At 72.6% G+C, this 54630-nt stretch carries 57 protein-coding genes, 1 pseudogene and 1 riboswitch (2 of these 59 running past the window's edge); of the genes and pseudogenes, 36 read left to right on the plus strand and 22 right to left on the minus strand.

What is annotated here, in order from left to right:
* Positions 1 to 145, minus strand: the start of a protein-coding gene (locus tag ACFVYX_RS19900; protein WP_389682699.1) for an alkaline phosphatase family protein. It extends 1196 nt beyond the left edge of the window; the window shows 145 of its 1341 coding nt (coding positions 1–145); the start codon lies at positions 143 to 145; its stop codon lies beyond the left edge, outside the window.
* Between the two features lie 618 nt (positions 146 to 763).
* On the opposite strand from ACFVYX_RS19900, the gene ACFVYX_RS19905 reads away from it, so the two are divergent.
* The 7 genes from ACFVYX_RS19905 to ACFVYX_RS19935 all read left to right on the plus strand — a co-directional run bounded on the left by ACFVYX_RS19905 (position 764) and on the right by ACFVYX_RS19935 (position 9446).
* Complete coding sequence (locus tag ACFVYX_RS19905; RefSeq protein ID WP_389682700.1) at positions 764 to 2404, plus strand: carbamoyltransferase; 1641 nt, start codon at positions 764 to 766, stop codon at positions 2402 to 2404.
* A 16-nt stretch (positions 2405 to 2420) separates the two neighbouring features.
* Positions 2421 to 4082 carry an FAD-dependent monooxygenase gene (locus tag ACFVYX_RS19910; protein ID WP_389682701.1) on the plus strand — a complete coding sequence of 554 codons (1662 nt, stop codon included), beginning with the start codon at positions 2421 to 2423 and terminating at the stop codon, positions 4080 to 4082.
* Positions 4079 to 4654, plus strand: coding sequence for an adenylyl-sulfate kinase (locus ACFVYX_RS19915; protein WP_389682702.1), 576 nt, complete (start codon positions 4079 to 4081; stop codon positions 4652 to 4654). The genes ACFVYX_RS19910 and ACFVYX_RS19915 overlap by 4 nt, the downstream gene beginning before the upstream one ends.
* Positions 4651 to 5538, plus strand: coding sequence for a sulfate adenylyltransferase subunit CysD (gene cysD, locus ACFVYX_RS19920; RefSeq protein ID WP_389682703.1), 888 nt, complete (start codon positions 4651 to 4653; stop codon positions 5536 to 5538). The genes ACFVYX_RS19915 and cysD overlap by 4 nt, the downstream gene beginning before the upstream one ends.
* A gap of 2 nt (positions 5539 to 5540) precedes the next feature.
* Positions 5541 to 6902 carry a sulfate adenylyltransferase subunit 1 gene (locus ACFVYX_RS19925; protein WP_389682704.1) on the plus strand — a complete coding sequence of 454 codons (1362 nt, stop codon included), beginning with the start codon at positions 5541 to 5543 and terminating at the stop codon, positions 6900 to 6902.
* Complete coding sequence (locus ACFVYX_RS19930; protein ID WP_389682705.1) at positions 6899 to 8311, plus strand: FAD-binding oxidoreductase; 1413 nt, start codon at positions 6899 to 6901, stop codon at positions 8309 to 8311. Before ACFVYX_RS19925 ends, ACFVYX_RS19930 begins: the two co-directional genes overlap by 4 nt.
* 106 nt (positions 8312 to 8417) lie before the next feature.
* The gene (locus ACFVYX_RS19935; protein WP_389682706.1) at positions 8418 to 9446 is read left to right on the plus strand and encodes a methyltransferase; all 1029 of its coding nucleotides are present in this window, start codon (positions 8418 to 8420) and stop codon (positions 9444 to 9446) included.
* A gap of 79 nt (positions 9447 to 9525) precedes the next feature.
* Here the strand turns inward: ACFVYX_RS19935 and ACFVYX_RS19940 are convergent, their stop codons facing one another.
* From ACFVYX_RS19940 to ACFVYX_RS19950, 3 genes are all read right to left on the minus strand, one after another.
* Entirely contained in the window at positions 9526 to 10563 is a 1038-nt protein-coding gene (locus tag ACFVYX_RS19940; protein WP_389682707.1) for an aldo/keto reductase, read from the minus strand.
* 47 nt (positions 10564 to 10610) lie between these two features.
* The gene (locus tag ACFVYX_RS19945; protein ID WP_389682708.1) at positions 10611 to 11657 is read right to left on the minus strand and encodes a 3-dehydroquinate synthase family protein; all 1047 of its coding nucleotides are present in this window, start codon (positions 11655 to 11657) and stop codon (positions 10611 to 10613) included.
* Between the two features lie 81 nt (positions 11658 to 11738).
* Positions 11739 to 12428, minus strand: coding sequence for a siderophore-interacting protein (locus tag ACFVYX_RS19950; RefSeq protein WP_389682709.1), 690 nt, complete (start codon positions 12426 to 12428; stop codon positions 11739 to 11741).
* A gap of 225 nt (positions 12429 to 12653) precedes the next feature.
* Here ACFVYX_RS19950 and ACFVYX_RS19955 point away from each other — a divergent pair, with 225 nt between their 5' ends.
* The 3 genes from ACFVYX_RS19955 to ACFVYX_RS19965 all read left to right on the plus strand — a co-directional run bounded on the left by ACFVYX_RS19955 (position 12654) and on the right by ACFVYX_RS19965 (position 14269).
* Positions 12654 to 13463 carry a shikimate dehydrogenase family protein gene (locus tag ACFVYX_RS19955; protein WP_389682711.1) on the plus strand — a complete coding sequence of 270 codons (810 nt, stop codon included), beginning with the start codon at positions 12654 to 12656 and terminating at the stop codon, positions 13461 to 13463.
* A gap of 75 nt (positions 13464 to 13538) precedes the next feature.
* The gene (locus ACFVYX_RS19960; RefSeq protein WP_389682712.1) at positions 13539 to 14006 is read left to right on the plus strand and encodes a VOC family protein; all 468 of its coding nucleotides are present in this window, start codon (positions 13539 to 13541) and stop codon (positions 14004 to 14006) included.
* A gap of 77 nt (positions 14007 to 14083) precedes the next feature.
* The gene (locus tag ACFVYX_RS19965) at positions 14084 to 14269 is read left to right on the plus strand and encodes a hypothetical protein (RefSeq protein ID WP_389682713.1); all 186 of its coding nucleotides are present in this window, start codon (positions 14084 to 14086) and stop codon (positions 14267 to 14269) included.
* Positions 14270 to 14426: 157 nt separating this feature from the next.
* Here the strand turns inward: ACFVYX_RS19965 and ACFVYX_RS19970 are convergent, their stop codons facing one another.
* Positions 14427 to 15638, minus strand: a complete 1212-nt coding sequence (locus tag ACFVYX_RS19970) for an acyl-CoA dehydrogenase family protein (protein WP_389682714.1) — start codon at positions 15636 to 15638, stop codon at positions 14427 to 14429.
* A 162-nt stretch (positions 15639 to 15800) separates the two neighbouring features.
* Between ACFVYX_RS19970 and ACFVYX_RS19975 the strand changes: the two genes are divergently transcribed.
* Complete coding sequence (locus ACFVYX_RS19975; RefSeq protein WP_389682715.1) at positions 15801 to 16448, plus strand: TetR family transcriptional regulator; 648 nt, start codon at positions 15801 to 15803, stop codon at positions 16446 to 16448.
* Between the two features lie 74 nt (positions 16449 to 16522).
* Here the strand turns inward: ACFVYX_RS19975 and def are convergent, their stop codons facing one another.
* Positions 16523 to 17083 (minus strand): peptide deformylase, encoded by a 561-nt coding sequence (def, locus tag ACFVYX_RS19980; protein ID WP_389682716.1) that lies wholly within the window; start codon positions 17081 to 17083, stop codon positions 16523 to 16525.
* A gap of 126 nt (positions 17084 to 17209) precedes the next feature.
* Here def and ACFVYX_RS19985 point away from each other — a divergent pair, with 126 nt between their 5' ends.
* The 5 genes from ACFVYX_RS19985 to ACFVYX_RS20005 all read left to right on the plus strand — a co-directional run bounded on the left by ACFVYX_RS19985 (position 17210) and on the right by ACFVYX_RS20005 (position 21814).
* Positions 17210 to 18457 carry a MurT ligase domain-containing protein gene (locus tag ACFVYX_RS19985; protein WP_389682717.1) on the plus strand — a complete coding sequence of 416 codons (1248 nt, stop codon included), beginning with the start codon at positions 17210 to 17212 and terminating at the stop codon, positions 18455 to 18457.
* 19 nt (positions 18458 to 18476) lie between these two features.
* Positions 18477 to 19205, plus strand: a complete 729-nt coding sequence (locus ACFVYX_RS19990; protein WP_389682718.1) for a type 1 glutamine amidotransferase — start codon at positions 18477 to 18479, stop codon at positions 19203 to 19205.
* Between the two features lie 158 nt (positions 19206 to 19363).
* Positions 19364 to 20389: a 6-phosphofructokinase gene (locus tag ACFVYX_RS19995; protein ID WP_389682719.1), complete on the plus strand. Its 1026-nt coding sequence runs from the start codon at positions 19364 to 19366 to the stop codon at positions 20387 to 20389.
* Between the two features lie 104 nt (positions 20390 to 20493).
* Complete coding sequence (locus tag ACFVYX_RS20000; protein WP_389682720.1) at positions 20494 to 21444, plus strand: cytochrome c oxidase assembly protein; 951 nt, start codon at positions 20494 to 20496, stop codon at positions 21442 to 21444.
* A gap of 160 nt (positions 21445 to 21604) precedes the next feature.
* On the plus strand, positions 21605 to 21814 hold the full coding sequence (locus ACFVYX_RS20005) for a hypothetical protein (RefSeq protein WP_389682864.1): 210 nt from the start codon (positions 21605 to 21607) through the stop codon (positions 21812 to 21814).
* Between the two features lie 27 nt (positions 21815 to 21841).
* On the opposite strand, the gene ACFVYX_RS20010 is transcribed toward ACFVYX_RS20005, so the two are convergent.
* Positions 21842 to 22831 (minus strand): DUF3048 domain-containing protein, encoded by a 990-nt coding sequence (locus ACFVYX_RS20010; protein ID WP_389682721.1) that lies wholly within the window; start codon positions 22829 to 22831, stop codon positions 21842 to 21844.
* A 78-nt stretch (positions 22832 to 22909) separates the two neighbouring features.
* Here ACFVYX_RS20010 and ACFVYX_RS20015 point away from each other — a divergent pair, with 78 nt between their 5' ends.
* Positions 22910 to 23629 (plus strand): lysophospholipid acyltransferase family protein, encoded by a 720-nt coding sequence (locus tag ACFVYX_RS20015; RefSeq protein ID WP_389682857.1) that lies wholly within the window; start codon positions 22910 to 22912, stop codon positions 23627 to 23629.
* Between the two features lie 64 nt (positions 23630 to 23693).
* Positions 23694 to 24728: an NAD-dependent epimerase/dehydratase family protein gene (locus ACFVYX_RS20020; RefSeq protein ID WP_389682722.1), complete on the plus strand. Its 1035-nt coding sequence runs from the start codon at positions 23694 to 23696 to the stop codon at positions 24726 to 24728.
* Between the two features lie 55 nt (positions 24729 to 24783).
* Here ACFVYX_RS20020 and ACFVYX_RS20025 read toward each other — a convergent pair whose 3' ends face one another.
* The 8 genes from ACFVYX_RS20025 to ACFVYX_RS20060 all read right to left on the minus strand — a co-directional run bounded on the left by ACFVYX_RS20025 (position 24784) and on the right by ACFVYX_RS20060 (position 31889).
* Positions 24784 to 26364: an alpha/beta hydrolase gene (locus ACFVYX_RS20025; RefSeq protein WP_389682723.1), complete on the minus strand. Its 1581-nt coding sequence runs from the start codon at positions 26362 to 26364 to the stop codon at positions 24784 to 24786.
* A gap of 188 nt (positions 26365 to 26552) precedes the next feature.
* Positions 26553 to 27296 carry an urease accessory protein UreD gene (locus tag ACFVYX_RS20030; protein WP_389682858.1) on the minus strand — a complete coding sequence of 248 codons (744 nt, stop codon included), beginning with the start codon at positions 27294 to 27296 and terminating at the stop codon, positions 26553 to 26555.
* Positions 27293 to 27970: an urease accessory protein UreG gene (ureG, locus tag ACFVYX_RS20035; protein ID WP_389682724.1), complete on the minus strand. Its 678-nt coding sequence runs from the start codon at positions 27968 to 27970 to the stop codon at positions 27293 to 27295. Before ureG ends, ACFVYX_RS20030 begins: the two co-directional genes overlap by 4 nt.
* Positions 27971 to 27990: 20 nt before the next feature.
* A complete protein-coding gene (locus ACFVYX_RS20040; RefSeq protein WP_389682725.1) occupies positions 27991 to 28659 on the minus strand; it encodes an urease accessory protein UreF in 669 nt (222 codons plus the stop codon).
* Complete coding sequence (locus ACFVYX_RS20045; protein ID WP_389682726.1) at positions 28659 to 30380, minus strand: urease subunit alpha; 1722 nt, start codon at positions 30378 to 30380, stop codon at positions 28659 to 28661. Before ACFVYX_RS20045 ends, ACFVYX_RS20040 begins: the two co-directional genes overlap by 1 nt.
* Positions 30373 to 30723, minus strand: a complete 351-nt coding sequence (locus tag ACFVYX_RS20050; RefSeq protein ID WP_389682727.1) for an urease subunit beta — start codon at positions 30721 to 30723, stop codon at positions 30373 to 30375. Before ACFVYX_RS20050 ends, ACFVYX_RS20045 begins: the two co-directional genes overlap by 8 nt.
* 13 nt (positions 30724 to 30736) lie before the next feature.
* Positions 30737 to 31039 carry an urease subunit gamma gene (locus ACFVYX_RS20055; protein ID WP_389682728.1) on the minus strand — a complete coding sequence of 101 codons (303 nt, stop codon included), beginning with the start codon at positions 31037 to 31039 and terminating at the stop codon, positions 30737 to 30739.
* A 160-nt stretch (positions 31040 to 31199) separates the two neighbouring features.
* Entirely contained in the window at positions 31200 to 31889 is a 690-nt protein-coding gene (locus tag ACFVYX_RS20060; RefSeq protein ID WP_389682729.1) for a TetR/AcrR family transcriptional regulator, read from the minus strand.
* Between the two features lie 107 nt (positions 31890 to 31996).
* On the opposite strand from ACFVYX_RS20060, the gene ACFVYX_RS20065 reads away from it, so the two are divergent.
* The gene (locus tag ACFVYX_RS20065; RefSeq protein ID WP_389682730.1) at positions 31997 to 33022 is read left to right on the plus strand and encodes an ABC transporter permease; all 1026 of its coding nucleotides are present in this window, start codon (positions 31997 to 31999) and stop codon (positions 33020 to 33022) included.
* 84 nt (positions 33023 to 33106) lie between these two features.
* Here the strand turns inward: ACFVYX_RS20065 and ACFVYX_RS20070 are convergent, their stop codons facing one another.
* Complete coding sequence (locus ACFVYX_RS20070; protein WP_389682731.1) at positions 33107 to 33385, minus strand: type II toxin-antitoxin system Phd/YefM family antitoxin; 279 nt, start codon at positions 33383 to 33385, stop codon at positions 33107 to 33109.
* Positions 33386 to 33443: 58 nt separating this feature from the next.
* Between ACFVYX_RS20070 and ACFVYX_RS20075 the strand changes: the two genes are divergently transcribed.
* The 3 genes from ACFVYX_RS20075 (at position 33444) to ACFVYX_RS20085 (ending at position 35381) form a co-directional block, all read left to right on the plus strand.
* Positions 33444 to 34067: an ATP-dependent Clp protease proteolytic subunit gene (locus tag ACFVYX_RS20075; RefSeq protein WP_389682732.1), complete on the plus strand. Its 624-nt coding sequence runs from the start codon at positions 33444 to 33446 to the stop codon at positions 34065 to 34067.
* Positions 34068 to 34074: 7 nt separating this feature from the next.
* Positions 34075 to 34380 (plus strand): hypothetical protein, encoded by a 306-nt coding sequence (locus ACFVYX_RS20080; RefSeq protein ID WP_389682733.1) that lies wholly within the window; start codon positions 34075 to 34077, stop codon positions 34378 to 34380.
* A 339-nt stretch (positions 34381 to 34719) separates the two neighbouring features.
* A riboswitch (cyclic di-AMP (ydaO/yuaA leader) is annotated at positions 34720 to 34902 on the plus strand.
* A gap of 2 nt (positions 34903 to 34904) precedes the next feature.
* On the plus strand, positions 34905 to 35381 hold the full coding sequence (locus ACFVYX_RS20085; RefSeq protein WP_389682734.1) for a C40 family peptidase: 477 nt from the start codon (positions 34905 to 34907) through the stop codon (positions 35379 to 35381).
* 172 nt (positions 35382 to 35553) lie between these two features.
* On the opposite strand, the gene ACFVYX_RS20090 is transcribed toward ACFVYX_RS20085, so the two are convergent.
* Both ACFVYX_RS20090 and ACFVYX_RS20095 read right to left on the minus strand, forming a co-directional pair.
* Positions 35554 to 35991 (minus strand): ATP-binding protein, encoded by a 438-nt coding sequence (locus ACFVYX_RS20090; protein ID WP_389682735.1) that lies wholly within the window; start codon positions 35989 to 35991, stop codon positions 35554 to 35556.
* Positions 35992 to 36182: 191 nt separating this feature from the next.
* Positions 36183 to 37370, minus strand: coding sequence for an 8-amino-7-oxononanoate synthase (locus ACFVYX_RS20095; RefSeq protein WP_389682736.1), 1188 nt, complete (start codon positions 37368 to 37370; stop codon positions 36183 to 36185).
* Positions 37371 to 37513: 143 nt separating this feature from the next.
* On the opposite strand from ACFVYX_RS20095, the gene bioB reads away from it, so the two are divergent.
* The 11 genes from bioB (at position 37514) to mug (ending at position 48080) form a co-directional block, all read left to right on the plus strand.
* A complete protein-coding gene (bioB, locus tag ACFVYX_RS20100) occupies positions 37514 to 38803 on the plus strand; it encodes a biotin synthase BioB (RefSeq protein ID WP_389682737.1) in 1290 nt (429 codons plus the stop codon).
* Positions 38804 to 38868: 65 nt separating this feature from the next.
* Entirely contained in the window at positions 38869 to 40089 is a 1221-nt protein-coding gene (locus ACFVYX_RS20105; RefSeq protein WP_389682859.1) for an adenosylmethionine--8-amino-7-oxononanoate transaminase, read from the plus strand.
* Between the two features lie 17 nt (positions 40090 to 40106).
* On the plus strand, positions 40107 to 40853 hold the full coding sequence (bioD, locus tag ACFVYX_RS20110; protein ID WP_389682738.1) for a dethiobiotin synthase: 747 nt from the start codon (positions 40107 to 40109) through the stop codon (positions 40851 to 40853).
* 37 nt (positions 40854 to 40890) lie between these two features.
* Positions 40891 to 41235: a VOC family protein gene (locus ACFVYX_RS20115; protein ID WP_389682739.1), complete on the plus strand. Its 345-nt coding sequence runs from the start codon at positions 40891 to 40893 to the stop codon at positions 41233 to 41235.
* Between the two features lie 10 nt (positions 41236 to 41245).
* Positions 41246 to 41917, plus strand: coding sequence for a class I SAM-dependent methyltransferase (locus ACFVYX_RS20120; protein WP_389682740.1), 672 nt, complete (start codon positions 41246 to 41248; stop codon positions 41915 to 41917).
* 163 nt (positions 41918 to 42080) lie between these two features.
* A complete protein-coding gene (locus ACFVYX_RS20125) occupies positions 42081 to 42506 on the plus strand; it encodes a GNAT family N-acetyltransferase (protein WP_389682741.1) in 426 nt (141 codons plus the stop codon).
* 200 nt (positions 42507 to 42706) lie between these two features.
* The gene (locus ACFVYX_RS20130) at positions 42707 to 44050 is read left to right on the plus strand and encodes a hemolysin family protein (protein WP_389682742.1); all 1344 of its coding nucleotides are present in this window, start codon (positions 42707 to 42709) and stop codon (positions 44048 to 44050) included.
* Positions 44047 to 45066 carry a hemolysin family protein gene (locus tag ACFVYX_RS20135; protein WP_389682743.1) on the plus strand — a complete coding sequence of 340 codons (1020 nt, stop codon included), beginning with the start codon at positions 44047 to 44049 and terminating at the stop codon, positions 45064 to 45066. The genes ACFVYX_RS20130 and ACFVYX_RS20135 overlap by 4 nt, the downstream gene beginning before the upstream one ends.
* A 92-nt stretch (positions 45067 to 45158) precedes the next feature.
* A complete protein-coding gene (locus ACFVYX_RS20140) occupies positions 45159 to 45941 on the plus strand; it encodes an SGNH/GDSL hydrolase family protein (RefSeq protein WP_389682744.1) in 783 nt (260 codons plus the stop codon).
* Positions 45942 to 46083: 142 nt separating this feature from the next.
* Entirely contained in the window at positions 46084 to 47526 is a 1443-nt protein-coding gene (purB, locus tag ACFVYX_RS20145; protein ID WP_389682745.1) for an adenylosuccinate lyase, read from the plus strand.
* A gap of 20 nt (positions 47527 to 47546) precedes the next feature.
* Positions 47547 to 48080, plus strand: coding sequence for a G/U mismatch-specific DNA glycosylase (gene mug, locus ACFVYX_RS20150; protein ID WP_389682746.1), 534 nt, complete (start codon positions 47547 to 47549; stop codon positions 48078 to 48080).
* A 20-nt stretch (positions 48081 to 48100) separates the two neighbouring features.
* Here the strand turns inward: mug and ACFVYX_RS20155 are convergent, their stop codons facing one another.
* Positions 48101 to 48574 carry a hypothetical protein gene (locus tag ACFVYX_RS20155; RefSeq protein ID WP_389682747.1) on the minus strand — a complete coding sequence of 158 codons (474 nt, stop codon included), beginning with the start codon at positions 48572 to 48574 and terminating at the stop codon, positions 48101 to 48103.
* Between the two features lie 152 nt (positions 48575 to 48726).
* On the opposite strand from ACFVYX_RS20155, the gene ACFVYX_RS20160 reads away from it, so the two are divergent.
* On the plus strand, positions 48727 to 49884 hold the full coding sequence (locus ACFVYX_RS20160) for an ROK family transcriptional regulator (RefSeq protein ID WP_389682748.1): 1158 nt from the start codon (positions 48727 to 48729) through the stop codon (positions 49882 to 49884).
* A gap of 117 nt (positions 49885 to 50001) precedes the next feature.
* On the opposite strand, the gene ACFVYX_RS20165 is transcribed toward ACFVYX_RS20160, so the two are convergent.
* Both ACFVYX_RS20165 and ACFVYX_RS20170 read right to left on the minus strand, forming a co-directional pair.
* Positions 50002 to 50742 carry a GntR family transcriptional regulator gene (locus tag ACFVYX_RS20165; protein ID WP_389682749.1) on the minus strand — a complete coding sequence of 247 codons (741 nt, stop codon included), beginning with the start codon at positions 50740 to 50742 and terminating at the stop codon, positions 50002 to 50004.
* A 281-nt stretch (positions 50743 to 51023) separates the two neighbouring features.
* Positions 51024 to 51917, minus strand: coding sequence for an RNA polymerase sigma-70 factor (locus ACFVYX_RS20170; RefSeq protein WP_389682860.1), 894 nt, complete (start codon positions 51915 to 51917; stop codon positions 51024 to 51026).
* Between the two features lie 133 nt (positions 51918 to 52050).
* Between ACFVYX_RS20170 and ACFVYX_RS20175 the strand changes: the two genes are divergently transcribed.
* On the plus strand, positions 52051 to 52881 hold the full coding sequence (locus ACFVYX_RS20175; protein ID WP_389682750.1) for an alpha/beta fold hydrolase: 831 nt from the start codon (positions 52051 to 52053) through the stop codon (positions 52879 to 52881).
* A gap of 48 nt (positions 52882 to 52929) precedes the next feature.
* Here ACFVYX_RS20175 and ACFVYX_RS20180 read toward each other — a convergent pair.
* A pseudogene (locus tag ACFVYX_RS20180) lies at positions 52930 to 53766 on the minus strand (EamA family transporter); the annotation flags it as partial.
* A gap of 299 nt (positions 53767 to 54065) precedes the next feature.
* Between ACFVYX_RS20180 and ACFVYX_RS20185 the strand changes: the two are divergent.
* Positions 54066 to 54630, plus strand: the 5' portion of a protein-coding gene (locus ACFVYX_RS20185; protein ID WP_389682751.1) for an MBL fold metallo-hydrolase. The gene runs 326 nt beyond the window's last position; only the first 565 of its 891 coding nucleotides appear in the window; the start codon lies at positions 54066 to 54068; its stop codon lies off the right edge, out of view.

A 54630-nucleotide genomic window follows, 5' to 3' on the forward strand; every position in this document is an offset into this window, starting at 1 on the left:
TGCCCTCGGCGGAGAGGGGGCCGTGCGCCCCCTCGCGGCGCAGCCGGGCGAAGCCGGGGAGCATCCCCGCCTCGCACCAGCGGTCCAGCAGGGCGGGCGCCGCGCCCTCCGTGATGATCACTATCGTTCGATGCTGCTTCGTCACCCGGTACTCCCTCGTCCATCTGTACAGAGGATCGCCGCTTGCGCAGTGGGAACGGTGTCGGACCATGGTTCGGGTACCCGGCGGGCCAAGGGGGCGGATCGCCGCACCGGCCGGATGCCATGTCGCAGATCTGCACGCTACAGGCAGATCCACAGGGCGTATGCCCCATGGATGACGATGGCCGAAAGGGAATGCCCTCCACCAGCGCCTTCCACCGCCGACACAGGGGAGCGAGTGGGTGGTGCGGACACGGGATGGCCCTCAACTGCCCTCCTGTGATGGGTGTTTCAGTCAACTACAGGTGGCGGAGCGGACGCCTCCTTGACAGTGCTCGCCGCCGGATGACTACAGTGCGGCTGTCCGTCCGCTTCCCCGTCTCCCCTGCGCCGCCGTTCCCGCGGAGCTGCCTCGCGGCCGTTCGCGGACCGTCCGTCCCTCGCTCACGCACCGCGTTCTCCCAACCGGGCCGACGCACGCGCCGGGGACCGGTGATGCCGACTTTCCTTCGGCGCGAGGCGAACCGTTTCGACCACCGTCCGGCCGTCCATGGCCGCTTCCCGGCCCGGGCCGACCGTCGCACGTCCCGATCGATGTCCCTCACACCGGAAAGGACACGAAATGACTGTGTTAGGCCTGGGTGGATCAGGGCACGACTGGTCCGCCTGTGCCACCGACGGCAGCCGGCTGGTCGCGGTGGACGAGGAACGCCTCATGCGCAGCAAGTACGGCCTGGGCGCGGATCTGCTGGCGGGTGTCAGCCGGCAGGCGTGCCTGGCGCAGCTTGGCTCCACCGCGGCCGAGGTGGAGCACGTGGTCGCGTGCGACCTGGTGCCCCGGACCTTCTACCACTCCTTCCGGCGGCGGGTGACGGTGATCAACCATCATCTGGCCCACGCCTACAGCGCGTTCGGCGCCTCCGGCATGTCCCGGGCCGCGGTGCTGGTGTGCGACAACTCCGGCAGTCTCACCGTCGGCGCCAAGTCGGGGTCCGCCGCCCGGGAGGCGGAGACCATCAGTTCCTTCGTCGCGGACGGACAGGGCATCCGGCTGCTCGACCGGATCAGCGGCACGCACGTGGTCGACGCGGGCTCGGAGAGCGCCTACTACCAGCCCGGCGAGACCGACAACTCGCTCGGACACCTGTACCGCAGCGCGAGCCTCGCCATCGGACTGGCCTACACCGGGCCGAAGACCCGCTTCCCGGTCAGCGAGGACGGCAAGACCATGGGCCTCGCGCCCTACGGCGACGAACGGTTCGTGGACGACCTGGCAGAGCTGGTCACCCTGCTGCCCGGGGGCGGCGTCAGCATCTCCGCGAGCAAGGTCTCGCACCTGCTGGGGCGGCTGGCGCAGGGCGCCGGCTTCGAGGTCAAGGCAGCCATCGCGCGCGCCGCCCAGGAGGTGCTGGAGCGCGCCCTCGTGCACTGCGCCCGGGCACTGCACGAGCGGACGGGACTGACCGATCTCTGCATCGCGGGCGGTGTCGGTCTCAACAGCGTCGCCAACGGCCGGATCCTCAAGGAGACCCCGTTCGAGCGGCTCTTCGTGGTGCCCGCCGCCGGGGACAACGGCATCGGTCTCGGCTGCGCCTACTACGGGCTGCACGAGCTGGAGGGCGTGCCGATGGCGTCGCTGCCCGCCCTGGAGAACGCCTATCTGGGACCCGAGTACCCGCGCTCGCGGGCCCGTGCGGCCGTCGCCGCCTCGGGGCTGCCCGCCCGCACCCCGGAGGACCTGCCGGGGGAGGTCGCCGCGCTGCTGGCCGAGGGCCGGATCGTGGGCTGGTGGGACGGACGCAGCGAGTTCGGTCCGCGGGCGCTCGGGCACCGCAGCATCTTCGCCGCCCCGTTCCCCGCCTCCGTACGGGACCATCTCAACGAGAACGTCAAGTTCCGTGAGTGGTTCCGGCCGTACGCACCGGTCATCCGCGCCGAGCGCAGCGACGAGTTCTTCGACCTCGGGCAGCCCTCGCCGTACATGCTGATCGTCACGAGGGTCACCCGCCCCGATGTCATCCCGGCGGCGGCCCACGTGGACGGTACGGCCCGGCACCAGACGCTGGAGGAGAGCCAGAACCCTGCGGTGCACCGGCTGCTGGGCGAGTTCGAGCGGCTGACCGGCTGCCCGGTGCTGCTCAACACCTCCTTCAACGTCGCCGGCCAGCCCATCGTGGAGACCCCGGAGGAGGCCGTCGAGGCCTTCGCGACCATGAACCTGGATCATCTCGTCGTCGGCGACCAGCTGGTGAGCAAGGCTTGAGGGGAGGGGCCCTTTCATGACGGTACTGGTCGTCGGGGGCGGGCCCACCGGACTGGCGGCCGCGCTCTTCCTGGCCCGTGCCGGGGTCCCGGTACGGCTCGTGGAGCGCCGCCCCCACACCTCCACCCTTCCGCGCGCCACCCACCTCAGCAGGCGGACCATGGAGCTGCTGCGCGAGGCCGGGCTCCAGGAGGCGGTGGCGGCGGAAGGCTTCGAGGTCGTCGCCGGCGACGACCCGCGCGGGTTCACCGAGCCGGACCGGGTGCTGCCCCGAACCGTCGTCGGGGTCCGCTCCCTTTCCGATCTCGACGCCGCGGAGGTGCTGGAGACCGGGGAGGAGGAACTCGCCGTACCCGGGCCGTGCCCGCCGTTCTGGTGCGGCCAGCACCGCACGGAGCCGCTGCTCCGCGAGGCCGCGGTGCGAGCGGGGGCGGACGTCCGGTTCGGGGAGGAGCTGACCGGGCTTTCGGTGTCCGATGACGGTGTGATCGCGCGGGTCCGTCGCGCGGACGGCCGTCCGACGACCGTGACCGCGCGGTATCTGATCGCGGCGGACGGCGCGCACGGGTGGATACCCGAGACCGTCGGCATCGCCCGCGCCGGCCTGGGCACCATCGCCCGCCGCACCAGCATCCTGTTCCGAGCCGACCTCACCCCGCTCGTCGAAGGTCGCCGGTTCTTCATGAGCATGATCGAGAACCCGGGGTTCTCCGGTGCGGTCATGCAGCTCGACGCGGCCCACTGGTGGGCGGCGGCCGTGGAGAGCGACGCCGTCGGCGGCCCCGGCGGGGAGCCCGATCCCGTGCGCTGCCTGGAGCTGGTGCGGGCGGCGCTCGGGACCGGGGACATCCCGGTGGAGCTGACGGCGACCTTCCACTGGCAGGCCCGGCACCGGATCGCGGAGCGCTATCGCGCGGGGCCCGTGTTCCTCGCCGGTGACGCCGCCCACCTGCATCCGCCCGCCGGCGGCTACGGCTCCAACGCGGGCATCCAGGACGCTCACAACCTGGCCTGGAAGATCGCGGCGGTCCTGCGCGGCTGGGCCGGTGCCGAGCTGCTCGACAGCTACGACGCCGAACGCCGCCCCGTGGGCATCGCGACGGCCGAGCAGGCCCTGCTTCTCGACGGCGTCCCGGGGGAGCGGATCGGCGCCGAGGCGCGCGATCCGCGTACCGTCATCATGGGCTACCGCTACCGCTCGACCGCGGTCATCGGCGGCGCCGGCCGGGGCGGCCCCCTTCCCCACGCCTTCGAGCTGTCCGGCGAGCCCGGCACCCGGCTGCCGCACCTCCCGCTCTCTCCCGGGCGGGACGGCGGTCCCGGACAGGGTTCCGTCCTCGACCTGTGCGCACCCGACGCCTTCGGCCCGCGGTTCCTGCTGCTCGGCGGCGACGAGAGCTGGTCCCGGACGGCAGCCGAGGTCGCCAGAGAGCTGGCGGTCCCGGTCACCGCCCGGGTCCTGCGCCCCCCGGATCCACTCGACCAGGTCTGCGGCACCGGCCCGGGCGGCGCCCTGCTGGTGCGGCCGGACGGGTTCGTGGCCTGGCGCTGCACTGCCGCCGAGCCCCCGGCCGGTGCCCGCCGGCACCACTTGCTGACCACGGCCCTGCGGAGGGTCCTGCGTCCGGTCGCCGTACGCACCGACACCCATCCCCTGACCTCATGGAGTGGCCGATGAGGCACCCGACCGCTTACTGCACCTGTTGGCCGGGTGCGACCGTGTGGCTCACCGGCCTGCCGAGCTCCGGCACGTCGGCCATCGCCGAGGAGCTGGTGCGGCGGCTGGTACCCGAGCGTCGCAGAGTGGAGGTCCTGGGCGGCGGTGAGAACAGGGCTCCGCTCACCGCGGATCTCGGGTCCGGCCGGGAGGACCGCATCGCCGGCGTCCGGCGCATCGGCCTGGTCGCGGAGACCCTGGCCCGCAACGGCATCCTCGCCCTCGTCCCGGTGATCGCTCCCCAGGCCGACGCCGGGACGGCCGTCCGGCGGCGCCATGAGCGATCCGGCACTCCCTTCCTCGAGGTCCACGTCACCACTCCGGCCGAGGTGTGCACCGAGCGGGAGGTGAAGGGGCCGTACACGCGAGGCCAGGCCACAGGAAACCTGACCGGGCCGACCGGGCCGACCGGTGCAGACGACCCTTACGAGCCGCCGCACACACCCGACCTGGCCATCCCGGCACATCGGCAGCGGCCGGAGGAGTCCGCCGCACTGCTGCTCGGTCTGCTCAAGGAACGGGGGCTCGCGTGAACCACACGGCCGAACTGGAGTCGGAGGCCGTCCACATCATCCGGGAGGCGGTCGGCGAGTGCGAGCGGCCGGTGCTGCTCTTCTCCGGCGGCAAGGACTCCGCCGTCGTCCTCCATCTCGCCCTCAAGGCCTTCGCCCCCGCGCCGCTGCCGTTCCCCCTGCTGCACGTGGACACCGGGCACAACTTCCCCGAGGTCATCGCCTACCGCGACCGGACGGTGGCCCGTCACGGACTGCGGCTCCAGGTGGCCTCGGTACAGGAGCGCATCGACAGCGGGGAGCTGATGGAGCGCCCGGACGGCAGCCGAAACGCGCTGCAGAGCCCCTGCCTGCTGCGCGCGATCAGGGCCGGCCGCTTCCACGCCGTGTTCGGCGGCGCCCGGCGCGACGAGGAGAAGTCCCGCGCGAAGGAACGGGTGTTCAGCCTGCGCGACGAGTGGGGCGGCTGGGATCCCCGCAGGCAGCGCCCCGAGCTGTGGGAGCTGTACAACGGCCGGCACGCCGCGGGTGAGCACCTGAGGGTGTTTCCGCTGTCGAACTGGACGGAGCTCGACGTCTGGCAGTACATCGGCTCCGAGCGGATCGAGCTGCCCGAGATCTACTTCGCCCACGACCGGGAGGTCTTCCGGCGCGATGGCATGTGGTTCAGTGCCGGGGACTGGGGCGGGCCCGGGGAGGGCGAGCTCACGGAGAAGCGGCGGGTGCGCTACCGCACGGTCGGCGACATGTCCTGCACCGGGGCCGTCGACTCCGCGGCGACCACGGTGACGGAGGTCGTCCGGGAGATCGCGGCGTCCCCGCTGACCGAACGCGGCGCCTCTCGCGCCGACGACATGGCCTCCGAGGCCGCCATGGAGGACCGCAAGCGAGAGGGGTACTTCTAGCCGTGCCGACCACGACACCCCCGGCTCCGTCCACGGACGGACCGCCGCTCCCCACGGACACCACGCTGCTGCGGTTCGCCCTCGCCGGAAGCGTGGACGACGGCAAGTCCACGCTCGCCGGGCGCCTGTTGTACGACTCCTCGTGCGTCCTCACCGATCAGCTGGCGGCGATCGGGCAGCCGTACGGTGACACGGGACTTGACCTCGCTCTGCTGACCGACGGGCTGCGGGCCGAGCGCGAGCAGGGCATCACCGTGGACGTGGCGCACCGCTACTTCGCCACACCCCGGCGCCGGTTCGTCATGGCCGACACCCCGGGCCACGTGGAGTACACCCGGAACACGGTCACCGGCGCGTCCACCGCGGACCTCATGGTGGTCCTGGTCGATGTCCGCCACGGCGTCGTGGAGCAGTCCCGGCGACACGCCGCCGTGGCCGCGCTGATGCGGATCCCGCACGTCGTCCTCGCCGTCAACAAGATGGACCTGGTGGGCTACGAGGAGCGGGAGTTCGCCACCGTCGCAAGGGATTTCACCGAGCTGGCGCGTGGACTGGGCCTCCCGGAGCCGACCGCGATCCCCCTGTCGGCGCTCCGCGGCGACCAGGTCGTCACCCCGTCGGACCGGCTCGCCTGGTACGAAGGACCGACCTTGTTGCACCATCTGGAAAGCGTGCCGCCGACCGGCGAACCGGCGGGGTCAGCCGCCCGGTTCCCGGTTCAGTACGTCATCCGGCCGCGTACCGCCGCACACCCCGACTACCGGGGCTACGCGGGCCGGATCGCCGCGGGAACGTTCCGCGTCGGAGACCGGGTGACGGTGCTGCCCTCCGGATCGGCCACCACCATCGAGGGCATCGACGCCCTGGGCGTACCGGTGCGGCAGGCCTCGTCCCCGCAGTCGGTCACCCTGCTGCTCGCCGACAGCATCGACGTGGCGCGCGGCGACCTCATCGCGGCGGAGGGCCATGCCCCGCCGCTGACCCGTACGGTCGAGGCCACGGTATGTCATCTGCATCGGCGTCCGCTGCGCCGGGGCGACCGGATGCTGCTCAAGCACACCACCAGAACGGTGCGCGCCCTGGTCGTGGACATCCCCTCACGGTTCCGACCCGGGCTGCTCGATGAGGAACCGGCTCCGGACCGGCTCGCCCTGAACGACATCGGCCGCGTGGTGCTGAGCACGGCCGAACCACTCGCTCTGGACGACTACCGCGACTCGCGGCGCACTGGCTCGTTTCTGCTCATCGATTCCGGGGACGGAAGTACGCTCGCCGCTGGCCTGGCGGGCCCCGGGCCGGTGTACGGCACGGGTGCCCCCAGCGCACTCACAGCGCCAGACGACGAGGAAGAGGAAGGCCAGTGAGCAAGTCGAACCCGGAGAACGGAACGGCACTGCCCCCGGGGGCCGTGAAGCGACTCACGCAGGACGTCCGGGGTGCCGTCCTCCTGCCGGACGATCCCGGCTACGCCGAGCACGTCGACGGCTTCGACCGTGCCGTCGAGCACCGGCCCGCGCTGGTCGTGGCCGTCACGGACGCGGACGACGTGGTGGCCTCGGTCCGCTTCGCGCGCGACCACGGACTCGGCGTCGCCGTCCAGGCCACCGGGCACGGCGCCTGCCTGCCCGCCGACGACCGCACGATCTTCCTCGACTCCCGCGCGATGAACGGCGTACGCGTGGACCCGGAGCGGCGCACCGCCCGGCTCGAGGCCGGCGTGCTGTGGCAGGACGTCATCCCGCTCACCGCCGAGCACGGACTCGCCCCGCTGAACGGTTCGGCCCCCTTCGTCGGCGCCGTCTCCTACACCCTGGGCGGCGGCATCGGCGTCCTCTCCCGCCGTTACGGCTATGCCGCCGACCACGTCCGGAGCATCGAGGTGGTCACCGCCGACGGCGAACTGCGCGTGGCCGACCAGGAGCAGAACCCCGACCTGTTCTGGGCGCTGCGCGGCGGCAAGGGCAACTTCGGCGTGGTGACGGCGATCGAGATCGAGCTGGTGGAGGTCTCCCGTCTGTACGCCGGAGGCCTCTGGTTCCCGGCGGAGTCGGTGCGGGACGTGCTCCATCTCTACCGCACGTGGGTCGCCGGGGTGCCGGAGGAGATGAGCTCCTCCTTCTTCATGGTCGACTGGCCGGACGTGGACGGTGTCCCCGAGGAGCTGCGCGGCCGCTTCGCCCTGCACGTGCGCCTGTGCTACCTCGGCGCCCCTGAGGAGGGTGAGCGTCTGATCAGGCCGCTGCGGGAGGTCGCGCCGACCCTGCTCGACACGGTCGCCGACATCCCGTACACGCGGGTGGGCACCATCCACAACGACCCGCCCACGCCCGGCTCGTACCACATCAACAACTTCCAGCTCTCCGCGTTGGACGAGGGCACGGTCGAGGCGGTCCTCGCGCTCGTCGGCCCCGGCACGAACAGCGCGGTGATCCTGGAGGTCCGCCACCTCGGCGGTGCCCTGTCCCGGCCGCCGCTGGTGCCCAACGCGGTCGCCCACGGCAGCGCGCAGTTCCAGGTGTACTCGGCGGGTGTACTCGGCATCGGCCAGGACGAGCTGGTGTACGAGGCGCACGACCGGGTCGTGGCGACCCTGGCGCCGTGGTCGACCGGGACCCGGATGCTCAACTTCATGGCGGGCGTCGCCCACACCGATCCCGCGGACGTGCGCGAGGCGTACACGGCGGAGGCGTACGACCGTCTCGTCAGCCTCAAGACGGTGTGGGACCCGGGCAACACGTTCCGGTTCAACCACAACATCCCGCCGAGGGCCTAGGTCTGTCCTGGCGCCTCGCACCTTCCGGCGGTGCTCGTCCGTCCGCCGTCCCGCTCTGCTCTGCTCTGCTCAGCCGATCCCATCCGACGACGATCGCGGAGACCACATGACCGAGCACATCGAGACCGTGGACCAGAACGCCAACCGGCAGATGATGGAGGTGCTCCAGGGGGCGTGGCGGTCGAGGGCCGTCCATGTCGCCACCGAACTCGGCGTCCCCGACCTGCTGGCCGAGGGTGAGATGACCGTGGCCGAACTGGCCCGGCGTACCGGGGCGCACGCCCCCACGCTGGGCCGGCTGATGCGTGCCCTGAGCGCCTTCGGCGTGTTCCGGCGGCTGCCGGACGGGCTCACGTATGCCCAGACCCCCCTGTCGGCGGTGCTGGTGAGCGAGCCGCGCAACCCCGAGTCGGCCGACGCCCGCTTCATGGCGGCGAACTGGCACTGGGCGGCCTGGGGCGACCTGCTGCACACGGTACGCACCGGCGAGTCGTCCTTCGAGAAGGCGAACGGCGTCTCGTTCTGGGAGCTGACGAGGGACGACCCGGACGCCAAGCAGCGGTTCAACGCGGCCATGAGCACGGTCTCGGAGGCCGAGAGCGCCGGGATAGCCCGAGCGTACGACTTCTCGGCGGCGGGGCACGTCGTCGATGTCGCCGGCGGGCTCGGCAGCCTCCTGGCCGCGGTCCTCACCGAGCACCCCACGGTCCGCGGCACGATCCTGGAACGCCCGGAGATCGTGCCGCTGGCCGAGGAGCTCCTCGCCAAGGCGGGTGTCGACGGACGTTGTGAGTTCGTCGCCGGGGACTTCTTCGAGGAGATACCGGCCGGGGCGGACCTGTACACGATCAAGCGCGCGCTGCACGACTGGGACGACGACACCATCGTGCGCATACTGGGCCGGATCCGGGAGGTCATGCGCCCCGACGTGCCGCTGTTGATCATCGAGAGCGTGGTGGACGAGGAGTCCGACCAGGAGGCGCTGCTCCGGGGCCTGCTGCTGACCGTGCTGGTGGGCGGCCAGGACCGGCCGGAGTCGGACTACCGGACCCTGGCCGAGCGGGCGGGCCTGAGGGTGCGCCGCAGCATCCCGGTCGGGGGCGATCTGCGCATCCTGGAGACCGTCCGGAGCTGAGCGCCCACGGGCGCGCGGAAGCCCGCCGCCCCGCCGGCCCAAGGGCCGGGGGCGGCGGGCTCCTCCCGCTTGTCCCCCGTCATCCTCGCGTGCCGCGCCGGGGGTGGGGGCGACGGCGGCGTGCGGTGTCGGCCAGCAACCCCCGGACGGCGTGGTTGTCGGCCGGGTTGAGGTCGCTGCCGGGCGGCACGATCTCGTCGATCCGGTCCAGGACCTCGTCGTCCAGCACCTTCCCGGCACCGGCCAGCAGGTCGGCGAGCTGGTCCGCGGTCCGCGGTCCGATGATGACGGCGGTGACGGCCGGATGGGCCTGGACGAAGCCCACGGCCAGGTGGGTCAGCGGCATTCCGGCCTCTGCGGCGAGCTCGCGCAGCCGGGTCACCGCACGGGCCTTGGCGGCGTTCGCGGGTACGGCGGGATCGAACCGCTGCGGTTCGAGCACCGTACGGCCCTTTCCGGGTGTGGCGTCGGCGTCGGAGAGCCAGCCGGCGCTCAGCGGCCCCCAGGCCAGGACACCCATGCCGTGTCGCTGCGCGGTGGGCAGGACGTGCGCCTCCACGTTCCGGCTGAGGATGGAGTAGGCGGGCTGCTCGGAGCAGAGATGGACGTGGCCCCGGCGCTCGGCTGTCCAGCGCGCCTCGACCAGCTGATCGGCCGGGAAGTTCGACGTGCCGATCGCCCGTACCTTGCCCGTCCGCACCAGGTCCGACAAGGCGGAGAGCGTCTCGTCGATGTCGGTGCAGGGGTCGACTCCGTGCACCTGGTAGAGGTCGATGTGGTCGGTGCCGAGCCTCCGAAGGCTGTTCTCCACCGCCCGCATGATCCATCGCCGGGAGTTTCCGCGGTGGTTGGGGTCCGGTCCCATGGGTCCGTGGAACTTGGTGGCCAGGACCACGTCGTCGCGACGGCCCCGCAGCGCCTCGCCGACGATCTCCTCGGTGCCGCCCTCGCCGTAGATGTCGGCGGTGTCGACCAGGTTGATCCCGGCGTCCAGGGCCATTCCGATGACCTTCCGCGCCTCCTGCCGGTCCGGGTTGCCCCACGACCCGAACATCATGGAGCCCAGGGCCAGTTCACTGACCGATATCCCCGTCCCGCCGAGGATGCGCCGTTCCATGCTGGTCCGCCCTCCGCTCGTCCGACTGTCGTTCACGCCCGGCGGCGTCAGGGCCGCCCCTCCCGGGGCATGCCGGCGAGGGTGCGGCGGACCTCGGCCTCCGGGACGTCCCGCACCAGCTCCACTCCGTCCCTCCCGTCGAGTACGAAGCTCAGACCCCGCGTCGCCTTCTTGTCGATCCGCAGGAGCGGGACCAGGTCGGCGGCGTCCACATCCGCGGGCAGCGCGCAGGGCAACCCGTAAGCACGCACGACCTCTTCGTGCTCGGCGACCCGGTCGGCGCCGATCCGCCCGAGGGCGCCGGCGAGCCGGCCCGCGAACACGGTGCCGATCGCCACGCACTCGCCGTGCCGCAGCCCGTAGTCCGTGGCCCGCTCCAGCGCATGGCCCAGCGTGTGGCCGTAGTTCAGGATGTGCCGCAGGCCCGCGTCGTGTTCGTCGGCGGCCACCACCGAAGCCTTGAGCCGTACGCCGGCGGCGATCTGCTCGGCGACCGGCAGCCCGCGCAGGTCTCCGGCCCCGATGAAGTGGGAGCGGGCGATCTCACCGTAGCCGTTGCGCCACTCGCGCTCGGGCAGGGTCCGCAGGGAGTCGGTGTCGCAGAGTACCGCCGCGGGCTGCCAGTAGGCGCCGATGAGGTTCTTGCCGTGCGGCAGGTTCACCGCGGTCTTGCCCCCGACGCTCGCGTCGACCTGGGCGAGCAGAGTGGTGGGCACATGGATCACGGGTACGCCGCGATGGTAGAGCGCTGCCGCGAGCCCGACGATGTCGGTGGTGGTGCCGCCGCCGCAGGAGACGACCACGTCATCACGGGTGAGCCCGAAGTCGGCGAACGCGCCGCACAGCCGTTCCACGGTGGCGAACGTCTTGTTCTCCTCGCCGTCCGCCAGCCGCACCCGGAGCGCCGGCACTCCGGGGTCCGGTGTCTCGTCCGGCGGCCGGGCGGAGACCACGGCGGCCCGCCGCGCGCCGAGGTCCCGGACCAGTCCGGCGAGCAGGCCTCTGACACCGGGGCCGATGTGGACGGTGTAGGAGCGAGCTCCCAGCGCGACGGAGATGCGCCGCACCGCCGATGACTGCCGTGTACGCGTCATGCGTTCTTTATAACGCTGCCCGCCGATCCCGCGCGAGGGGGCCTTGCTCGGCCGTGACCGGTATCAGCCCCCGCACCGGCGTCAGATGATGCCGGTGCGGTCGGCCGCCCAGTGGACCTGGGTCCGTACCGCGTAGCGGGGCCAGGCCCGCACACCGCAGAGATGACGCACCACGGCCCGGCAGGTCGTCGCCTCGCCCGCTACGTAGGCGATTCCCGGCCCGGGTGGCAACTCCAGCCGCCGTACGGCCTCCAGCAGCACCCGCGACCCCACGGCGGAGGCGCGGCCCCGGTGCACCCAGGGAAGACCGCGCGGACCGTAGGGGGGCGGGAACTCGCCCTCGGGTCCGGTCGTCTCCAGTACCCCGCAGGCCGCCGCCCCGGCGGGCAGCGCGGCCAGCATGGTCAGCAGCGGCACGGCTCCGGTCTCCTCGCCGATGAAGACGTGGTGGCGGGCCCTGGACTCCAGTGTGATCCGGTTGCGCGGCACCCCTACTCGCGTCCGGTCCCCTGCCACCGCGGAAGCCGCCCACCGGCTGCCCGGCCCGCCAGGCCGGTGCAGTGCGATCCGCAGCGTCAGCGTGGCGCGCGACGGGTTGTGCGCCCACACGGAGTACGTCCGAAGCCGCGGCACGCCGTCCGCGTCCGGTACCTCGAGCGGCAGGTGCGCGCCCGGTTTGCTGCGCAGGACCGCCAGCGCCGGCCCCGTGAGGGTCAGCTCCCGCATACCCGGGACGACGTCGCGCACCTCGGAGACCTTCACGTCCAGCATCCGAGTGTCATGGAACCGCCGCCCCAGCCCGGCGCCGCGCCGGGGCCCGTCAGAGAAACTCACCCCGTCTTGCCTCTCCCTGGCTCCGCCGACCGGTCAGATCCGCCTCTGCCGCTCACCATACCCGTGCCGTACGGGGCCCGTTGCTCGTCCGGTCGCCCATGGCTATGGTTCGCGGGGCTCGGCGCACACGTGATCTGACCTGAAGATGTCGGAGGGTTCGGCGTGACGACGGAACACCAGCGCATCACCGGCAGTACCCGATTGTTCGCCGTGATCGGAGACCCGGTCGAGCAGGTACAGGCCCCCACGATGATGAACCCGCTGTTCGCCCGGCTCGGCATCGATGCGGTCCTTGTGCCGGTGCACGCGACACCGGCGGGCCTCACCTCCGTGGTCCGGGGACTGCGGAGCAGCGGGAACGTCGACGGACTGCTCGTCACCGTGCCGCACAAGAGGGCCGTCCTGGACCTGGCCGACGAGGTGAGTGCCGCGGCGGCGCTCAGCAACGGCGCGAACGCGATGCGCCGGACCCCGGACGGCCGATGGCGGGCCGACAACTTCGACGGCGAGGGCTTCGTCCGCGGATTGCGCTCCGCGGGACACGATCCGGAGGGCCGGCACGTCTGGCTCGTGGGCGCGGGAGGGGCGGGCAGTGCCATCGCCGTCTCCTTGTTGTCGGCCGGTGCCGAAGTCACCGTCACCGACCGGGACGAGCGCCGCGTGCACACCCTTGCCGAACGGCTGTCACCGCACTTTCCCGGGCGCTTCCACAGCGCCGCGGGCCCCGTGGCGGCGGATCTCGCGGTGAACGCGACCCCGCTGGGCATGCGCCCCGAGGATCCCCTGCCCTTCGAGCCGGCCCTCCTGCCCCGCGGCACGGTGGTGGTCGACATCGTGATGAAGCCCCGCCGCACCGCGCTCTTGCGGACTGCCGAGAAGCGCGGCCTCCCGGTCCACTACGGTGCCCCGATGCTGGCCCACCAGCTGGACCTGTACGTGGACTTCTTCGACCTCGGCAGACCGCTCGCCTGACCAAGTCCGCGGACTCGCGGGCCGGCGCCGCCCGGGATCGGGCCGTTGTCAGTGGTGTCTGGGAGGCTCGTTTCCATGGAGCGACCCGACATGACCCTGCAACTCACGATCGACTGCCTCGATCCCCAACGCCTGGTGCCCTTCTGGCTGGAGGCCCTGCGGTACGTACCCGATCCGCCGCCCGCGGGGCACGCCACCTGGCGGGCGTACTGGGAGGCGATCGGTGTGCCCGAGGAGGAGCTGGGCGAGGACGCCGGGGAGCTGCCGGAGTCCATCGTGGACCCGAAGGGTGCCGGCCCCCGGGTCTGGTTCCAGCGGGTCCCCGAGCCCAAGACCGTCAAGAACCGCGTCCATCTCGACCTCAAGGTCGGCGGCGGCCGCGACGTCCCGCTCGCCCTGCGCCGGGAGAGGGTGGACGGCGAGGTGTCCCGGCTCACGGCGATCGGCGCGACGATCCTGTACACGATGGACGAGCCGAACGGCATGGACTACTACGCGGTGGTCCTCCAGGACCCCGAGGGCAATGAGTTCTGTCTGGTGTGACCGCCGGCAGGGGGCGTGGCGGACCACACGTCCCTCGGAGGCGGGGTCTGTCGGACCCAGCACCTAGGCTGGACGTCATGTCCGACAACCACTCGCACAGAGAGACCCCCGGCCCCACAGCCCTGAACGACGCGATCCGCACCCTGTGGGTGCGCGCCGGCGCGGAGCGCCGCCCGCTGACGGCGGACGAGCAGCGGATCTACCAGGTCCTCGTGGCCGCCTGGACCGACGCGGTGCAGACGGAGCAGGAGCTCGTCGCCTGAGCCACGGCCGCCACGCGCCGGTGTGGCGAGCGGGCGCCGCCGCTGCCCGCGGGTGCGATCCAGGTGATCTGGATCGCACCGACACGCCTAGGGCCTGCCTTTTGGATCATGCCGGGCTCGCGGCCCCCGGCACCTGCACGACCGGTCCGCTACTCCGCTACTTCGCGAGCGCGCGGCTGATGACCATGCGCTGGATCTCGCTCGTGCCCTCGAAGATCGTGTAGATGGCCGCGTCCCGGTGCATGCGCTCCACCGGGTACTCGCGGGTGTAGCCGTTCCCGCCGAGGATCTGGATCGCCTGGCCGGTGACCTGCTTGGCGACCTCGCTTGCGTACAGCTTGGACATGGATCCCTCGGCCGCCGTGAAGGGCTTGCCCGCCGTGGCCATCCAGGAGGCGCGCCAGACGAGGAGCCGGGCCGCGTCGATCTGGGTGGCCATGTCGGCGAGCTGGAAGGCGACGCCCTGGTTCTCGATGATCGGGCGGCCGAACTGGACGCGGGTCTTCGCGTAGTCCAGGGCGACCTCGTACGCGGCGCGGGCGGTGCCGACGGCCATGGCGCCGACCGCGGGGCGGGAGGCCTCGAAGGTGGCCATGGCCGCGTTCTTCACCCTCTCTCCGCTCCGGGCGCGCTCACGGGCCCTGGCGAGGCGCTCGTCCAGCTTGTCCTTGCCGCCGAGGAGGCAGTGGCCGGGGATCCGGACGTCCTCCAGGACCACCTCGGCGGTGTGGGAGGCGCGGATGCCGTGCTTCTGGAACTTCTGGCCCTGGGACAGACCGGGGGTGTTCGGCGGGACGATGAAGGAGGCGTGTCCCTTGGAGCCGAGCTCCGCGTCGACGACGGCGACGACGACGTGGACGTTGGCGATGCCGCCGTTGGTCGCCCAGGTCTTGGTGCCGTTGAGGACCCACTCGTCCTTGGCCTCGTCGTACACGGCCCGGGTCCGCATGGAGGCGACGTCCGAGCCGGCGTCGGGCTCGGAGGAGCAGAACGCGGCGACCTTGACGTCGTCGGCGTCGCCGTACATCTGCGGGATCCAGGTGCCGATCTGCTCCTCGGTTCCGTTGGCGAGGACGCCGACGGCGGCGAGGCCCGTGCCGACGATGGAGAGGGCTATGCCGGCGTCGCCCCAGAAGAGCTCCTCCATCGCCATCGGGATGCCGAGACCGGTGGGGTCGAAGAACTGCTGGGCGTAGAAGTCCAGGGAGTAGATGCCGAGCTTGGCCGCTTCCTGGATGATCGGCCAGGGGGTCTCCTCACGCTCGTCCCACTCGGCGGCCGCGGGGCGCATCACATCGGCGGCGAAGCCGTGGAGCCAGTCGCGGACCTGCTTCTGGTCATCGTTGAGTTCGAGCGTGAACTCGCCCATTTGCCCTCCCAGCGGTACGTTACTTGCGGTAACACCAGTCTGTTACCGGCGGGTATGGGCTGTCAACCAGCAGCGGAGCGGTTCGGCCCGGCCAGCGACGGGCAGCGGCCGGGTGTTACGTTGCGACAGCCTCACGGAATCGCACGGGCGGGGAGCCACGCTATGGATATCGCACACCGGACCACCGACCAGCAGACGCCCGCCGAGCAGCGGCGGCGCGAACTGCTGGAGGCGGCGGACCGGGTGGTGCTCCGGGAGGGCCCCAAGGCGTCCATGAACGCGATCGCGGCCGAGGCCGGCATCACCAAGCCGATCCTCTACCGCCACTTCGGCGACAAGGGCGGCCTGTACCGCGCCCTCGCCATCCGGCACACGGACGCCCTCCTCTCCGCCCTGCGGGCCGCGCTCGACGCGCCCGCCGACCGGCGCCGCCGGGTCGAGGCCACCCTCGACACCTATCTCGCCTCGATCGAGGCGATGCCCCAGGTCTACCGCTTCCTCATGCACCCCGCGGAGGAACCGCACCAGACCGAGCAGGGCTTCGACGTCGGCCGCCACTCCGCGCCGCTGCTCCGCCGCATGGGCGAGGAGCTCGGCCAGGTCATCGCCGAGCGCGTCGACCTCGGCCCCGCCGCAGAGGCCCAGGCCCGGATCTGGGGCCACGGCATCGTCGGCATGATGCACGCGGCCGGCGACTGGTGGCTCGGCGAACGCCCGTGCCCCCGCGAGGACCTGGTCAAGAGCCTGGCCGACCTCCTGTGGGGCCGGCTCGCGGAGGCCGACGACCGCCCTGGCGGACCCGGCTTCTAGCGGGTGCCCTGCCGATCGGGCCGGATCAGCGAGCCGCGAGCCCGGCCTGATCGACAAGGCCCCCAGGAGCGCCCCTACGCCTCCGGCAGTCCGGCCCCGCTCCCCCACGGCTCCTTGCGGATCGCCCGGAGCAGACGTGACTTGCGCCACCCCGTGACACGGTCGGCGTAGACCCCGCCCTCCAGATGGTCGGTCTCGTGCTGGAGGCAGCGGGCGAAGAAGCCCGTGCCCTCGACCCGTACCGGCGTGCCGTCCAGCCGTACGCCCTCGACCACCGCACGGTCGTACCGGGGCGTCGGCGCTTCGAGACCCGGCAGCGAGAGGCAGCCCTCCGGACCCCGGATCACCTCGCCGTCCGCCTCCACCAGGCGCGAGTTCACCACATGGCCCAGGTGACGGGTCTCCTCGTCGTCGGGGCAGTCGTAGACGAAGATACGCAGGCCCACGCCCACCTGGTTGGCCGCCAGGCCCACGCCGTTCGCCGCGTACATCGTGGCGAACATGTCCTCGACGAGCCGGGCCAGTTCGGGACCGAAGTCGGTGACGGGCTCGCAGGGGCTGTGCAGTACGGGGTCGCCGAGCAGAGTCATCGCTCGGACGAGGCCGGAACTGCCGGGGATGGGGCGGTTTCGCATGGCCGTAAGGGTACGGTCCGCCGTGACCTGGCTGTTTCTCGCGGCCGCTACACGGTGCCGCTGTTCGGGCTGCTGGCCGGATCTCGATAGGCTGAGCCCGGACCGACGCAAGGAGGAACAAGAACGATGTCAGGACACCCCGGTAATCCAGAGCCGCTGTCGCCGCGCGCCAAGCTGGCCGTGACGGCGGGCAGGGCCGCGGCCGCGGTGTCGCGTGCGGCGGGGCGCGGCAGTGGATCGGTGATCGGCGGCAAGGTGGCGCTGAAGCTCGACCCCGACCTGCTCGGCCGGCTCGCGCAGCATCTGGACGTCGTCCTGGTGTCGGCGACCAACGGCAAGACGACGACGACCCGGCTGATCGCGGAGGCACTGCGCGCCGCCGGCCCCGTCGTCTCGAACGCCCTCGGCGCCAACATGCCCGCGGGCATCACCTCGGCCCTCGCCGGCGGCTCGGACTCCAAGTACGGCGTGATCGAGGTCGACGAGAAGTACCTCGCCGGGGTCGCCCGTGACACCACGCCCAAGGTGATCGCGCTGCTCAACCTCTCCCGCGACCAGCTCGACCGCGCCGCCGAGACCCGGATGCTCGCCGAGAAGTGGCGCGAGGGTCTCAACGGCACCAAGGCCGTCGTCGTCGCCAACGCCGACGACCCGCTCATCGTGTGGGCCGCCTCCTCCTCGCCGAACGTGGTGTGGGTGGCCGCCGGCCAGGAGTGGAAGGACGACGCCTGGTCGTGCCCCGCCTGCGGCGGCGTGATGCAGCGTCCGGGCGACGACTGGTTCTGCGGCGAGTGCGGCTTCCGCCGTCCCGCGCCGAGCTGGGCGCTCAGCGGCGACCACGTCCTCGACCCGCACGGTTCGGCCTGGCCGATCCGCCTCCAGCTGCCCGGCCGCGCCAACAAGGCGAACGCCGCCACCTCGGCCGCCGTCGCCGCCGTCTTCGGGGTGCCGCCGCAGGTGGCCCTGGAGCGCATGTACCAGGTGCAGGCCGTCGCCGGCCGCTATGACGTCATCTCCTTCCAGGGCCGCGACCTGCGTCTGCTGCTCGCGAAGAACCCGGCCGGCTGGCTCGAGACCTTCTCCCTCATCGACGGGCCGCCCGCCCCGGTGATCCTCTCCGTCAACGCGCGTGGCGCCGACGGCACGGACACCTCCTGGCTGTGGGACGTGGACTACGGCCGGCTCGCCGGCCACCCGATCATGGTGATCGGCGACCGGAAGCTGGACCTCGCGGTACGCCTGGAGGTCGCGGGCGTGGACTTCCGCGTCTGCGAGACGCTCGACGAGGCCGTCGCGATGGCCCCGCCCGGGCAGATCGAGCTGATCGCCAACTACACCGCCTTCCAGGACGTCCGCCGCCGCGTCGGCAACTGACCCGTAGAGGACATGCAGCATGACTGACAGCAGCCTGCGCCTGGTCTGGGTCTACCCGGACCTGCTCAGCACCTACGGCGACCAGGGCAACGTCCTCGTCGTCCAGCGCCGCGCCGAGCAGCGCGGCCTCAGCGTCGAGCGCGTCGACGTCCGCAGCGACCAGCCGGTGCCGACCTCGGGCGACATCTACCTGATCGGCGGCGGCGAGGACCGGCCCCAGCGGCTCGCGGCCGAGCGGCTGCGGCGCGACGGCGGCCTGAGCCGGGCCGCCTCCAACGGCGCGATCATCTTCTCCGTCTGCGCCGGCTACCAGATCCTGGGCCACGAGTTCATCAACGACCTCGGCGAGCGGGAGGCCGGTCTCGGTCTCATCGACGTCATCTCGACCCGTGGCGAGGGCGAGCGGTGCGTCGGCGACGTCCTCGCGGACATCGACCCGCGGCTCGGCCTGCCCCAGCTGACGGGCTTCGAGAACCACCAGGGCATCACGCATCTCGGCCCGACGGCCCGGCCGTTCGCCCGGACCGTGCTCGGCAAGGGCAACGGGACCGGCGACGGCACCGAGGGCGCGTACAACGACACCGTGTTCGGTACGTACATGCACGGTCCCGTCATGGCCCGCAACCCGCAGATCGCGGACCTGCTCCTGAAGCTGGCCCTCGACGTGAACGCGCTGCCGCCGACCGACGACCGCTGGTACGAGGCGCTGCGCGCCGAGCGCGTCGCCGCGGCCACCCAGCCCGCCTGAGTCAGCCCGCGCGCCGCCGTTGGTCCCTCGTACGAACGTACGTTGTCCACTGTGCGGACATCCGGTTCGGCCCCGCCACCCTGCGACGATAGGGTGGCGGGAATCCAGCCGGACGACGTGGTCCGGGAGTCGGCCCACGTTGCAAAGGTTTTTGGGCTATGCGCATTGGCGTGCTCACCTCCGGCGGAGACTGCCCCGGTCTGAACGCTGTCATCCGTTCCGTCGTGCACCGCGCCGTCGTCGACCACGGCGACGAGGTCATCGGCTTCCTCGACGGGTGGAAGGGCCTGCTGGAGTGCGACTACCGCAAGCTCGATCTCGAAGCGGTGGGCGGCATCCTGGCCCGGGGCGGCACCATCCTCGGCTCCTCGCGGGTCCAGCCCGCCCATCTGGTCGACGGCGTCGAGCGCGCCCGCGGCCACGTGGCCGACCTGGGACTCGACGCGATCATCCCGATCGGCGGCGAGGGGACCCTGAAGGCGGCGAACCTGCTCTCCGAGGCGGGTCTCCCGATCGTCGGCGTCCCGAAGACCATCGACAACGACATCGCCTCCACCGACGTCACCTTCGGCTTCGACACGGCCGTGACCGTCGCCACCGAGGCCCTCGACCGGCTCAAGACCACGGCCGAGTCCCACCAGCGGGTCCTCGTCGTCGAGGTCATGGGCCGCCACACCGGCTGGATAGCGCTGCACTCCGGCATGGCCGCCGGCGCGCACGCCGTCGTCGTCCCCGAGCGTCCCTTCGACATCGACGAGCTGACCTCCCGGGTCGGCGCCCGTTTCGAGGACGGCAAGCGCTTCGCGATCGTCGTCGTGGCCGAGGGCGCGAAGCCGCGCGAGGGGTCGATGGACTTCAAGACCGCCGGCACCGACATCTACGGCCACGAGCGCTTCACCGGCGTCGCCAACCAGCTCTCGGTGGAGCTGGAGCGGCGGCTCGGCAAGGAGGCCCGCCCGGTGATCCTCGGTCACGTCCAGCGCGGCGGCACGCCGACCGCGTACGACCGGGTGCTCGCCACCCGCTTCGGCTGGCACGCGGTCGAGGCGGCACACCGCGGCCAGTTCGGCATGCTGACCGCGCTGCGCGGCACGGACATCACGATGGTTCCGCTGGCCCAGGCCGTGGAGTCCCTCAAGACGGTCCCGGCCGACCGCTACGCCGAAGCCGAGTGCGTTCTCTGAGCGCCGTCCGTACGTGACATCCGCCCCCGGTCGCAGTCGCGGCCGGGGGCGGTTCTAGTCTGGTGCGGACAACAAGCGCGAATCGGGCTCCAGGAGTGCACACGATGGATCACAGCGGGCACGGCATGACCATGGATCTGCCGCCGTTCACGCTGGGGCGGGGCCTGGAGTTCTCTCCCGACCTCTTCTTCCTGATCGGCTGCCTCGCGGCGCTCGGTCTGTACGGCTGGGGCGTGGCGCGGCTGCGGCGGCGCGGGGACGCGTGGCCGGTGAGCCGGACGGTGTTCTTCACGGTCGGCGTGCTGACCGTCGCGCTCGTGACGTGCACCAGGCTCAACGACTACGGCATGGTCATGTTCAGCGTGCACATGGTGCAGCACATGGTGATCTCCATGCTGTCGCCGATCCTGCTGCTGCTCGGCGCGCCGGTGACGCTCGCGCTGCGAGCCCTTCCGGTGGCGGGCCGTGGGTCCGCGGGGCCGCGCGAGCTGCTCCTGAAGCTGCTGCACAGCCGGTACATGAAGGTCGTCACGCACCCCGGTTTCACGATCCCGATGTTCATCGCGAGCCTGTACGCGCTGTACTTCACGCCGCTCTTCGACGTGCTGATGGGCTCGACGCCCGGCCACATCGGGATGATGGTCCACTTCCTGATGGTGGGCGTGGTCTTCTTCTGGCCGATCATGGGCGTCGACCCGGGCCCGCACCGGCCCGGCTATGTGATGCGGATGCTGGAGCTGTTCGCGGGCATGCCGTTCCACGCCTTCTTCGGCATCGCGCTGATGATGGCGTCGGAGCCCATGGTCACGGCGTTCGAGAATCCGCCGGCCTCACTGGGGATCGACGTGCTCACCGACCAGAACGCGGCGGGCGGCATCGCCTGGGCGTTCAGCGAGATCCCGTCCGTGCTCGTGCTGATCGCGCTGGTCTACCAGTGGTACCACTCCGAGCAGCGGCAGGCGGTCCGCCAGGACCGGAAGGCCGACCGCGACGGGGACAAGGAGCTGGAGGCGTACAACGCGTACCTGGCCTCGCTCCGCACCGGGAGCCGGTGACGCTCCACGGACCCTTTCCGGGCCCCGCGCCGATCATGGCGCGGGGCCCGGTTCCCTTTTCCGGCGCACGCCGGAGTGTCCGGGGAGTAGCGCGCGCCCCTCTCCGGGGGTCACGATGGGCAGGACGGCTTCCGTGGCCTCGGCGGGAGGAGGACGGGCGATGTCCGGTCCCACGAAGACGATGGCGGTGCTCACCTGCGCCGCGCTGGTGATGGCGACGGCTTATACGGTGGCGCTCGGCAGCAGCGGCTGGCTCTGGTTCGGCTGGGTGGTGCTGGGAGTGGCCACGATCGGCATGGCGGCGTCGGAAAGCGGGACCCCCTCGGGCCCCCGCCGCCGCCCGCCGACGGGCCCGCGGCGCCCGGCCTGATCGACAAGGCACCACCTAGGAGGCCGTCTAGCCCTTGGGGGCCAGGACCAGCCAGACCTGTCCCGGTGCGAAGGCCAGTGGCGCTCCGCCCGGGGTGGTGAAGGTGGTGCCGGACGCCGTCGAGGGCCGGGACCAGCGGGCCTCGTGGGCGCGGCCGTCGCGCAGCACGAGCGCGGTGCCGCTGCCGACGGTCTCGGTGTACGGGGAGACGGCGCCGGTCCGGTCGTGGAAGGCGGAGGCGCGGACGGTGACGCGCTGGACGACCACCGTCGACGGGCTCAGCGGTCCGGTGTCCGTGGCGCGGGCCGCACGGCCGTCCATGGCCACCCGCCAGCTCCGGTCGGCCTCGGACCAGGTGAAGGTGTAGCGGGCGGCGGGGAAGCGGACGGTCTCGGAATCGACCGGTGTGCCGCCGGCCGGGGCCGGGCCGAAGCGGAAGCCGACGTCCGGGGCGTTCGGCGCCCCGGGATCGGTGGCGAGGGCCCGCTCGGGCCGCAGGTAGAGGTTGTGCGGGGCGGGCCGGTCGGGTGCGCGGCGGAAGGAGCCGGGGGCAGTGGTCTCGGTGACGGGGTGGAGCGGGGCCGCGCCGAGCAGGGGGTTCAGGGCGGACTGCGCTCCCGAGTAGGCGAGGACCGGCCGGCCGAAGGCGCCGAGGAGCTCGATGTCGGACTCGCGGGCGCTGCGGACGGGTCCCGCGAGTTCGGGGAGGCGGGAGGAGTACACGGCGAGGAGCCGGGTGACGCCGCCCTCGACCTGTTCGACGTAGACGAGGTCGGCCGCGCCGAGTCCGGTGTGGGGCCGTGCCGCGGGCACGTTGTCGATCTTGACGGCCAGGACCGGGGCGGGCCGCGCGGGCAGCCCCGTGAAGGGCGAGCGTCCGGTGGTCGCGGCGGGGCTCGGTGTGGCCGGTTCGGGAGGGCCCGCGTCGGAGCAGGCGTAAAGACCGGCCGCCGTCAGCGCGCAGAGCAGCGCGGTGAGGACGCGGCCGGGACGCCTGGTTCCCCGTTCGCCCGTCATGTGACGCTCCCCCACCAGTGGACCACGGGCCCGCGCCCGGATACAACGGGCATGACGGACGACGAACGGGGGCCGCGGGTGTTCTACCACCTGATGAAGTACGTGCTGCTGGGACCGCTCCTGAAGCTGCTGTTCAGGCCGCGGATCGAGGGGCTCGAGCACGTTCCGGAGGAGGGCGCGGCGATCGTCGCGGGCAATCACCTCTCCTTCTCCGACCACTTCCTGATGCCGGCCGTGCTGGACCGGCGGATCACCTTCCTCGCGAAGCAGGAGTACTTCACGGGGCCGGGGATCAAGGGCCGGCTGACGGCGGCGTTCTTCCGGGCGGCCGGTCAGATCCCGGTCGACCGGTCGGGGAAGGAGGCCGGGAAGGCGGCGATCCGGGAGGGTCTCGGGGTGCTCGACCGGGGCGAGCTGCTCGGCGTCTATCCGGAGGGGACGCGTTCCCACGACGGGCGGCTCTACAAGGGGAAGGTGGGGGTGGCGGTGATGGCGCTGACGGCGGGGGTGCCCGTGGTGCCCTGCGCGATGGTGGGGACCTTCGAGATCCAGCCGCCCGGGAAGGTGGTGCCGAGGATCCGCCGGGTCACCATCCGGTTCGGGGAGCCGCTGGACTTCTCCCGGTTCGCGGGGTCGGCGGACGAGCGGGCGGTGGTCCGCGCGGTGACCGACGAGATCATGTACGAGATCCTGCGGCTGTCCGGTCAGGAGTACGTCGACGACTACGCGGCGGTGGTGAAGGCCGCGGACGCGGAGAGCGAGGAGCCCTCGCGAAAGTTCCCCCGGCGGGAACGCTGAGGGCGGATCCGCGCAGGGCGCAACCCTCTGGGCGGGGGCACCGGACGGCCGTAGCGTCACGTCCATGACCAAGGGAAACGCATTCGTGCTGGGTGGGACGGGGCAGGTGGGACGGGCGGCCGTGCGGGCCCTCGTCGCGGACGGCTGGGAGGTGACGGCCGCCTCGCGGGGTGGCGCCAGGGACGAGAGGTGGCCGGACGAGGTCCGGTCGGTGCGGCTCGACCGCACCGAGGAGGGGGCGCTCGCCGCGGGGCTCGGCGACGGCTGTGACGTGCTCGTGGACATCGTGGCCTACGACGGCGCGCACGGCAGGCAGTTGACCGCGCTCGCCGACCGGATCGGGTCGGCGGTGGTGGTGTCGAGCGGCGCGGTCTACGAGGACGACCAGGGGCGGAGTTTCGACACCCAGGACCGGCCGGACGGCTTCCCCGCCTACCCGGTGCCGATCCCGGAGGACTGGCGGACGGTCGCACCCGGCGACACCTCGTACAGCACGCGGAAGGTGGCCCTGGAGCAGGAGTTGCTCGCGGCGGGCGACGCGCTGCCGACGACGCTGCTGCGGGCGGGCGCCATCCACGGTCCGTACTGCCCGGGTCCGCGCGAGCTGTGGTTCGTGAAGCGGGTGCTCGACGGAAGGACGGTGCGGCCGCTCGCGCGCGGCGGCGCCTCGCGGTTCCACCCGGTCCACGTGGACAACCTGGCGGAGCTCGTACGGCTCGCGGCGGAGAATCCGAGGAGCCGGGTGCTCAACGGCGGCGACCCGGAGGCGCCGACGGTGGCGGAGATCGGGGCGGCGATCGACGCGGTCATGGGCGCGGTGAGCGAGACGGTGCTGATCGAGGGTCCGCCGGAGAGCACCGTGGGGCTGACCCCGTGGGACTCCCCGCACCCCGTCGTCTACGACATGACGGCGGCGGAGCGGGAGTTGGGGTACCGGCCGGTGGTGTCGTACGCGGAGTCGCTGCCGGAGACGGTCGCGTGGCTGGCGGGGCATCTGTCGGGACGGGAGTGGCGGGAGGCCTTCCCCAATCTCGCGAAGTACGGGGTGGACTTCTTCGACTACGCGGCGGAGGACGCCTGGCTGGCCGCCCGGCGGTGAGGCGGGACAAGGGGAGGGGCGGGCCGCCTCTCCCCTTGTCCCGCGGTTCGGTCCGTTACGGCTGCGGCGTGGCGTGCGGGGCGCAGGTCTGGTCCCTGGCGTCCAGCTTCCCGGTCAGCAGGTAGGCCTCGACCTTGGTGTTGAGGCAGGGGTTGACCAGGTTGGTGATGCCGTGCGAGCCGGCGTCCTTCTCGGTGATCAGGCGCGAGCCCTTGAACCGCTTGTGCAGTTCCACGGCGCCGGCGTACGGGGTGGCGGCGTCGCGCTCGGCCTGGGTGATGAGCACCGGCGGCAGGCCCTTGCCGGTCCTGACCTCGGTCGGGCGCTGGCGCGGGGCGGACCAGGTGGCGCAGGGCAGGTTCATCCAGGCGTTGGCCCAGGTCATGAACGGGTACTGCTCGTGGAGGCGGCTGTTGTCCCGGTCCCACTTCTTCCAGCTGGTCGGCCAGGGCGCGTCGGCGCACTCGACCGCGGTGTAGACGGCGTTGCCGTTCTCCGAGGCGGCGTTGCCGGCCGTGTCGGTCGGGTCGGACGCGGCCGAGTCGATGAGCGGCTGCGGGTCGCCGGCGGCGTAGGCGCTCCAGGCCTCGGCCACGGGGGCCCACATGGAGTCGTAGTACGGGGCGTTCTGGAAGAAGCCGATGAGCTCGGCCGGGCCGACCTTGCCGCCGAGGGGCGCCTTCTTGGCGGCGGCGCGCAGGGTCTCCCACTGCTGCCGGACCTCCGCGTAGGTGTCGCCGAGGTGGTAGGTGGCGTCGTGCTGGGCGACCCAGGTCATCCAGTCCTCGAGCCGGCCCTCGAAGGCGATGTCCTGGTCGAGGTTGACCTCGTACCAGATCTTGCGCGTCGACGGGTTGACGACGCTGTCGAGGACCATGCGGCGGACGTGGCTCGGGAAGAGCGTGCCGTAGACCGCCCCGAGGTAGGTGCCGTAGGAGACGCCGACGAAGTTGAGCTTCTTCTCGCCGAGGGCGGCGCGGATGACGTCGAGGTCGCGGGCGGTGTTGAGCGTGTTGATGTACGGCAGGATGTCGCCGCTCTTCTCCACACAGCCCTGGGCGTACTCAGCGGCGAGCTTGCGCTGGGCGCGCTTGTCGGCCTCGCTGTCGGGGACCGGGTCGAGCTTGGGGCCCTTGACGAACTCGGCCGGGTCGACGCAGGAGATGGGGGCCGACTTGCCGACACCGCGCGGGTCGAATCCCACGAAGTCGTAGGCCTTGGCGGCGTTCGCCCAGATCGCGTTCTTGGTGGTGACCCGGCGCGGGAAGCGCAGGCCGGAGCCGCCGGGTCCGCCGGGGTTGTAGAGGAGCGCGCCCTGGCGCTCGGCGGGCGTGCCGGTGGCGTTGATCCGGTCGACCGCGATCTTGATCTTCTTGCCGTGGGGCTTCGCGTAGTCGACCGGGACGGAGACCCAGCCGCACTGGATCGGCTTCTCCAGGCCCCAGTCGGCCGGGCAGTCCTGCCAGTCGATGCCCGCCCGGGCGGCCCGCGCGGCGGCGACGGTGACGCCGATCGCCTCGGCGTCGCGCAGGTGACGGTCGCTGTCGGCGTTCGCCGCCGGGGCGGCGAGCGCGCCCACGACGAGCGTGCCCGCTATCAGAGTGCCGGCCGAGCCGAGCACTGCCTTACGTCCCACGGGTCCTCCCCCTGTGTGGCGCCGCCCCCCGTGGCGGCGCCCTGTTCGGCTGTCCGGGAGATCCTTTCGTCCCGGAGGCTCCCAATGAAAGACCGAACACGTGTTTCTTTGCCGAACCAATAACCGGTGAAGGGTGTACCGCTGAGCGGTGACCTCGCGAAGGCTCCACGGAGGCGCCACAGAATCGGTCAGAACGGCGCGAGTTCGGACAGAGCGGCGTCGAGCAGGCGGCGCAGGGCGAGGGCGTCGGGGGCGACGGCCGTGACCAGGGCGGCGGGGCCCGCGAGCGGGGTGATGGCGGCGCCCTCCCCGAGCAGCCGGGCTTCCACCGGCTTCTCCGCGAACGCCGGTTCGACGACGAGGAGTTGACCGGTGGCCCGATGACCGCCGAGGACCGCGCCGCCGTCCCAGCCGCCGGGCGCGTCCGGCCCGAAGGCCAGCTCCTGGTCGATCAGGGGACGTCCGGCACGGCGGACGGTGAGGCGGGTGACGAGCGTGCCGGGCGGTTCGCCGTGGCGGCCGAGTATCTGCTCCTCGCGCAGTACCAGGCGGGCCGTGGGGGCGAGCTCGACGACGGTACGCATCCGGAGGTGCGAGCCGTCGACGGAGACCAGCTGCTCGGGCAGCCACCGCAGGACGCCCTCCTCCCCCACGCCGATCCGGACGTCGTACGCGGCGGGTTCGGCGCTCCGGCCCGGCAGGGCGAGGGTCGCGGCGGCCGCGTCGACCAGGAGCCGGGCCCCGTCCCGTACCTCGGTCTCCACGGCCAGCCGGTCGCCGCCGAGCGGGGCGCTCATCGCCCCGACGAGGGTGACCCGGGTGTACGGTCCCGCGGCCCTGGTACGGCGCAGGGCGAGCGGTCCGTCGCTGACGAGGAGCGGCAGTCCCCCGTCGTCGGCGGCGGTGATCCGGGCGGTGGCGCGCAGGCTCACGCGGTCCATGCCCGGAGCTGGGCACGGACCCAGCCGGCGACCGGGGCGACGCCGTCCTCGGCGCGCAGCGAGGTGAAGGCGACGGGCAGCTCGCCGCGCTGCTCCTTGGCGTCACGGGCCATCCGCGCCAGGTCGGAGCCGACGTAGGGCGCGAGATCGGTCTTGTTGATCACGAGGAGGTCCGCGGTGGTGACGCCGGGCCCGCCCTTGCGCGGGATGTCGTCGCCGCCGGCGACGTCGATGACGAAGATCTGGGCGTCGACGAGTCCCTTGGAGAAGGTCGCGGTGAGGTTGTCACCACCGGACTCGACGAGGATCAGGTCGAGCGGTCCCCCCTCCTCCTCGAGCTCCTCGACGGCTTCGAGGTTGGCGGAGATGTCGTCGCGGATGGCGGTGTGCGGGCAGGCGCCGGTCTCGACGGCCCGGATGCGCTCGGGCGGCAGGACGGCGTTGCGGAGGAGGAACTCGGCGTCCTCGCGGGTGTAGATGTCATTGGTGACGACGGCGAGCGAGAGGGTGTCGCGCAGTTCGCGGCAGAGGGCGGCGACGGTCGCGGTCTTGCCGGAGCCGACGGGGCCGCCCAGTCCGATGCGCAGGGCCCTGCGGGTCCCGTCGGGGCGGCGGGCGTCGGCGGAGACGGCGCCGTGGTGGGTGTGACCGTGATCGAGGTGCATGGGGTCGACTCCAGTGGTTCTCAGGATGCGAAGAGGCGGACGGGCCAGGCGGCGTGCTGTTCGGCGGTGAGGTCGAGCAGCGGTGCGGAGGCCGCGGGGAGGGCGTCGGTCCCCAGCCGGGCGGCGGCCGCGGCGCGCTCGGCGACCTCGTCCATCTCGGGCGCGAGGCGCGCGAGAACGGCCGTGGCCTGGTAGGGGTCGAGGCTGAGCAGGCGTACGGCGGCGGTGGCGGGGCCGCCGACCGCCTCGTACGCGACGCAGTGGGCGGCGTCCTCGGGGCCGAGCCCGGCGGCGCGGGCGGTGACGCCGAGGACGACGGGCTGGTGGGCGCCGCGCGGGAACCTGGCCGCGAGCGCGTCGAGTTCGGGGCTCGGCCAGGTGGCGCGAGCGGCCCGCATCAGCTGGCGGCCGAGCCTGCGGGCGACGGCACGCAGGGCGGGTGAGGGGGTGCGGGCGTCGGCCGCCGCGTCGAGCTCGTACGGGTCGAGACCGAGCGCGGCGGCCGCGGCGAGCCCGGCCGAGGTGAGGCCGGTGGTGTGCAGGCGGCCCCGGCAGAAGGACTCGAGGTCGGCGGCGTCCTTGACGCGGCCGGCCTTGACGGCGGCCTCGGCGCCGCCGGAGTGGGCGTGCCCGCCGGCGGGGAAGCGCCCGTCGGCGAGGACGAGAAGGGCTGATCGGGAGGTCGTCATCAGAAGAGGAAGTAGCGCTGGGCCATGGGCAGTTCGGCGGCGGGAGCGGGTTCGACCGCCTCGCCGTCGATGGTCACCGTGAAGGTGTCGGCGTCGACCTCGACCCGGGGAAGGGCGTCGTTCTCGCGCATGTCGGCCTTGGTCACCCGGCGGGTGGAGCGGATGGCGGCGAACTCCTTGTGGACGCCGAGCTTCCGCGGCAGGTCGTCCTCGATCGCGGCCCCGGCGACGAAGTTGACCGAGCCGGCCGCCGCGGCCCTGCCGAGCGCGCCGAACATCGGGCGGGGCAGCACCGGCTGGGGGGTGGGGATGGAGGCGTTGGCGTCGCCCATCTGCGCGTAGGCGATCTGACCGCCCTTGACGACGAGGAGGGGCTTCACGCCGAAGAAGGCGGGCTCCCAGACGACCAGGTCGGCGAGTTTGCCGGGCTCGACCGAGCCGATGAGGTGGTCCATGCCCTGGGCGACGGCCGGGTTGATCGTGTACTTGGCGACGTAACGGCGTACCCGGTGGTTGTCGGCCCGGCCGTCCCCGGGCAGGGCTCCGCGGCGCTTCTTCATGACGTGGGCGGTCTGCCAGGTCCGCATGATCACTTCTCCGATCCGACCCATGGCCTGGGAGTCGGAGGAGATGATCGAGATCGCGCCCAGGTCGTGGAGGACGTCCTCGGCGGCGATGGTGGACGGCCGGATGCGGGATTCGGCGAAGGCGAGGTCCTCGGGGACGGCCGGGTTGAGGTGGTGGCAGACCATCAGCATGTCGAGGTGTTCCTCGAGGGTGTTGACGGTGTGCGGCCGGGTCGGGTTGGTGGAGCTGGGCAGGACGTACGGCTCGGAGACCACCGTGATGATGTCGGGGGCGTGCCCGCCTCCGGCACCCTCGGTGTGGTATGCGTGGACGGTGCGCCCGGCGATGGCGGCGAGGGTGTCGCCGACGAAGCCCGCCTCGTTCAGGGTGTCGGTGTGGATGGCGAGCTGGGCGCCGGTCTCCTCGCAGACGGACAGGCAGGCGTCGATGACGGCCGGGGTCGCGCCCCAGTCCTCGTGGATCTTGAACCCGAGGGCGCCGCCGCGCAGTTGGGAGTGCATGGCGTCCCGGGACATCGTGTTGCCCTTGCCGAGCAGACCGATGTTGACGGGGAAGGTGTCCAGGGCCTCGAACATCCGGGCCGTGTGCCAGGGGCCGGGCGTGACGGTGGTCGCCTTGGTGCCCTCGGCCGGTCCCGTACCGCCTCCGACGAGGGTGGTGACGCCGGTGGCGAGGGCCTGCTCGACGACGGTGGGCGAGATGAAGTGGACGTGGGCGTCGACGGCGCCCGCGGTGACGATCCTGCCGTTGCCGACGATGATCTCGGTCTCCGGGCCGATGACGAGGTCGGGGTGGACGCCGTCCATGGTGTCGGGGTTCCCGGCCTTGCCGAGCGCGGTGATCCGGCCGTCCCGGATGCCGATGTCGGCCTTGACGATCCCCCAGTGGTCGATGACCAGGGCGCCGGTGATCACGGTGTCGGGGGCGCCCTCGGCGCGGGTGGTGCGGGCCTGGCCCATGGACTCGCGAATGACCTTGCCGCCGCCGAAGACGGCCTCGTCGCCGGCGCGGCCGGGGCCGCCGCTGCGGTCCTCCTCGATCTCGACGAGGAGATCGGTGTCGGCGAGCCGGACGCGGTCGCCCGTGGTGGGGCCGAAGAGGTCGGCGTGGACGGCGCGGTGGAGGTCAGGCATGGTCGCCGTCCTGGTGCGGTGCGGTGGTGTCGGTCATGTCGAGGGGTCCGGCCGTCTCGCCGCGCAGACCGGGCACGATCCGGAGGCCGGCGATCGGCACGAGCTCGACCTCGACGGGGATGCCCGGTTCGAAGCGGACGGCCGTACCGGCGGCGATGTGCAGCCGCTTCCCGTGCGCGGCGGCCCGGTCGAACTCCAGGCCGGGGTTGACCTCGGCGAAGTGGTAGTGCGAGCCGATCTGGACGGGCCGGTCGGCGGCGTTGAGGACGGTCAGGCGCGTGACGGGGCGCCCCTCGTTGAGGGCGACGGGACCGTCCGCGTACAGGATCTCTCCGGGGATCATCGGCGCCGGCCCGTCAGACGATCGGGTCGTGGACGGTGACGAGCTTGGTGCCGTCCGGGAAGGTGGCCTCGACCTGGATGTCGTGGATCATCTCGGGGATGCCGTCCATGACCTCCTCGCGGGTGAGCACCTTGCGTCCGGAGGCCATCAGCTCGGCGACGGTACGGCCGTCCCGGGCACCCTCCAGGATGTGGGAGGTGAGGAGCGCGACGGCCTCGGGGTGATTGAGCCGCACTCCTCTGGCCCGGCGCTTCTCGGCCACGTCCGCCGCCACATGGATGAGCAGGCGTTCCTGTTCGTGCGGGCTCAGTTGCACTCTTCCACCTCACAGTCGTCGTCCGGGACACCCGGACAGCTGCGGACCCTACCGACCGTCAACACGGTGTTGAGCTGCCGAGATGCGGCAGACGGTCAGACATTGCACGTTAGGGCGGAAGTTTTTCCGGCTCGTTAACTGCGCCTTTGCGTTTCCATGATCATCGGACGGGCTCGGAGGAGTCCGGGCCGACCGCTCTCCCTCCGGCTCCGTCCGCGGCTCCGTCCGCGGCTCCGTCCGCGGGCAGGGACATGGACATGAGGCCGCGCAGCCCGTCCTCCAGGATGTCGAACGACACGTCACCGAAGAGCGCCTGCTGGGCGATGAAGCCCTGGGCGGTGGCGATGAGGGTGCGCGCCACATGGTCGACCGGGACGTCGGCGCGCAGGAGGCCGCTCGCGCGGTAGGCGACGACGAGCTCTCCCCAGGCGGCGCGCATCCCGTCGTAGCCCTCGGAGAGCGTCTTCGCCAGCTCCTCGTTGCGCAGGGTCTCGGTCCAGACCTGGATGATCAGACGCGCGAAGGCCTGCCGGTCCGCGCCCGGGATCCGCTCCGCCAGGAAGAGCCGGAGCACCCCGCCGAGGAGGACGTCGGGGGTGGGCGGCGGCGTCGACTTCGAGGCCTCCACGAAGGCCAGACGGATGCCGGCGAAGGCCTCACCCGCGATGGCCGCGATCAGGTCGTCCTTGCCGCGGAAGTAGCGGTAGACCGCGCCCGCCGAGAGGCCCACCTCGCCGAGGACGTCCTGCATGGAGGTGGCGTGGAAGCCGTTGCGGGCGAAGCAGCGGGCCGCTCCGTCGAGGATCTGGCGCCGTCGGGCGTCGAGGTGTTCCTGGGAGACACGTGCCATGCCCCGAACCTAAAACGAATATTCATTCTTGACAACCTCCGCCAGGCGGCGGACAGTGTGGCTCAATGAAAACGAACGATCCTTCTCTATAGGACCCGGAGGTCGCCATGCCCACCGCCACCGCCCCCACCGGCGCCACCGCCCGCTCCGGCACCGCGCCCCGCACCGGCGCCGCCGGGCGCAGAACCCTCGCGGTACTGATGCTGATTCCGACCGTCGCCGCCCTCCTCCTCTGGACCTTCGCCTGGCCGGCCGCCCGCATCGCCCCGCGCGACCTGCCCGTCGGCGTGGCCGGGCCGGCCGCGGCCGCCGAGGCCGTGGAGCGGGAGCTCGGCCGGCGCGAGGGAGCCTTCGAGATCCACCGGTACGAGGACGGCGCCGCGGCCCGCGCGGCCGTCCAGGACCGGGAGGTGTACGGCGCGGTGGTCGTCACCCCGGGCGGCACGGAGCTGCTCACCGCCTCCGCCGCGAGCCCGGTCGTGGCCGGACTGCTGCGCGAGGCCGTGGCCGCGCGGGCGCCGGGCGGCGCGGCCGTCCCCGTCACGGACGTGGTCGCGGCCCCTGCCGGAGACCCGCGGGGCGCGGTGCTCGGAGCGAGCCTGCTGCCCCTCGCCATCGTCGGGGCGGCCACCGGGGCCGCCGTCGTCCTGCTCGGCCTGCGCGGTGCCCACGCGACGGGGGCCCTGGTGGGCGCGGCGGCCCTCGCGGGGCTCGTGGGCGCGGCCGTCGCGGGCAGCTGGCTCGGGGCGCTCGGCGGGAACTGGTGGGCCGGTGCCGGGGTCCTCGGCCTGACCGTGCTCGCGATCGGCGCGACCTTCGCGGGACTCGCCGCCCTCCTGGGCAAGCCGGGCCTCGGTCTCGGAGCGGTACTCACGATCCTGGTCGGCAATGCGTTCTCGGGGATGTCGAGCGCCCCGGAGCTCCTGCCGGCCGGGATCGGCACGCTGGGTCAGTGGCTGCCGCCGGGCGCCGGCGGCGCGGCGCTCCGCTCCGTCTCCTCCTTCGAGGGGGCAGCCGCCGGCGCTCCGCTTCTCGTCCTCACCCTCTGGGCGGTGGCGGGACTGACCGCGACCGCGCTCGGGACCCGGTCGGACCGACCGGGCCCGCACCCCGCCCCGGTACCCGCCGGCTGAGCCCCGCCCCGAAGACGGCCGCATGCCCCCGCCCTGACGGACGGGGGCACGCGGCTCTTCTCGTACGCCCTGAAAGGGAGGCCGTCAGGAGGCGCCGGGCTCGCGGTGGCGGGCGGCGAGGCCGAAGCGGCCCTGTTCGCCTGCAGCGGAGTCGAACGAGTGGAAGCCGGAGACCGAGCTGATCACCTGCTCGTCGGCGGGCTTCTCCGCCGCCTCGAGTTCCTCCAGGTCAGCGGCGGACACCAGGGCGACGAGCGGCTTCCCGTGACGGGTGACGACGACGCGCTCCCCGCCGTACACGACGCGGTTGATCAGGTCGGCGAGCTCAGCCCTCGCTTGCGTCACCGGGATCTCGTAGGTCATGCTCCCCATCTTACGGCCTGTACGTCCTGTACATTTTTTACAGATGGAGGTGCCTGTCATGCACGCTCGCCACGTCCTGCCCGAATTCACGGAGCGGACCAGCTTCGGAACCCGGACCCTCGACCCCTACTCCAAGCTCCTCGAGTCCCGGATCGTCTTCCTCGGCACACCGATCGACGAGACGGCGGCCAACGACGTCATCACCCAGCTCCTGTATCTCGACCACGCGGCACCCGACCAGGACGTCTCGCTCTACATCAACTCCCCCGGCGGCTCGGTCAGCGCCATGACCGCGATCTACGACACGATGCGCTCGCTCCACTGCGACGTGGGGACGACCTGCCTCGGCCAGGCCGCGTCCACCGCCGCCCTCCTGCTCGCCGCCGGCACCCCGGGCAAGCGGATGATGCTCCCCGGCGCCCGGGTCACGCTCCGTCAGCCGGCGATGGAGGAGCCGCTGCGGGGGCAGCCGAGCGACCTCGACCTCCAGGCGCGCGAACTCCTCCGGCTCCGCTCCCTGATGGCCGGGATGCTCGCCGAGGACACGGGACAGAACCGTGAGCGGATCGACGCCGACCTCGACCGCCTCACCGTCCTGGACGCCCCCGCGGCCGTCGCGTACGGCCTGGTGGACCATGTGATCAGCAGCCGGCGCGCGGCCGCCGGCGCCCCGGCACGGTGAGCCGGCCGTGGTCCCCGAGCTGCCGCCGCTGCCCGCCCTGACCCGCGCCGAGGGCGAACTCGTCGACGCCTACCTCGAAGTCGTCGACCTCCTCGGGAAGATCAATCCATCCAGGGGCACGCATACTTATGGTGCGCTGCGCGCGGCCCAGGCCCTGGTGGGGCGGGCGGAGGCGCTGCGACAGGCCCTGACGCTCATGCATATACGGGGCGAGGCCGAGGTCCACGCGGACACGTTGGCGCGCGCCCTGCGGGTGTTGGACGGGGAGCGCAGGACGGGTCGCGTCACCGTCCAGGAGCCCCGGGCGAGTTGACATTCCGGCATGTCGTGTAGAGGTCCGTACGGCCGACGCGCGCCGCAGAATCACTCCCCCGTTCGGCTTAGTAGACGAGTCGACATATGTCCCGGGTGAGTTGCGCTGCAGATGTACGCATCTGGCGGAATGGGTCGTTCCACCCCTGGTGCGGGGCTCGTTGGCCAAACCTCCGAAGATCGGGAAAGCGTCCTGTCCACCCGAACGGATCAGTCGTGAGGAGCCTCACATATCGCCGTTTCAGCTCGGATTTCGACCGGTGCGTGGGTCAAGATCCCTGTCGACGACAAGCCCCCGCCGCCGCGGCGGGGCGGTCCGGGCGGACGCCGAGTCCTGCCGCTGTCCCGGACGTCTGGTCGACAGGATTGGTTCGGCAGGAGTGGAGGACCCGATTTTTACGGGACGGACGCGCTGTTTCGGCAGCGGGGCCGTCCCTTGGGGTGAAGCCGCGCAAGCGGCCGGGCATCTTCGCCTGCCCGAACCCGACAGGTCATCCTTCACAGGCGGCTGACGAAGGGTTGCGCATGACCGCGCAGATGCACGTCCCGTCCCTGCTGTCCCGGGCCGGAGCCGTCTCGGCTCTCACCCTCGCCGCCGTCGGCGGCACGCTGCTCGCACCAGGAGCGGCTTCGGAGGCACAGGCAGCCACCACGCACGCGAACAAGGCACTGAGCGTCGCCGCGTCCAAGAAGGGAGCCCCGTACCGGTACGGGAGCACCGGGCCCTCCAGGTTCGACTGCTCCGGTCTGACGCTCTACGCGTACAAGAAGGCGGGCAAGTCGCTGCCCCGCACCGCGCAGCAGCAGTACAACAAGACCCGGCACGTCTCCGCCTCCGGCAGGCAGAAGGGTGACCTGGTCTTCTTCCACTCCGGGGGGAGGGTCTACCACGTGGGCATCTACGCCGGCAGCGGCAAGATCTGGCACTCGCCCAAGACGGGCTCCTGGGTGAAGCTCGACAAGATCTGGTCGTCGAAGGTCTATTACGGCCGCGTCCGGTGAGCCGACGGCCATAGGGCCTCCCGCCGGTCAGGCCGGGCTCGCGACGCCTGATACGGCGCCCGGCCCGGTGAGCCGCCGGTGGTGACGGTCCGTTCGTGAGGGGGGCGGTGGCGCCGCCGTACCCCTCATGACATCGCGTCAGGTGGCCGGCGCTCCGTCAGGGGAGCGTCCGTCAGCAGCTGGCGACCGGGACCGGCACCCACGGGAGGGTGATCCAGACCGTCTTGCCGCCGTCCGCGGTCGGGGTGACCGAGAGGCGGCCGCCCGCCTCCGCCGCGAGGACGCGGATGATGACCAGGCCCCGGCCGTTGTCCTGCTGGACCGCCGCCGGGAGGCGGCGGGGCCGCCGGGGATGGCTGTCGGTGACGCCGATGTGGAGCCGCTCCTCGCGCTCCAGACGGACGTCCACCGTGAAGGTGGGCGAGAGGCCGAGGGTGTGCAGGACGGCGTTGGTGGCCAGCTCGGAGACGATCAGGCGGATCGAGTCGGCGGTCTCCGCCGCGCCGTCGAGACCCCAGCCGGTGAGGACGTCGGCGACGTACCGCCGGGCCGTGGGGACCGAGGCGGGGTCGCTCGGCAGCGTGACGGATGCTTCCAGGTGATCTGCCATGGCGACGCTGTCCCTTTCCCGCCGGAGCCACTGCCCCGGATCGCGCTTCGCGTCAGAGTGCCACCGATCGTGCTGCGCCGCGCCGCGTTCCGCCAAGATATGTCCCCATCTGTCGCCCGAAGCGGTGAACTCTGCTGCCAGGAAACGTCTTTGGGCCGCGCGGGGCCCCGAAGTCGGAGCCCCGCCCGCCGTCAGTCCCGCGCGAGCGCGGGCGCGGTCGCCAGGATCGTCTCCACCGCCCGCTCGATCTGCGCGTCCGTCAGATCGGCGCGTGCCGTGAGGCGCAGCCGCGAGATGCCGTCGGGTACGGACGGGGGCCGGAAGCAGCCGACGACCAGGCCCCGGTCCCTGCAGTCCGCCGCCCAGCGCAGCGCCGCCTCGGGGGAGGGCGCGCGCACCGAGACGACGGCCGCGTCGGGCCGGGCCGCGGTGAGTCCCGCCCCGGTGAGCAGCCCGTGCAGCGTGGTCGCGACGGTACGGGCCCGCCCTGCGAGGCCCGGTTCGGCGACGAGCCGCCGGAGACTCGCGAGCGCGCCGCCCGCGGCGGCCGGGGCGAGTCCCGTGTCGAAGATGAAGGTCCGGGCCGCGTTCACCAGGTGCTCGATCACCCGGGCCGGGCCGAGGACGGCACCGCCCTGGCTGCCGAGGGACTTGGACAGGGTCAGCGTGGCCACGACGTCCTCGTCGCCCGCGAGCCCGGCCTCGTGGAGGGCGCCCCGGCCGCCCTCGCCGAGGACGCCGAGACCGTGGGCGTCGTCCACGACGAGTCCGGCGCCGTGCGCACGGCAGGCGGCGGCCAGCTCCGGCAGCGGCGCCTTGTCGCCGTCGACGGAGAAGACCGAGTCGCTGACGACCAGGGCCCGCCGCCCCGGATGCGCGTCGAGGGTCTTCCGTACGGCCTCGGGGTCGGTGTGCGGGACCACGGCCGTCTCGGCGCGCGCGAGGCGGCAGCCGTCGACGATCGAGGCGTGGTTGGAGGCGTCCGAGACGATCAGGGCGTCCCGGCCGCCGAGCGCGGTGAGCGCGGCGAGGTTGGCGGTGTAGCCGGAGGAGAAGACGAGGGCCGCCTCGAAGCCGCAGAACTCGGCGAGTTCACGCTCGAGCCGGGTGTGCAGCCGGGTGGTTCCGGTGACGAGCCGTGAGCCGGTGGAGCCCGCGCCCCAGCGCCTTGCGGCCTCGGCCGCCGCCTCGGTGACCTCGCTCCTGCGGGTGAGGCCGAGGTAGTCGTTGCTCGCCAGGTCGAGCAGCTCCGATTCGGCCGCCCGGGGGCGCAGCGACCGGACCAGACCGGCTTCCGCCCGGCGGCGCGCCTCGGCGTCGGTCCAGTCGAACGCGGTACGGCGCGGGCCCGCGGCCCGTGCGTCGTCGGCCTGTGGCATGCGGCGATCCTTTTGTAGGCAGCGCACAGACCCTAACCGGCGGATCCCGAGGTCGGGATGTGGTCATCCACACACCTCTATCGGGGGCGTTTGTTCGGTTCCTCCTTGGCCGGGGGGTGGGCGGTAGGTAAGGATCAGCGCTTATGGACCTGCTGAACACGCTGGTGGAGAAGGGGCTGCGGCGCGAGCTGCCGACCCGTGAAGAAGCGCTCGCCGTCCTGGCGACCTCCGACGACGAACTGCTCGATGTGGTGGCGGCGGCCGGCAAGGTGCGCCGCCAGTGGTTCGGGCGCCGGGTGAAGCTCAACTACCTGGTGAACCTGAAGTCGGGGCTGTGCCCCGAGGACTGCTCGTACTGCTCGCAGCGGCTCGGCTCCAAGGCCGAGATCCTCAAGTACACCTGGCTGAAGCCGGACGAGGCGTCCCAGGCCGCGGCGGCGGGTGTCGCGGGCGGCGCGAAGCGGGTCTGCCTGGTGGCGAGCGGGCGCGGTCCGACGGACCGGGACGTGGAGCGGGTCGGCAAGACCATCGAGGCCATCAAGGAGCAGAACGAGGGCGTCGAGGTGTGCGCCTGTCTCGGTCTGCTCTCGGACGGTCAGGCGGAGCGGCTGCGGGACGCCGGCGCCGACGCGTACAACCACAACCTCAACACGTCGGAGGCGACGTACGGGGGGATCACCAAGACCCACACCTACGCCGACCGGGTGGACACCGTGCAGAAGGCGCACGCCGCCGGTCTGTCGGCCTGTTCGGGTCTGATCGCGGGCATGGGCGAGTCCGACGAGGACCTGGTCGACGTCGTGTACGCGCTGCGCGAGCTGGACTCGGACTCGGTGCCGGTCAACTTCCTCATCCCCTTCGAGGGCACGCCGCTTGCCAAGGAGTGGAACCTCACCCCGCAGCGCTGTCTGCGGATTCTGGCGATGGTGCGGTTCGTCTGCCCCGACGTCGAGGTCCGGATCGCGGGCGGACGTGAGGTGCACCTGCGCTCGATGCAGCCGCTGGCGCTGAACATCGCCAACTCGATCTTCCTCGGCGACTACCTGACGAGCGAGGGCCAGGCGGGCCAGGCCGACCTGGACATGATCGCGGACGCGGGCTTCGAGGTGGAGGGCGCGGGGACGACCACGCTGCCCAAGCACCGCGCGGACGCGCTCGCGGAGGCCGCCGCCGCGGCGGGCGGCGGCTGTGGCTCCGCCGCGTCGGCGGGCTGCGGTCCGGCCGCGGAGACGGCGGGGGGCGCGGAGGAGGGCGCGGGCTGCGGCTCGCACTCCGGCGGCTGCGGCCCCTGCGGCGGGCACGGGACGCCCGCCGCCACCGGGGCGCGGGACACCGGGGAGCCGGAGACCGCTGCCGCCGCGAACGGCGCCCGGACCGACCTGGTGGCCGTGCGGCGCCGGGGTGCAGGCACGGACCTGGCGCCGAACGCGTGACGGCGGTGCGCGGCGGCGAGCTCCTCGCCCTGGACCGGGCGCACGTCTGGCATCCGTACGGGCCCATGCCGGGACGTACGGACCCGCTGGTCGTGGAGTCCGCGTCCGGCGTACGCCTGCGGCTCGCCGAACCCTCCGAGGGGCAGGCCGAGCTGGTCGACGGCATGTCCTCCTGGTGGTCGGCGATCCACGGCTACAACCACCCCGTGCTCAACGAGGCGGTCCGCGGCCAGCTGGAGCGGATGAGTCACGTCATGTTCGGCGGGCTCACCCACGAGCCGGCCGTCCGGCTCGCCGCCCGGCTCGTCGAGATCACCCCCGAGCCGCTGCGGCACGTCTTCCTCAGCGACTCGGGCTCGGTCTCCGTCGAGGTCGCGGTCAAGATGTGCCTGCAGTACTGGCGCTCCCTTGGCCGCCCGGAGAAGCGGCGGCTGTTCACCTGGCGCGGCGGCTACCACGGGGACACCTGGCAGCCGATGTCCGTGTGCGATCCCGAGGGCGGGATGCACGAGCTGTGGACGGGCGTCCTCCAGCGGCAGGTGTTCGTGGACGCCCCGCCGGCCGCGTACGAGGAGTCGTACGCCGAGCTGCTGCGGACCGAGATCGGGAAGCACGCCCACGAGCTGGCCGCGGTCGTCGTGGAGCCGGTGGTGCAGGGCGCGGGCGGGATGCGCTTCCACGACCCGGAGTACCTGCGGGTGCTGCGGGAGGCCTGCGACGCGCACGACGTGCTGCTCGTCCTCGACGAGATCGCCACCGGCTTCGGGCGGACGGGCACCCTGTTCGCCGCGGGCCAGGCGGGGATCTCCCCCGACGTGATGTGCGTGGGCAAGGCGCTGACCGGCGGCTATCTGTCGATGGCCGCGACGCTCTGCACGAGCCGGGTCGCCGACGGGATCTCGCGCGGCGAGGTCCCGGTCCTGGCGCACGGGCCGACCTTCATGGGCAACCCGCTGGCGTCGGCGGTGGCCCTCGCCTCGATCGACCTGCTGCTCTCCCAGGACTGGGAGGTCGAGGTCAAGCGGATCGAGGCCGGGCTCAGGGAGGGGCTCGCCCCGGCCGCCGACCTGCCCGGTGTGCGCGAGGTCCGGGTGCTCGGCGCGATCGGTGTCGTCCAGCTCGACCACCCGGTCGACATGGTGGCCGCGACACGCGCGGCGGTCCGGGAGGGCGTGTGGCTGCGCCCGTTCCGGGACCTGATCTACACGATGCCGCCGTATGTGACGGGCGACGAGGACCTGGCCCGGATCTGCGCCGCCGTACGCGCGGCGGCGGCGGCGGGCTGAACGGAAGAACGGGAGCAATGGTGGGAATCGTCGTCGTCAGCGGTACGGGTACGGAGATCGGCAAGACGGTCGTGACCGCGGCGGTGGCCGCTGTCGCCACGGCGGCCGGCCGTTCGGTCGCCGTCCTGAAGCCCGCGCAGACGGGTGTCGGACCGGACGAGCGCGGCGACGCCGACGAGGTCGTCCGGCTCTCCGGCGCCGTGGGCTCCGCCGAGCTGGGCCGCTTCCCGGAGCCGCTGGCTCCGGGTACGGCGGCCCGGCGGGCGGGGCTGGCCCCCGTCGGACCCCGGGAGGTCGCCGAGGCGGCCCGGAAGCTGGCGGCCGAGCACGACCTGGTCCTGGTGGAGGGGGCGGGCGGGCTGCTCGTCCGTTTCGACGCGGAGGGCGGCACGCTCGCGGACGCGGCCGCGCTGCTCGGCGCGCCGGTCCTGGTGGTGGCCCCGGCCGGTCTCGGCACGCTCAACTCGACGGCCCTGACGGCCGAGGCGCTGCGCGCCCGCGGGATCGAGCAGCTGGGCGTCGTGGTCGGCAGCTGGCCCGCGGAGCCGGACCTGGCGGCACGCTGCAATCTCGCGGACCTGCCGGAGGCGGCGGGCGCACCGCTTCTCGGGGCCGTACCGGAGGGGTCCGGGTCGCTCGACCCCGGGGACTTCCGGGCGGCGGCGGGCGGCTGGCTCGGCCCCGCCCTGGGCGGCACATGGGACGCGGAGGCGTTCGGGGAGCGGTTCACGCCGGCTTTCGGGGCCCCCGCACCCGCTCGATGAGAGGACCGTCGGGGCGGTGACTCCGTAGGCTGGGAGCATGCGTGCTTCCGTGCAGGAGATCGTGTTCGACTGTGCCGATCCGGCCGCCCTCGTCCGCTTCTGGGCGGAGCTCCTCGGCGGTGCTCCGGTCGACCGGAGCGGCGACTGGTCGTACGTGGACCCGCCCGGGTTCGTCCGGCTCGCCTTCCAGCGCGTGCCGGAGGGCAAGGCGGTGAAGAACCGGGTCCATCTCGACCTGGAGGTGCCCGATCCCGGACAGGCCGCCGACGAGACGCTTCCCCTGGGCGCGTCCCGGGTCGGCGACCTGGTGAAGGACGAGCAGGGCGCCTTCCAGGTGATGCGGGACCCGGAGGGCAACGAGTTCTGTTTCGTGACGGGCTGAGGCGGTTCCGATGACACCGCCTCGCCCGGTACGGCCGGGTCCTCGCTCACCCCGCGTGCACCACCCGCTGTTCGCCCGCTTCTACGCCAGGTTCAGCGTGTCGGCCGACACCAGGGGCGGCCTCGGTGACCTGCGCGCGGAGCTGCTCGCCGGGCTCTCCGGCCGGGTCGTCGAGATCGGGGCGGGGAACGGTCTGAACTTCGCGCACTACCCGGCAGAGGTCTCCGAGGTGGTGGCCGTCGAGCCGGAGGCCCGGCTGCGCCGGCTGGCCCAGGAGGGCGCGCGGCGGGCCGCCGTACCGGTGGCCGTGCTGCCGGACACGGCCGAGGCGCTGCCCTTCGAGGACGCCTCCTTCGACGCGGCGGTGGCCTCGCTCGTCCTGTGCACGGTGCGGAGCGTGCCGCAGAGCCTCGCGGAGCTGCACCGGGTCCTGCGGCCCGGGGGCGAGCTCCGCTTCTTCGAGCACGGCGCGGCGGAGACGCCCGGGCTCGCGCGCGTGCAGCGGGGTCTCGACCGCACGGTCTGGCCGCTGCTCTTCGGCGGCTGCCACACCTCCCGCGCCCCGCTCGCGTCGATCGAGGCAGCCGGATTCGTCCTCGGGCCGTACCGCTCCTTCGACGTCCCGGAGAAGGGACCGCGCCTGCCGTCGTCGCCGTGTGTGCTGGGAGTGGCCAGGCGGTAGGGGCGGGGGGGCCGGCAGCGGGCGGCGGCGGTCCGGCGGCGGGGCCCCGGGGGTCCCGCGGCAGGGCGCGGGCCGTGGCAGGGCGCGGGCCGTGGCGGGCCCGGTCGTCCCGCCACTCGGAACTCCGTGGCAGCGGCTCGGCCCCGCGTGATGGGATCCGGCCATGACCGATCTTCAGATACGAGCCGCCACCCGGGACGACGTCGAGGCCGTCCTGGCCTTCTGGAGCGAGTCCGCCAAGGGGAAGTCCGTCTCCGACGACGTCCACGGGGTGACCCGGCTCGTCGAGCGTGACCCCGAGGCGCTCATCCTGGCCCTGGCCGACGGCCTGATCGTGGGGTCCGTGATCGCGGGATGGGACGGCTGGCGCGCCTCCCTCTACCGGCTCGCCGTACTGCCCGCCCACCGTCGGCGCGGCATCTCCACCGCGCTCCTGCGCGCGGCCGAGGAGCGCCTCGCCGCCCTCGGCGGGCGGCGTGCGGACGCGATGGTCCTGGAGGCGAACGAGACCGGGCAGCGGGTGTGGACGGCCGCCGGGTACGAGCGTGAGGAACACTGGCGCCGCTGGGTGAAGCCGCTCACGGCGTGAACGGGGGGCGCCCGGTCCAGGGCATCACCCTGTTTTGCCCGTCCTTTACCATGGTTGCTCATCATCCTGACGACCGAAAGGTGTGAGCGTCCGCCCATGGGCGAGCCTCCCAGTAGCACTGGTTCCGACAGCACCCGCTTCGCCGACCGACATCGAGCGATCCTCTCCGCCCTGACTGATCATGGGACGGAGGTGAACCGATGACCGAAGTGCTTCTGCTCCTTCTGGCGCTCCTCCTCTCCCTCGCGTGCGGCGCGTTCGTCGCGGCCGAGTTCTCGCTGACCACGGTCGAGCGCGGTGAACTCGAAGCCGCCGCGGACCGCGGCGAGCGCGGGGCGGCCGGCGCTCTCAAGGCCGTGCGATCGCTGACGTTCCAGCTCTCCGGCGCCCAGCTGGGCATCACCGTGACCAACCTGGTGGTCGGCATGCTCGCCGAGCCCTCCGTCGCGAAGCTGATCCGGGGCCCGGCCGAGGCCGTCGGCCTGTCCCCCACGGTCGCCTCCTCCGTGGCCCTCGTCATCGGCACCGCCCTGTCGACCGTCGTCCTGATGGTCGTCGGCGAGCTGGTCCCCAAGAACTGGGCGATCTCCTCGCCGCTCGCCGTCGCGAAGGTGGTGGCCACGCCCCAGCGGGTGTTCACCGCTGGCTTCAAGCCGCTGATCAGCCACCTCAACAACACCGCCAACAGGATCCTGCGCCGCCTGGGCATGGAGCCGACCGAGGAGCTGGCGTCCGCGCGCTCCCCGCAGGAGCTCGTGGCACTCGCCCGGCACTCCGCGAAGGAGGGCGCCCTGGAGGCGGACACGGCCGAGCTCTTCGTCCGTACCCTCAACCTGTCCGAGCTGACCGCCGAGAACGTGATGACGCCCCGCGTCCAGGTCACCGCCCTCGACGTGCAGGCCACCGCCGAGGACGTCGCCAACGCGACCCGCGCGACCGGCCTCTCCCGCTTCCCCGTCTACCGGGGCAGCCTCGACGCGGTCGTCGGCATCGCCCACATCAAGGACGTGCTCGCCATACCGGCCCACGAGCGCCCGCGCCGCCGGATCGGCGAGATGCTGCGCGAACCGCTCCTCGTCCCCGAGACGCTCACCGTGGACCGGCTGCTGGACCGGCTGTCCGGGAAGCAGACGATGGCCGTCGTCATCGACGAGTACGGCGGCACCGCCGGGGTGGTCACCCTGGAGGACATCGTCGAGGAGGTCGTCGGCGAGGTCCGCGACGAGCACGACCCGCACGAGACGCCCGACCTGGCACGGGCCGGTGAGGACGCGGACGGCCGCGAGCTGTGGTCCGCCGACGGCGCGGCCCGTACGGACCAGGTGGGGGCCATCGGCCTCCGGGTGCCGGACGGTCCGTACGAGACGCTCGCGGGCGTCGTCGCGACGGAGCTGGGCCGCATCCCGGCCGTCGGCGACAGCGTCGAGCTGGGCGGCTGGCGGCTCGACGTCGTCGACGCCTCGGGCCGGCGCGCCGCGCGCGTGCTGCTGCACGCGCCCACGACGGGCGCCACCGCCGACGAGACCGGGGAGGCCGGCCGATGACCGCGATCCAGCTGCTGATCGGTCTGCTCACCCTGATCGTCAACGCCTTCTTCGTCGGCGCCGAGTTCGCCCTGATCTCGGTCCGCCGCAGCCAGATCGAACCGCTCGCGGAGGCCGGCGACCGCCGGGCCCGCAGTGTCATCTGGGGTCTTGAGCACGTCTCCGCGCTGCTGGCCGCGGCGCAGCTCGGCATCACGCTCTGCACCCTGGTGCTCGGCATCGTCGCCGAGCCGGCCATGGCGCACCTGCTCGAACCGCTCTTCGACGCGGTCGGCGTGCCGCACGGTCTGGTCCACCCGATCTCGTTCGTGATCGCGCTGAGCGTGGCCACGTATCTGCACATGCTGCTCGGCGAGATGGTGCCGAAGAACATCGCGCTGGCCGAGCCGACGCGTACGGCGCTGCTGCTCGGGCCGCCGCTCGTGGCGCTCGCGCGGACGCTGCGTCCGGTGATCTTCGCGATCAACGCCTTCGCCAACGCGCTGCTCAAGCTGCTGCGGGTGGAGGTCAGGAACGAGGTCTCGGCGACGTTCTCGGACGACGAGCTGGCCCGGATGGTCACCGACGCGGGTGACGCCGGCCTCCTGGACGACCGGGCGGCCGAGCGGCTGCACGACGCCCTGGTCCTCGGCAGGCGGCCCGTGCGGGATGTCGTGATGCCGGCGGAGAAGGTGGTGTACGCGCGGGTCGGCACCACTCCCGAGGAGCTGGAGGCGCTGTCCGCGCACACGGGCTTCTCGCGCTTCCCCGTGCTCGACGCGGAGCGCCGGATCCTCGGTTATCTGCACGTCAAGGACGCCCTGGACGCCTCCCCTCGCGATCTGCCGTTCCCGGTGAGCGCGCTGCGGCCGATCGCCCGGGTCCGGGCGGCCACGCCGCTGGACGATGTCCTGACCGCGATGCGCCGCAGCCGGACGCACCTGGCTGCCGTGCTCGACGAGGACGGCAAACCGGCCGGGCTCGTGTCGATGGAGGACGTCCTCCGGGAGCTGGTGGGCCGCCCGTCGGCGCCGTGACGCCCGTAGGAAAGGGGAGGGCCCCGGGTGTTCCCGGGGCCCTCCCGCGCGCCACGGCACCCGCGCATACCGCACGGTATGATCGCTCCGTCATGGAGATCAATGCCTCATACAACAGTTTCGTCGCCCTCGGCGACAGTTTCACCGAGGGCATGTCGGACCTGAGGCCCGACGGGTCCTACCGGGGCTGGGCGGATGTGCTCGCGGACCGCCTGGCCGCCCGCGCCCCCGGTTTCCGGTACGCCAACCTCGCCGTACGCGGCAAGCTCATCGGCCAGATCGTCGAGGAGCAGGTCGAGACGGCCGCCACGATGAAGGCGGACGTCGTGACGCTCGTCGGCGGGCTCAACGACACCCTGCGGCCCAAGGTCGACATGGGACGGGTCCGGGGGCTCCTCACCGAGGCCGTCGAACGGCTCGCCCCCTCCTGCGGGCAGCTGGTCCTGATGCGCAGCCCCGGCCGTAACGGCCCCGTGATGGAACGCTTCCGCCCCCGGATGGAGGAGCTCTTCACACACGTCGACGAGCTCGCCGCCCGGCACGGGGCCCTCGTCGTCGACCTGTACGGGGCCCCGTCTCTCGGTGACCCCCGGCTCTGGGACGTGGACCGGCTCCATCTGACGGCCGACGGGCACCGGCGGGTCACCGAGGCCGTGTGGCAGGCGCTCGGCCTGGCTCCCGAGGAGGACTGGCGCGCGCCGCTGCCCCCCACTCCCCCGCCCGGCTGGGCGAGCCGCCGGGTCGCGGACGCCCGCTTCGCCCGGGAGCACCTGGGCCCGTGGATCGGACGGCGCCTGACCGGCCGCTCGTCGGGCGACGGCCGCGCGCCCAAGCGCCCGGATCTGCTGCCGTACGAGGGGCCGGCGGGCCCGTAGGAGTCACGGGGCCCCGGCCCCACGTGGCCCTGCGCCCGCGCGGTCCGTCGCGCTCCCGACCGCGCGTGAGCTGCGTCTCGTAGCAAGCTCCAGTCCGGACCGTGGCGCTGGCCTGCAGAAACCGCCAGTAGAATCTGTCCCTGTGACTGCTGTGACTGCGAAGCCCCGCATCCCCAACGTTCTGGCCGGCCGCTACGCCTCCGCGGAGCTCGCCGTCCTCTGGTCCCCCGAGCAGAAAGTGAAGCTGGAGCGTCAGCTGTGGCTCGCCGTGCTGCGTGCGCAGAAGGACCTCGGGATCGAGGTTCCGGACGCCGCCCTCGCCGACTACGAGCGCGTGCTCGACCAGGTCGACCTCGGCTCCATCGCCGAGCGCGAGAAGGTCACCCGGCACGACGTGAAGGCCCGTATCGAGGAGTTCAACGCCCTCGCCGGCCACGAGCACGTCCACAAGGGCATGACCTCGCGCGACCTCACCGAGAACGTCGAGCAGCTGCAGATCCGGCTCTCCCTGGAGCTGATGCGGGACCGTACGGTCGCCGTCCTCGGCCGGCTCGGCAAGCTCTCCGCCGAGTACGCGGAGCTGGTCATGGCGGGCCGCTCGCACAATGTCGCCGCCCAGGCGACCACCCTCGGCAAGCGCTTCGCAACGGCGGCGGACGAGCTGCTCGTGGCGTACGGCCGCCTGGAGGAGCTCCTCGGCCGTTACCCGCTGCGCGGCATCAAGGGCCCCGTCGGCACCGCGCAGGACATGCTGGACCTGCTCGGCGGCGACGCCGGCAAGCTGGCCGAGCTCGAGCAGCGGATCGCCGGCCACCTCGGCTTCGCGCACGCGTTCACCTCGGTCGGCCAGGTCTACCCGCGCTCGCTCGACTACGACGTGGTCACCTCGCTCGTCCAGCTGGCCGCCGCCCCCTCGTCGATCGCCAAGACGATCCGCCTGATGGCGGGCCACGAGCTGGTCACCGAGGGCTTCAAGCCCGGCCAGGTCGGCTCCTCGGCGATGCCGCACAAGATGAACACCCGCTCCTGCGAGCGCGTCAACGGCCTCATGGTCATCCTGCGCGGCTACGCCTCGATGACCGGCGAGCTGGCCGGCGACCAGTGGAACGAGGGCGACGTGTCCTGCTCCGTGGTCCGCCGGGTCGCGCTGCCCGACGCCTTCTTCGCGCTCGACGGTCTCCTGGAGACCTTCCTCACCGTGCTCGACGAGTTCGGCGCCTTCCCGGCCGTCGTCGCCCGTGAGCTCGACCGCTACCTTCCCTTCCTGGCGACCACCAAGGTCCTCATGGGCGCCGTCCGCGCCGGGGTCGGCCGTGAGGTCGCCCACGAGGCCATCAAGGAGAACGCCGTGGCCTCCGCCCTCGCCATGCGCGAGCAGGGCACCGTGCAGAACGAGCTCCTCGACAAGCTGGCCGCCGACGAGCGCATTCCGCTGGACCGTGCGCAGCTCGACGAGCTGATGGCGGACAAGCTGTCCTTCACGGGCGCCGCCGCCGACCAGGTCGCGTCGGTGGTCTCCCGTATCGAGGAGATCCTCAAGCAGCACCCGGAGGCCGCCGCCTACACCCCCGGAGCGATCCTCTGACCGGAAAGCCCCGGTTCTCCGTGCGGGAGCTTGAGGCCGCCCGCGACCGCGTCGTTCCCGACGTGGTCGCGGGCGGCCTTTCCGTGCTCTTCTGCGGGATCAACCCGGGCCTCATGTCGGCGGCGACGGGCCACCACTTCGCCCGGCCCGGCAACCGGTTCTGGCCGGTGCTCCACCTGTCCGGCTTCACGCCGAGGCAGTTGCGGCCCGACGAGCAGGAGGAGCTCCTCTCGTACGGTCTCGGCATCACGAACGTGGTGGCGCGGGCGACCGCCCGGGCCGACGAACTGAGCCGCGAGGAGTACCGCGAGGGCGGGCGGCTCCTCGCCGAGAAGGTCGAGCGGCTCGCGCCGCGCTGGCTCGCGGTCGTCGGCGTCACCGCGTACCGCACGGCCTTCGCCGAGCCGAAGGCCGCGATCGGGCCTCAGGAACGCCTGATCGGATCCACCCGGGTCTGGGCGCTGCCCAACCCGAGCGGTCTGAACGCGCACTGGACGGCGGCGACGATGGCCGAGGAGTACGCCCGTCTCCGCGAGGCGGCCGGGACTCCGTAGCGGACACATCCGGAAACCCTTCAGGGACCTTCGGACGGGCGCCTTCCGGGGAGCTCTTCGGGGAGGTCGGCGTCGGTGATCACGACGAGGAGCTGGAAGGGCAGCTCCTTGTCCCACTGGGAGACGCCGAGGCCTATCCACCGCCCGTCGGCCCGCCACAGCCTCAGCTCCGGAGTGTGGCAGCTGAGCGTGGACCACGGCTCCGGTATCGCCTCGCCCTCCATGCTCCGCTCAAGGACCGGCCACAGGCTCAGCTCCTCCGGCAGGCCCCAGCGGGCGGTGAGCAGGACGGCGAGGCCGTCCCGCTCCGCCTCGTACTGCTCCTCGACCAGCACGCGGCGCGTGCCGTCGTCCTCCCAGAACTCCTCGCTCGTCGCGAGCTCCCCGATGTGGAAGCCCGGACCGCTGTCGACGGGTCCGGACCGCTCCGGTCTCCCGGGGAAGGCGCGGGAGCGGAGTAAGTCGATCGTCGCCAGGTGCCGTGCCGTGGTCATGGATCCAGTAAAGCGGCCCCCACTGACAGTTGGCGTTCCGTCAGGAGACGGGGTGCGGGCGGCGGAGGGGGCACCGCGGGGGCGGCACTCGCCGCGACCGGACCCATTGAGTACCATCCGCCGAAGAGGTGCACGAGCTGGGAGGACACACTGTGGGGCGGCTGACCGGCGGGGATCCGTCTCTGCTGCGGCGGATCAACTCCGCGGTGGTACTCCATGCGCTGCGGGGCGCCGAAGCGCCCACGCTCACGGATCTCACCCGGATCACGGGCCTCTCACGGCCCACGGTCGAAGGGGTCGTCGAGGGGCTGATGGAGGGCGGTCTCGTCGTCGAGGCGGCGCCCGAGGAGGGCGAGGCCCGGCGGCAGGGACGTCCGGCGCGGAGGTTCCGCTTCCGCGCGGAGGCCGGTCATCTGCTCGGCATCGAGATCGGCCCGCACCGCGTGGCCGCCCTGCTCTCCGGACTGGACGGGCGGATCATCGGCGCGGGAGCGCGCGAGGTGTCGGAGACCGCGCCCGAGGACGAGCGTCTCGACCGCGTGCGCACGGTCGTGGCCGACGTGCTGCGCAGGGCCGGGGTCGCCCGGTCCAATCTGCGGGCGGTCGGCGTCGGCACCCCCGGCATCGTGGAGGCCGACGGGACCGTCCGCCTCGGTACGGCCCTGCCCGGCTGGACGGGCCTCGCGCTCGGCGAGCGGCTGCGGCGTTCCTTCCGGTGCCCGGTGATCGTGGAGAACGACGCGAACGCGGCGGCCGTCGCCGAGCACTGGAAGGGGGCGGCGACCGACTCCGACGACATCGTCTTCGTCCTGGCGGGGCTGAGCCCGGGTGCCGGTTCGCTGATCGGCGGCCGGCTGCACCGTGGCTTCGGCGGCGCGGCCGGGGAGATCGGCGCGCTGCACCTGCTCGGCCGGGGCGTCACCCCCGAGCATCTCCTCTCGACCACGGACGAGCCGCTGCACCCGCTGGACGAACAGGCGGTCGCCGAGGTCTTCGCACTGGCCCGCAAGGGCGACGCGCGCGCGGAGGCGGCGGTCGAGCGGTTCATCCAGCGGCTTGTGCACGACGTGGCGGCCCTTGTCCTCGCGATCGACCCCGAGGTGGTGGTCGTCGGCGGCTGGGCGGCCGGCCTGGACGGCGTACTGCAGCCGCTCCGGGACGAGCTGGCCCGGTTCTGTCTGCGGCCGCCGCGGGTGGTGCTGTCCCTGCTCGGCGAGGCGGCGGTGGGCACGGGTGCGCTGCGGCTCGCCCTCGACCACGTGGAGGAGCAGCTGTTCGCGGTCGAGGGAACGGTGACGGCCCGCCGCTAGGGGGTGTGTTGATCACGAGTGTCGACAACGCTCGTGATCAACACACCCAGGCCCTGTCGTCGGACGCGTGCGTGGCGGCGCGGGGCAGGCGGGAGGGTGACGACAGGGCGTGTGGTGTTACGAGGCCATGACCAGGTCGACGGAGTCGCCGAAGGTCAGGCGGCAGGTGTCGGCCCGGTAGGTGGCTACGGAGACGGCGGCGGTACGCCCTCCGGAGAGGTAGCGGGTCGTCACCACGAGGACGGGCGCGCCCGGCAGCCGGTCGAGCTCCTTGGCGTCGTCGGCGCGGGCGGAACCCAGCTCCACGGAGCGGTCCTGACCGTCGAGCGCGAGGTCCTGGAGCGCCCGGAGCACAGCGCGGGCGCGGGCCGGGCCTGCGGACGCGTCGACGCCGCCGAGGCCCGGGACGGAGCCGGCGGCCACGTACAGCAGCTCGGCGGCGACCGGCTGGTCCTGGCTGACGCGGATCCGGCGGACGATGTGCACCCGCTCGTCGGCGCCGGTCTCCAGGACGCGCGCGACGGCGGCGGGGGCCACGCCGGAGGCGGAGTCCAGGGACTGCCAGGCGTCGTCGCCGACTCCCGGCCAGGTGTGCTGGGTGGTGGAGACGTCGACGCCGACGCGGGGCGGTGCGACGGTGGTGCCGACGCCACGGCGGCGCTGGAGCCGGCCTTCCAGCTCCAGCTGCTCCAGGGCCTGACGGAGCGTGGCACGGGCGACGCCGAAGCGTGCCGCGAGCTCCCGCTCGTTGGGGAGGATCTCCCCGACCGCGAAGTCCGAGTCGAGCGCTTCGCCGATCACTGTCTTGAGGTGCTGGTACTTCGGTTCCGGCACCGATGCCAGCTGCGTGGTCCCCACCCTGATCCTCCGCAATTCGCCGTGTCCCGCGGCGTTTTTCCGCGCCCTTGTTTATTAAAGGTTCCTGCACTAACTCTGCGACCATAAGGCGAGCCACCCCCTTGGTCAAGACCAATCCTCTGCCGAACGCCCCCGAATGTGACCCTCTGGCCTGGATCGTTCACAGGACGTTCGCGCCCGCGTGCGCCCCGCGCAGCGAAGACCCCGCCTCCGGGGTGGGAGGCGGGGTCGGTTCCGGTCGCTCGGCGTTGATCCGGAGGCTTCCGGGGCCGTGCCGGGGGTCAGACCGCGTCGGAGACGGCGAAGCCCCGGAGCTTGTCGGGGTTGCGGATGATGTAGACGCACTGGATGCGCCCGTCGCGCACCTCGATCTGGAGCAGGGTGTCGGGCCGCCCCTCGGCGAGGACGAGGAGGGCAGGAGCGCCGTTGACCTCGATGACCCGCGTCTCGTACAGGGCGTCGGCTCCCCGGGATGTGGCGGCGAGGAAGCGTCCGACCTTGTCGGCGCTCTCGATGATCCGCAGCGGAGCCTTGGACTTGCCTCCGCTGTCGCCGACGAGGCGCACGTCGGGGGCGAGCAGGGCGAGGAGCCCACCGAGGTCGCCGCCCGACGCGGCGGAGAGGAAGCGTTCGGTGAGGTCACGGCGCTCGGCCGGGTCGACGTCGTAGCGCGGCTTGCCCTCGTCGACGTGGCGCCTGGCGCGCCCGGCGAGCTGGCGCACGGCCGCCTCGGAGCGGTCGAGGGCGGTGGCGATGTCCCCGTACGGGAAGCCGAAGGCCTCGCGCAGCACGAAGACGGCCCGCTCCAGCGGGGAGAGGGATTCGAGGACGACGAGCACGGCGAGGGACACGGAGTCGGCGAGCAGGGCGCGCTCGGCGGTGTCGGGGGCGGACGGGCCGAAGTCGGTGACGACGGGCTCGGGCAGCCAGGGGCCGACGTAGGCCTCGCGGCGAGCCTGGGCCTGGCGGAGCCGGTCGATGGCGAGGCGTGTGGTGATCCGTACCAGGAAGGCGCGGGGTTCACGGACGGCGGCCCGGTCCTCGGCGGTCCAGCGCAGCCAGGCCTCCTGGACGACGTCCTCGGCATCGGCGGCGCGGCCGAGCATCCGGTACGCGACGCCGAGGAGCATCGGACGGTGCTCCTCGAAGAGTTCGGTCAGGGTGTCGGTCGGAATGTCGGTGGGCACCCGTCCATCCCAGCCCACCGCGGTCACCCTGTCCAGTTTCGGACGGGGTCTTGAACTCCGGGCTACTCATGGGTAATTCTCGCTGACGGGACGTCTGACAAGCTTCAGGACGGGAGTCCGCATGCCCGCACGGCTCATGCTCACGATCGAGACCCCGGCAGGACCGCGCACGGCGTCCCTCACCTACGAGCGCCGGGGCGCGGGCGAACCGCTGCTGCTCCTCCACGGCATCGGACACCACTGGCAGGCCTGGGAGCCCGTCCTGGACATCCTGGCGGCCGAACGGGACGTGATCGCCGTCGACCTGCCCGGTTTCGGCTCCTCCGACGCGCTGCCCGACGGCTGCCCCTACGACCTGCCCGGCGTCGTCCGCGTGCTCGACGCCTTCTGCGCGGCCCTCGGTGCCGAACAGCCGCACGTGGCGGGGAACTCGCTCGGCGGGCTGCTCGCCCTGGAGCTGGGCCGGGCGGAGCGGGTGCGCTCGGTCACCGCGCTCTCCCCCGCCGGGTTCTGGTCGGAGGGCGAGCGGCGGTACGCCTTCGTGACGCTCCGGGCGATGCGCGGCGCGGCCCGTTCTATGCCCGTCCCGCTGATCGAACGCCTCTCCCGTACCGCCGCCGGACGCACCGCGCTCGCCAGCAGCATCTACGCGCGCCCCGGGCGCCGTTCACCCGAGGCGGTCTACGCGGAGACGCTCGCGCTGCGCGGGGCCGCCGGCTTCCGGCAGACTCTGGAGGCCGGCGGGTCCGTACGCTTCCGCGACGACGTCCCCGGAGTGCCCGTCACCGTCGCCTGGGGCAGCCGTGACCGGCTGCTCCTTCCCCGCCAGGGCGTCCGCGCCAAGCAGACCCTGCCCGGCGCGCGGCTCGTCCGGCTGCCGGGCTGCGGTCATGTGCCCATGAGCGACGACCCGGCTCTCGTCGCGCGCGTCATCCTGGACGGCAGCCGCTGAGGCCCCCCGGGTCCTCCGGGTGAACAGGCCGGTGCCCACGGCGGCGCCGGCCCCCACGAGCAGACCGCCGGCCGCCTGCGGAAGGCCGAAGGCGGCGCCGGCGACCAGCGCGGCGCTCAACGCGGCGGCGACGGGGATCGCGCCGGTGAAGAGGGTGGCCCGCTCCATGCCGACCCGCTGGACGCCCATGTAGAAGAGGACGAAGCCGACCACCGTGGCGAGGACCGCCTGCCAGACGAGGGCGCCCGCCTCCACCGCCGTCGGCATGCGTACGAACGCGGCCCCGTCCACCACGAGACCCACGAGCGCCGCCTCCGCCGCGCCGACCCCGCAGACGGCGGCCGTGAGCAGCTTCGGCCCGAGCAGCCGGAGCACCGGCACGGCGAGCACCGTGAACCCCACCTCGCCCGCGAGCGCGGCCACGGACCAGCCGATCCCGGCCAGGTCCGTCCTCCCCCAGCCCTGCACGGTGAAGGCCCCGGCGGCGACGAGCAGCGCCCCGTACAGCACGGCGGGGGCGGGCCTGCGGCCCTCGATCAGCGGGACGAGGACGGCGACGACGACGGGGGCGCAGCCGACCAGGACGCCGGGCACGGCCGGCTCGGCCGACCGCTCGGCGGCCAGTACCGCCATGTTGAATCCGACCATGCCGACCCCCGCGAGGGCGGCGAGCCGCAGCCAGTGACGGGGGGTCAGGGCCCGCAGCGGGGCGAGCCCGCCGCGGCCGAGGAGCGGGAGCAGCAGCAGACAGGCGGCCCCGTACCGCAGCGCCTGACCGCCCGCGTAGGGATACGCGCCGAGCAGGCTGTTCGCGGTGAAGGAGGCGCCGACGAGGGCGTAGGCGAGGGTCACCAGGAGGACCCCGCGCAGGGCGTTCGCGTTCATGGCTCCGACAGTAGGAAGCCGCGCGGCCCCGGTTGAGGTCCACTTCTGTCACGCCATCGGGGACCACTTCGGGCTGCGCGGCAGGGCCAGGGCCGGCAGACCTCGCTCCCCCACCGAGGTCCCCGGCCGCTCGTGTCCTCCGGCCTCGGGGCTTCCGTGAACTCCGTGACAGCCGAGACGCGTTCGACGATCCTCTCGAAGGTGTGCGCATCCAGGTCGGACGAGAGGGCCGAACGATCACCGCCGGCCGATGCGATCAGTTCCGTCACCGCGACTCTCGCGGACGAAGGAGTCCGTCCATGATCACCCCGGGATACACAGAAGTGCAGTACGGCGCGGTCACCGTGCTCGTCGGCGCCGAGCGGGGCGCCTACCCGTATGCCAACTCGGTGCTCGTACGAGGCACCGCCGAGACGCTGGTCATCGACCCGTCGCTGTCGCTCGTCGGTTCGGCCCCGCCCGCGGACATCGCTCTGGTGAGCCACGCGCACGAGGATCACATCGCGGGGCTCGGGTGCTACGAGGTACCCGTCCACATCCACGAGAGGGATCTCGCCGCGCTGCGCTCCCGCGCGGTCATGGCCGCCGGCTACGGCCTCCCGCCGGACGCGACCGCGCAGACGGAGGCGATGCTGCGCGACCGGTTCCACATACAGGACCGCCCCGACGCGACGGCGTTCACCGACGGCACGGTGTTCGACCTGGGCGGCCGGACCGTGACCGTCGTCCACCTCCCCGGCCACACCGCCGGCCACAGCGGCTTCCTGATCGAACCGGACGGCTTCCTGTACGTGGCGGACATCGACCTGACGTCGTTCGGGCCGTTCTACGGAGACGTCGGCAGCAGCCTGCTGGAATTCGAGG

It is taken from the genome of Streptomyces sp. NPDC058326 (genome assembly GCF_042879855.1).
In the GTDB taxonomy this organism is placed as follows: Bacteria; Actinomycetota; Actinomycetes; order Streptomycetales; family Streptomycetaceae; genus Streptomyces.

Excerpts from the sequence above, each read along its gene's own strand:
- ACFVYX_RS19960 (WP_389682712.1), top strand. The coding sequence starts at position 13,539 with ATGGAGCGACCCGACATGACCCTGCAACTCACGATCGACTGCCTCGAT.
- ACFVYX_RS19910 (WP_389682701.1), top strand. The coding sequence starts at position 2,421 with ATGACGGTACTGGTCGTCGGGGGCGGGCCCACCGGACTGGCGGCCGCG.
- ACFVYX_RS20075 (WP_389682732.1), top strand. The coding sequence starts at position 33,444 with ATGCACGCTCGCCACGTCCTGCCCGAATTCACGGAGCGGACCAGCTTC.
- ACFVYX_RS20020 (WP_389682722.1), top strand. The coding sequence starts at position 23,694 with ATGACCAAGGGAAACGCATTCGTGCTGGGTGGGACGGGGCAGGTGGGA.
- ACFVYX_RS20095 (WP_389682736.1), bottom strand. The coding sequence starts at position 37,370 with ATGCCACAGGCCGACGACGCACGGGCCGCGGGCCCGCGCCGTACCGCG.
- ACFVYX_RS19950 (WP_389682709.1), bottom strand. The coding sequence starts at position 12,428 with ATGCTGGACGTGAAGGTCTCCGAGGTGCGCGACGTCGTCCCGGGTATG.
- ACFVYX_RS19905 (WP_389682700.1), top strand. The coding sequence starts at position 764 with ATGACTGTGTTAGGCCTGGGTGGATCAGGGCACGACTGGTCCGCCTGT.
- ACFVYX_RS19965 (WP_389682713.1), top strand. The coding sequence starts at position 14,084 with ATGTCCGACAACCACTCGCACAGAGAGACCCCCGGCCCCACAGCCCTG.
- ACFVYX_RS19940 (WP_389682707.1), bottom strand. The coding sequence starts at position 10,563 with ATGGAACGGCGCATCCTCGGCGGGACGGGGATATCGGTCAGTGAACTG.
- def (WP_389682716.1), bottom strand. The coding sequence starts at position 17,083 with ATGCGAAACCGCCCCATCCCCGGCAGTTCCGGCCTCGTCCGAGCGATG.
- ACFVYX_RS20070 (WP_389682731.1), bottom strand. The coding sequence starts at position 33,385 with ATGACCTACGAGATCCCGGTGACGCAAGCGAGGGCTGAGCTCGCCGAC.
- ACFVYX_RS20085 (WP_389682734.1), top strand. The coding sequence starts at position 34,905 with ATGACCGCGCAGATGCACGTCCCGTCCCTGCTGTCCCGGGCCGGAGCC.
- ACFVYX_RS20120 (WP_389682740.1), top strand. The coding sequence starts at position 41,246 with ATGACACCGCCTCGCCCGGTACGGCCGGGTCCTCGCTCACCCCGCGTG.
- ACFVYX_RS20010 (WP_389682721.1), bottom strand. The coding sequence starts at position 22,831 with ATGACGGGCGAACGGGGAACCAGGCGTCCCGGCCGCGTCCTCACCGCG.
- ureG (WP_389682724.1), bottom strand. The coding sequence starts at position 27,970 with ATGCACCTCGATCACGGTCACACCCACCACGGCGCCGTCTCCGCCGAC.
- ACFVYX_RS20040 (WP_389682725.1), bottom strand. The coding sequence starts at position 28,659 with ATGACGACCTCCCGATCAGCCCTTCTCGTCCTCGCCGACGGGCGCTTC.
- ACFVYX_RS20045 (WP_389682726.1), bottom strand. The coding sequence starts at position 30,380 with ATGCCTGACCTCCACCGCGCCGTCCACGCCGACCTCTTCGGCCCCACC.
- ACFVYX_RS20140 (WP_389682744.1), top strand. The coding sequence starts at position 45,159 with ATGGAGATCAATGCCTCATACAACAGTTTCGTCGCCCTCGGCGACAGT.
- ACFVYX_RS20005 (WP_389682864.1), top strand. The coding sequence starts at position 21,605 with ATGTCCGGTCCCACGAAGACGATGGCGGTGCTCACCTGCGCCGCGCTG.
- ACFVYX_RS20175 (WP_389682750.1), top strand. The coding sequence starts at position 52,051 with ATGCCCGCACGGCTCATGCTCACGATCGAGACCCCGGCAGGACCGCGC.
- ACFVYX_RS19970 (WP_389682714.1), bottom strand. The coding sequence starts at position 15,638 with ATGGGCGAGTTCACGCTCGAACTCAACGATGACCAGAAGCAGGTCCGC.
- ACFVYX_RS20155 (WP_389682747.1), bottom strand. The coding sequence starts at position 48,574 with ATGACCACGGCACGGCACCTGGCGACGATCGACTTACTCCGCTCCCGC.
- ACFVYX_RS19975 (WP_389682715.1), top strand. The coding sequence starts at position 15,801 with ATGGATATCGCACACCGGACCACCGACCAGCAGACGCCCGCCGAGCAG.
- ACFVYX_RS20050 (WP_389682727.1), bottom strand. The coding sequence starts at position 30,723 with ATGATCCCCGGAGAGATCCTGTACGCGGACGGTCCCGTCGCCCTCAAC.
- ACFVYX_RS20090 (WP_389682735.1), bottom strand. The coding sequence starts at position 35,991 with ATGGCAGATCACCTGGAAGCATCCGTCACGCTGCCGAGCGACCCCGCC.
- ACFVYX_RS20000 (WP_389682720.1), top strand. The coding sequence starts at position 20,494 with ATGGATCACAGCGGGCACGGCATGACCATGGATCTGCCGCCGTTCACG.
- bioB (WP_389682737.1), top strand. The coding sequence starts at position 37,514 with ATGGACCTGCTGAACACGCTGGTGGAGAAGGGGCTGCGGCGCGAGCTG.
- bioD (WP_389682738.1), top strand. The coding sequence starts at position 40,107 with ATGGTGGGAATCGTCGTCGTCAGCGGTACGGGTACGGAGATCGGCAAG.
- ACFVYX_RS19915 (WP_389682702.1), top strand. The coding sequence starts at position 4,079 with ATGAGGCACCCGACCGCTTACTGCACCTGTTGGCCGGGTGCGACCGTG.
- ACFVYX_RS20060 (WP_389682729.1), bottom strand. The coding sequence starts at position 31,889 with ATGGCACGTGTCTCCCAGGAACACCTCGACGCCCGACGGCGCCAGATC.
- ACFVYX_RS19935 (WP_389682706.1), top strand. The coding sequence starts at position 8,418 with ATGACCGAGCACATCGAGACCGTGGACCAGAACGCCAACCGGCAGATG.
- ACFVYX_RS20125 (WP_389682741.1), top strand. The coding sequence starts at position 42,081 with ATGACCGATCTTCAGATACGAGCCGCCACCCGGGACGACGTCGAGGCC.
- ACFVYX_RS19985 (WP_389682717.1), top strand. The coding sequence starts at position 17,210 with ATGTCAGGACACCCCGGTAATCCAGAGCCGCTGTCGCCGCGCGCCAAG.
- ACFVYX_RS20065 (WP_389682730.1), top strand. The coding sequence starts at position 31,997 with ATGCCCACCGCCACCGCCCCCACCGGCGCCACCGCCCGCTCCGGCACC.
- ACFVYX_RS19945 (WP_389682708.1), bottom strand. The coding sequence starts at position 11,657 with ATGACGCGTACACGGCAGTCATCGGCGGTGCGGCGCATCTCCGTCGCG.
- ACFVYX_RS19990 (WP_389682718.1), top strand. The coding sequence starts at position 18,477 with ATGACTGACAGCAGCCTGCGCCTGGTCTGGGTCTACCCGGACCTGCTC.
- ACFVYX_RS20105 (WP_389682859.1), top strand. The coding sequence starts at position 38,869 with ATGCCGGGACGTACGGACCCGCTGGTCGTGGAGTCCGCGTCCGGCGTA.
- ACFVYX_RS20130 (WP_389682742.1), top strand. The coding sequence starts at position 42,707 with ATGACCGAAGTGCTTCTGCTCCTTCTGGCGCTCCTCCTCTCCCTCGCG.
- ACFVYX_RS20115 (WP_389682739.1), top strand. The coding sequence starts at position 40,891 with ATGCGTGCTTCCGTGCAGGAGATCGTGTTCGACTGTGCCGATCCGGCC.
- ACFVYX_RS19995 (WP_389682719.1), top strand. The coding sequence starts at position 19,364 with ATGCGCATTGGCGTGCTCACCTCCGGCGGAGACTGCCCCGGTCTGAAC.
- ACFVYX_RS20135 (WP_389682743.1), top strand. The coding sequence starts at position 44,047 with ATGACCGCGATCCAGCTGCTGATCGGTCTGCTCACCCTGATCGTCAAC.